Source organism: Gardnerella sp. DNF01141 (genome assembly GCF_049244255.1).
Lineage (GTDB): Bacteria > Actinomycetota > Actinomycetes > Actinomycetales > Bifidobacteriaceae > Bifidobacterium > Bifidobacterium vaginale_E.
The window spans coordinates 692,056-749,726 of record NZ_CP058391.1; the positions used below are offsets into that span (position 1 = coordinate 692,056).

A 57,671-nucleotide genomic window follows, 5' to 3' on the forward strand; every position below is an offset into this window, starting at 1 on the left:
ATGCTCCCACTTTTTAGAACGCAAAGCAGACACAATCCACACAACAATCATGCCAAGTAAGCAATAAACCATAGTAGACTTAAGTAATATTGCAAAGAATATGCAGATCAACGATTGCATTGCATCACGCCAACTGCCGCCACGAATATTTTTTGCGTGAAAAATAAGCGCTCCAAACACAAAAGGCAAGCAAAGTGTATTGCCGTAAGCAAAAGTCGCGTAAAAAATCATAGGCAAAAATGCTGCGTAAAAAAGCAAAGAAAGAATCGTCACATTTTTATTGCGGAATAATAAATTCACGTAGTACGCAATAAGAACGCCAGTAATAGCCGCACATAATACGTTCAAAACTTCAAACGCCGTGTATGCGTTAGGACCAAAAACGATTACCAAAAATCGCATAAGGCAAAGAAGTGGGAATTGGAATGGGAAGCGCGTCAAGTAGCCGCCCGGGCACACAATCCAAGATAATTCCGAAGTGTCAACTCCACAAACCACAGGAGTTCTATTAGGATCTGCATAATATTGCGCTGCACTAAACAGGTATGCTGGATCCCACTCCGGCCACGCGTGAGTAACATGTACCCAAATTAAACCTGCCACAAAAACATAAGCAAAAACAGCGACCGCAACGTAGCGTATACGCAACTTATTAATAAGCTCACGTTTTCGTAAAAACGCAATAATAAAGAATATTGCTGCGCTTATAGCAATTACGAATGGAGCCTGGAACCATAAAAATTCAAGAGTGTAGTCACCTGGTAAAAGATGAGCTGAAATAACTAGATTAAGCAAGGATAATGCGCTGAAAAATACTGCAGCGCACCAAAGTGCGGCAGTACTAAAAAAGCGCCCAAGCATTACGCTTATATTCTGCAAACACTTAACCATACTTTCAAACCCCTTTAAAAGATTACTTTTACAAAGTGCCTTTACAAAGATTATTTATAAAAATCGTATTTACAAAAATCGTATTTACAAAATTATATTTATATTATATTTACAAAGATTGCTCAATATAGTAGCGCGGACGATGCTTCGATTCCAAATAAATCTTGCCAATATAACTTCCAAGAATACCCATAGAAATCATAAGGAATCCGCCAATAAACCATATTGAGCACATAAGCGAAGACCAACCAACAGCAGTGTGATTAGTAAACAGCGACGCAATTACGTAAATAAACATTGCAAAACCAATAACAATAGAAAGCAAGCCCATATACGTAACTAATTTCAGCGGCTTAACAGAAAACGATGTAATTCCCTCTAAAGCAAAGGAAATCATCTTTTTCAAAGGATATTTAGAAACGCCAGCCGTTCTTACTCCACGCTCGTAATAAACTTTTCCGGTTTTAAAACCGAGCATTGGCACAATTCCGCGCAAGAATAAGTTGACTTCGCTGTACTCAGAAAGAGCTTCCAACGCAATCGAACTCATTAAACGGTAATCCGCATGGTTTGGCACAACTTCTGCACCCATTGAGGCGAAAATCTTATAAAAAGCCAAGGCCGTATTGCGCTTAAACCAAGTGTCTTTTTTGCGCGAAGAGCGAACGCCGTAAACAATTTCGCAACCATCTTGCGCAAACTTTTTAAGCATTTCATCAACAGCGTTTACATCATCTTGCAAATCGGAATCCATAGAAATTGCTGCATCACAACCTTGCTCGCGTGCATACATAAGACCCGCATACAGCGCATTTTGGTGGCCGCGATTATGCGCAAGCTTTACACCGCCAAAAAGTGAAGGATTTTTGCGATTAAATGAGGCGATTAAATTCCAAGTAGAATCTTTTGAACCATCGTCAACAAAAATTACGCGACTGTACGAATGAATAAGTTTCTGATCCATAAGATTAGTCATCTTATTTTGAAGAACCGTCGCCGTTTTAGAAAGACCTTCTTCCTCGTTAAAGCAAGGTACAACAATGTACAAAATTGGCACACTTTCACGCGCGCTGTTTAACGAAGTATTCATAATCTAACAATCTCCAGAAACTGTATTTACAAGTAGACAGTATAGTCTAGTACAAGAATCTAAAGTCACGTAGAGAAATTAAAAACGACATTTCTGTTGATTTTGCGCCAATTTTATGGTGCTGTTGCTATGGTAGTAGCAGATAAACACGTAAAAAACATGTCTGGAGGACTCGTGGGACAGATTATCGTGCGTGTATTAGCTGGATTAGCTTCAATTGCTACCGCATTTACTATGAACGTTGTAGCACCTAAACAGACCTCATTGCCTACTGGCTCTTTGAAAAATAATGTTGCAAATCCTATAGTGCAACCTCATGCTTCTGGCGTTGTGCGTCAAACATCTCATTCTGAAAATGAATATGGCGCTCATTGGGAAGATTCCGATGGCTCACCTACTTTTATTGACGGAAACGGCGACGCATTCGTTAAAAACGCCAAAGGTGTTATTGACGTTTCTGAGCATCAAAAAGAAATTGATTGGGATGCTGTAAAAGCTTCTGGCATAGACGGCGCGATTATTCGCATTAGCTACGGTTGGGATAATGGCTACGATAAGCAGGCTTTGCGCAATATTAGCGAGTGCAAGCGTCTTGGTATTCCATTTGGCATTTACATGTATTCTTACGCAGAAAAGCCGGAAGATGGTGCAGCTGAAGGTGCGGATGTTGTCAATCTTTTGAAGGGCGCTGGAGTAGATCCTGAAGATTTGACTTACCCTGTTTACTACGACTTGGAAAGGTGGAGCTGGAGCGGTCATAGACCACCAACATCCCCATACGTTTACCAGGATATTGTTGCTTCCTGGTGGAATCAGTTAGTTTCTGCAGGCTACCATAAGCTCGGCGTTTACTCTTATACGAATTATTTGAGAGGACCATTAAATTCTCAGTATATTCACGAGCGCACAAGCTGGGTTGCTAGCTACGGTTCTCGCGTAGGTTTCCCTATTTCTACAGCTTTGCGCGGATGGCAGTATACGTCAAGCGGCAGTGTGAACGGCATTGATGGTCGCGTTGATTTGAACGCATTTGGAATGGCTGATGGCGGCGAAATCAATGGCGTTTCTGAGTTTGGTAACACGATTACAAACACCAGCGCAAATTCTTCGCAAGATGTTGGAGACGGCTGGAAAGTAAGCAAGAAAGCAAATCGCCGCGATCTTTGGACCAACGGAGATAAAAGCTTTATTCTGCAGTATGAATTGCGCGACTCCTACTACGGTCACGGCGGATACGCTCGCCTTGGCGCCCCTGTTGCAGACGAAGAAAACTTGGGCGGCGGCTGGTGGCGTCAACGCTGCAAGAATGGCGACGTTATTACGCAGGGCCGAGATAAGAAATACGTAATTCAGTACGAATTGCGCGACTCCTACTACAAGCACGGAGGATTCACTCGTCTTGGCGCTCCTATTGCAGACGAAGAAAACTTGGGCGGCGGCTGGTGGCGTCAGCACTGCAAGAATGGCGACGTGTTTACGCAAGGCCGAGATAAGAAATACGTAATCCAGTACGAATTGCGCGACTCCTACTACAAGCACGGAAGCTATTCGCGACTTGGATCGCCTATTTCCGACGAGGAGAACATGGGCGGCGGCTGGTGGCGTCAACGCTGCAAGAACGGTGACGTTTGGACGCAAGGCAAAGACATTAAGTACGTGATTCAGTTTGAGTTACGCGACTCTTATAACGGACATCGCGGTGCTGCTTGGCTTGGCTCTCCTGTTGCTGAAGAGGAAAATATGGGCGGCGGCTGGTGGCGTCAACGCTGCAAGAACGGCGACGTTTGGACGCAAGGTAAATATAAGAAGTTTGTTCTTATGTTCAATCTTCGTAAAGATTACTACGCTCGCGGCGGCTTTGAAAAGCTCGGTGCTCCTGTTGAAGACGAGCATTACGACGGCAATGGTATTTGGCGTCAGACTTGCCAAAAGGCTATATTGCAAGCTAAGTAATTAAGTCTACTAAATCTAATAAAGTGGCCGGTGTGCTAAACAGCATGCCGGCCATTTTTATATGCAAAATTAGTGATACGTAATCAATGCAGCAAATCAATACGCAACACGTAAATAAATACGTATTAGTCAACGCGTATCAGTCAATACGCAAATCAGCGACCAATCGTAAATAAATCACTCCACTTAAGGAATAAATCAGGGTTTACATTTTGTATATCAGCAGACGGCTCAGTATGATTACTGAATACCAATAAACCAACTATTACAATAGTTGCCGCTGCACAAAGCACAGCTGGAATATACAAACGCAAAGACGATTGCTCAGCAATTGCGCAATCTTCTTCACAAGTAACATCAAGATCTTTGCTATAAGGCTTAACTCTGTGAAGCATACTCATTATTGCAATCAAAATAAATATAATAATCGAATCGCAATAGTAGCGGTACAAATTGCCACCTAAGCAGTAGTTAAGATACAGCAACAAGAAGGATGCTACTAATCCAACAACAGTCATAATATACTCAATTTTTTGCATAAACCTACGTCTTAATGTAAACAGCCACCAGAAAAGCGGAATCATCATAAGACCGAAAATCATATGCGTGTAGAAAGAATTTCCGTAGCCTTGACTATTTGCCCAAGGTATAGAAATATACGGGAAATTCTCCGAAATATTAAAAGGTTTTAAGAAATAATTAAGGAAAATATCGCGAATCTTAGTAGGGTCAAAAGATTTACTATTAAATCGCAAATCGAAATTAGTAAGTTGCTCTTCATTTCCAAAATTAAAGAAAGACTTAAAACGCAAGTAATTATAAGTTAATATTCCAGCTACGCCTACAATCGCAGGCACAAGGAAGCTTGAAGCTGCAGCAACGCGATTTAAAATACTTCGCTTTGAATCAAATAGTAGCGCAATAAACAACGGCGCTATAAAAGCAACAACCGGAATACACGCGTTTGGCCTAGATCCGCATTGCAAAGCAAGACTTATTCCAGCGAGAGCAAAAAGCGCGTACCCCACGCGCGGACGAGTTGCGTAAAGTCGCACAGCTTTAAGAGAAGCGTATACAAATAAGATTCCAAACAGTATTGCACTAAGAAGAGGCATATAGTAAAGGGATGCTGAAGATTGCAAGTAGAAGATTAAGCATCCGAATGGGAAGGCTGCTGCAGCAAGCAAAAACAGGCAGTAATTGGCGCGTATTGCAAAGAATTCAACAACTTCTTTAAGAAGAGCGAACATAGACGGAATAATAGCAACCGCAAATACTGTAACAACTAATATTGCTGAAGGAACTGCATGCGGGAAAAGCAGATTAAAAGGCAAGTAAGTGAGAAGGAACGGCACTATGCCAAAGTAGCAGTAGTAATGATTGTTGTGGAACACAACATCCCAAGGTATGGATACCCCTTTAGAGCCCAAGTCCATGCGCTCGCCCCAGCTAAACGGATTTGCAGATTCTACTAATTCTTTAGGCGGCTGCTGCAACAAAGCCAAAGAGTTTGATTTCCAAGCTTTAAGCTGTTCGGTGTACGGATTTCCGTTGACGCGATCATATAAGTCAGATGGGAACGGCACTCGTATGCCGTGACCGCGGTACACAATAAAGCACAGATAGAGCGAGAATCCCATAAGAATTGCGCATACTGTCCAAAAAACTATATTTTGCGCAAGACTGTGGCGGTCGTAGTTAAGCAAGTACCACTTTTTCTTATACACCAAGAATATAAGCGAGCTTACAACGAAAAGTATTGCCCACATTCCAAAGTTTACATGCAGCACAAAAGGCGGATTTACTGTTACAGCTTTGAGAGTAAAAGGAGCTCCGGCTTGATTAAAATGCAGCTTAGCTTTGTACGCAGTTCCGTGACTTTCAAAACGAAGAACTCTAGTATTGTGCTTTCCGGTAGACATTTGGAAAGAATCCGCTAAAGTGTAGGCGTTTGGCGCAATGCCAAAGTCTTCAATTTCCAACGTGCCGGTGACGAAAGTTGAAGGCTTTTCTTGCTGCAACTCGATTTTCAAAGCTTTAGTATTTTCGTTAATTCCGCTTAATATTACGTCTGCTCCCGAATTTGGGATAGAAATGGAATTGCCGATAATTTGCGCTTGTTCTCTGTTATTTTTTTCACCGGTTTGCTCGTTGTAACTGCTGGAATCCGGTATGATTGCTTTGCTTAAAACAAGAGGTTTTTGCGCGTAATTACGTGAGTTGTACGCAAGATAAAGGTTACTGAAGAATGCGATTGCAATAAGACCAGTTATTACAAATATTGTTACGAAAGGTAATATTTTTCGTATTGCGTCATTTTTTTCTAAAAATTTTTCTAAAAATTTTTGCAATTCCGTATTCCTAATCAACTATAAATTCTTTATGCCCTTTGATATGCAAGTATATTGCAAACTCATGATGGATGAAGGGAAATATTAGAAACGCAATAAAAGATATAGAGCAAAACAATATATAGGAAAAGATATAGAGCAAAAACGAATTTCAAAAAGTGGAGCGGACGACGGGAATCGAACCCGCGTAATCAGTTTGGAAGACTGAGACTCTACCATTGAGCTACGTCCGCAAAATAGCAACTTGTTTAAGTATACAGAAGCTTACGACATAGAGCAAGTTTGCTCGCGCGACGACCTACCTTCGCGCTTAGAGCGTAGCGCGCGAAGGTAACTCGGAGCGGAAACTCGCTTAAGTTGGAAGTCCAGTGGACTTCCAACGCGAGTTTCGTAAGCGAGCGCGTAATCCGCGCGAGCGCCAACTGCACCAGTGTTCCAAAACAAGCAAAATGAGACACCCACGCAGAAACAGCGACAAAAGCCGGAGAAATTTCCGGAAAATGTTCCACAACAGCGATTGTTACTTTACAGCGTTGTAAAGAAAGTAACAGCTGCGGACTAATGCGATAGTATTCCCAGTAGTATAGCCTAAGTTGTGAACGCAGATTAATAAGGAGAGCGCATGATCGCAGGATTAGGTCACGATGTGGTGAATGTTGCGCAATTTGCTGAACAGATGCGCGAAAGCGACGGATGGCGCGCGTTGTTTTCCGTGCGCGAACTTCGGCAGTGCAGTTTGCGTTCCGATACGAAGCACGACGACGAAGCTTTGCATATTGCGGCGCGTTGGGCTGGAAAGGAAGCCGTTATTAAAGCGTGGTGCGAGGCGCTGGCGAGCTGCAATACCAACTACCCCACCGACTACCCCTATACTCTCGATAACATGCCGTGGCCTGAAATTGAGATTCTTGACGATTCACATGGCTGCCCACGCGTGGAACTTGCGCAAGAAGTGCAGAATAAGCTTTACGAATCAGTTTCGCAAAAACTTTCTACAGAACTTTCTACAGAACTTTCTACAGAACTTTCTCCAGAACTTTCTACAGAACTTTCTCCAGAACTTTCTACAGAACTTTCGGATTCGACTAATCTTACGAATCTTATAAAAACGTCGAAGATCACGGAAAAGCCGCAGCTTACGAATCTTCCAAATTCACATAGAGATATTCACAACACAATTCGTTGGCATATCTCGCTAACTCATGACGGATCAGCACAGAACAATACAGCAGTCGCATCCGCTGTTGCCATACTAGAAATCCTGTAAACACAAACGCCGGAGAAATTACATGACGTTTTTTGCGGTTTTGTGGGACACTCGTGCAGTTGGCGCTCGCGCGGATTACGCTCGTGCGCGAAAATTGCGTAAGTAGTTGTAGTATAGAAAGCAGATTTTTCTGTAAATGAGATTGCTGCGCGTATGAGAGAAGGTTGCGATGTTTTGCATAAATTGCGGAAATAAGATTGACGCTGGCGATAAGTTCTGCAGTTTTTGTGGAGCACCTGTTGAAAATGTAGAGCAGGAGCAGCAACCTCAAGCAAACCAGCAACTCCAATATAACCAGCAGCAACAGCAACCACAACCACAAACACAACCTCAACCACAACCGCAAGTCCAGCCAACTCAACCAACTCAACCAACTCAGACAACTCAGACAACTCAATCGAAACAACCAAGCCCAAATAAAGCGAATCTTCTTAACAATCGCAAACGTCTTGCAATTATGATTACTAGCATCGTGCTAACCATAGCGCTTGCGATTACTGGAACAGTTTGGTATTTCACAAGAAATACTCCTGCAGCTTTTACAGTCTTTAACTCAAAATCGGAAGTAATTCCTAAAGCAAAAGCTGGAGACGATACGGATGGAGTCGTAAAATCCTTGGAAAATAAGGGTTTCCGCACGAAAGTTATCGACGAGTTTGGCGGCGAAAAGAAGGGCAACTTCCTTCGATACGAAAACGTTAAGCCGGGCTCTAAAGTGTCAACTAAAATAGTTGTGAAAATTCTAAGATCTAAAGGCCCGGGTGTTCCTGCGAAAGGCGTTGTTGGCGCAAGTTTAGACAATGCCAAGAAAATTGTGAAGTCGATGGGCGTTCCAGTAAAACTGCATCACGTTCCTTCTACCGATGCTGCAGACGGTAAGATTGTTGCTTCCAGCCCAATGCCTGGAAACGCTGTTGGCAAAGACGGTGTAATAAATATTGCTGTTGGCGAAAAGTGCGATGGCGTGCCGGTTGACGTGTTTGGCTTAGATAAAGACAAAGCCAAGGACATGCTATCTTCTAAGCCTTTCAGCGTGGATCTTCGCCCGAAGTTCTCGTCTGCAAAGTATTTCGGCAAAATCGTTGGCGCCTACCCAGCTTTGGGCACTAAAGGCAGTCCTAAAGCCGTAACGCTTTACTATGGTGTTGACGCATCCAAAGCTAAGGATGTGGTGACTGAGCCGATGAATTTAGGAGACGAAACGGCTTATCTTGTAACTCGAGCAGGCTCTTTCGTTGGCAAATGGTGCACGAAGAGTGGCGATTGCATCAATCTTATTCCGTGTCTTTATGAGAGTGAGAAAAAGTGGGAAAAAGACGAAAAAAGTATTACAGAACTTATACCGGCAGATATTGCAGATAAAAACGGCAAAATACCTGATAAAAATAGCGAAGGCTATATGAATTATAATGGCGTTCTCTATTTGAGTTCATTAGGCCAAGATCCTACGGATTACGCTGTATTTGATAAGAATCTTCCAAATAGTTCAATGATGAGAAATCATCTTATTTCTGGTGATACTGGTGCTGTTGAACTGTATGCTGGAGGTTTTATTGCGCAATGCGGCAATCAAGATGCTCCTATTTATGGCGGTGGATTTACATGTCTGAATGGAAAATACGTCCAATTTCCAGATAATGATCCAGAAGAATATGAAAGAATTCATGACGATCCAGGCTACGGCATTGGTTACTACTACACAATGCAGGATTTTATGGTTGTTGTACCTGTTGGTGCGAAGTTCGATAAGCTTGTAAATAGTGGATATTTCGTTGGAAAAGTTGAAAATAAGCCGGATTTGACACGACCATTTATTTTGCGCAGGAATCCTAAGCTTTACAAAGAAACACGCAAGGATTTGCCTGCCGGCGGAGGCGATTGGATTAATCCCTTTGTACCTACAGAGCGTAGCCGCGAAGTTCCGTTCGCACCCGCCCCGGATGATTCGAACGCGTACTATCTTGTGGAAGAACCTTTCGACTGGTCTTCGATTCCTGGCGAATCGCTGTAAAACGCGCTAAATACGTAGCGCGACGACCTGCCTGAGCGCTGCTATTTAGCGCGCGAAGGCAACCCTGAGCAAGCGAGGTCTGTCTTCGTCTCGATTGACGAAGGCAGGGCAGATTAGTGTGGCTGTGCTTTAGAAACTAGGTTGTAGTTGGTGTGCGCTGACGACCTGCTTAAGCATGTGCACAAGAAACGCTACAAGTGTGATTAATTCATATGCGAATAAATTACTATAAAATGATAAAATTTTAGATAATTTTAAATAATCTGTCGTTATGACAATATTTTATACATAGAACACCCCCCCCCCCGACAGAAAATTTTAAAGTTGTTAGATATTTAACAATAAAAAATTTATATAAACTTTAATAAAATACTGTATAATATTATGAATTGTGTGTATGCGCATAAATATTTATGCCACTATTCGTTATGAAAAAATAACGAATAAGCATAGAAAAATGGACATAAGTTTAAAATAAAACGCACTCATAAACGTGAAATTAAAACCAAAACGGGGGAACACTATGGCAGATACCACTCACAAAAAGCTCTCTAGCAAAAAAGCTACGAGCGCATTTGAAAACACATGCGCATCTTACGCAGCAAAAATGAATGCAACTTCCGTGTCTGCTACTATGCGCAAGGTGTCATTGAGCACACTTGCCACAGTTCTTACTGCAGCCACGTGCTTGGGAGGCCAGCCAATACTCGCATCCTCTAATATTCTTCTTCCTCCAACTACAGCGGCTTTTGCATCTCAAGTGAGTAGCGCAAGCGATGATCCTAATCCTTGGCTGCATAAGCCGAATATTCTTGAGTTTCAGCGCTGGCGTTATCAAAACAGCAACGGCGACGCAGGATACGTAGACACTAAAGACAATCTTGGCGATTATCACAGCTTAAAGAACAAGACGGATATGTATGCGTATCTCGAAAAGATCGGGAACGACCAATACCTAGTATTCGACGTGTTCTTTAACAATGACGGCAAGTCCATGCTTACATCGTCTAAAAAACAGCAATATGTGTGGCTAGTGCCTTATGCTGTTGCAGACCTAGACAATGGCAGATATAAAGGCGATACCGTAACTGATTTACGATTTGACTTCTACAAGCGCAATGACAGATCACCTCAAACGTATGCAAATCTTTCGCACGATATTACCTTGTTTAATCATGAGGCAAGCAAATCGTTCGATCAGAATTTATTTAACAACGACCGTGATTATAATGGCTCTACTTATAAGTATTCATTGAATGTTCGTAACGGAGGAAGTAGAGGACGAGATATATCCGATAACTTCCACGTTAACGAAAGAGATTTAGATGACGCTATTAAGAAGGCTATAGCTCCTGGACCAAGCCCTTATAGCGGATACAATTACGGCATTGGTATAACAACTGTTAATGTTGATTACGCTGTACGCATGCATTGCAAGGTAAAGCTGCGCCAAGGCGTAACAACAGACGACATTCAAAACGCTTTTACTTACGCAAACACAAGCTCTTACGGAAGAAATACACATTCTGCTTACACCTTCATTTCCGGACGAACTCACGACGAAAACTTCCCTCGCACAAAAAGCGATAATTTGCCTCCAAAGCTGTATTTTAATGGCAAGGAGCTTACAGACGACTCCAGTAGCATTACCGTATATCAAGGTGATAAGCAAAAGATTACTTTCGGCACGTCCGATAATAGCGAAAAAGTAACTAATTTCTCTGTAAAAGGATTCCCGGATAGCATAAAGAATGCAAACTTTGATGAGAATAATAAGGACGGTTATGACGCAACTGAAAAGAATCCTTACAAACACGAAATTAATGGCGTTAAGTTTGAGCACAAGGATGAAAAAAATAATCCAGTAAACTCCGACTACACGATTACAGTTTCTGCAACCGACGCTTCCGGCAACAAAGCAGAAAAGAATATTACAGTACATCTTAAGAACCTGAACGAGAAGTACAAGACTCCAACCGCTACCCCACTTACTGTTGGTTGGGGGCATACGCTTACTAAAGAAGAACTAGAGAAGCAGATTCAGGACAATGATGGAAAAGGCAAGATAACTTTCGAAAAGAAGCTACCAAGTACAAAACTATCCGAAAGCCGTTTCAAACATTCTAAAAATGAACTAAAAGTCAAAGCAAAGATTACATATGCAGATGGATCCAGCCATACAGTAGACATTCCTGTAATAGTTAAAAAACCACTCGCTTTTGATCACTTACCAAAAGGTAGCGAGAACACTGTAACCGTTGGAGATAAACTTAAACAACCAAGCGATTACATAACACTCGAAAATAATTCTGGCAATAAAGTCAAGCCGAAAAAAGTAGAATGGTACGGTGGAAAACCTAATTCCAGCACAATTGGCAACTTTAATAACACTGTCAGAGTGCATTACACAGACGGTAGCCACAAAGATACTACTGTAACATTTAACATTAAGCCGAAAACACCTGTTATTGAAACAGATTTAACCGGTCGCGCAAAAATTAAAAACCAGAAAGTAGTAGTAAACGTCGGCACTGGGTTTATACCAGGTGCCACAAACAAAGTTACATTATACGATGCCAACAATAACGCAATTGGCTCTACTACCGAAATCAAAGACGGTAAGGCAACTATTACTGTAGCTAATGGCATACCTGCAGGAAATGTGTATGCGATTACAAGCAGTTCATACAACAATCATCAGGATAAACATACAAATACCTTCAATTTATCTTCCGATAAAAGTGAAAATCATCAAGCTACAGAAGATAAACAAAATCCAACACTTACAGCAAACGACGCAACTGCAAAAGTTGGAGAAAACTTAATCTTTAATCTTGAAGCAAAAGATGATATTAAAATTGACGACTTCAATATTGCAACTCCATTATTACAACTTGTAAATAATGATTTTTCACGTTTGCAGATTGATTACCAAGGAACACAAGATAATCCAAAAGATCGCAAAGTAAAAATTACGATACTCGGCATGAAGGCAAGCGAAGTTGGCGAACACAAACTCAAGTTCTCAGTTACTGATGCAGCTGGAAACAAAACTGAGAAGGAAGTTAAGCTAACAGTTAAGCAACCTTACGAGCTAAAAGCAAATCCTATTACCGTTGACTTAGGTCATAATCTTACTGAGGATGATGCTAAGAAAATATTTGAAAACAGCAAGAATGTTCCTTCTGGAACAACATACACTTGGGTTAATAAACCTGAAACCAACTCAACCGGACAAGAAAAGCAAGGCACAGTAAAAGTCAGCATTCCTGGAGGAGAAACTAAGGATATTGCTGTAGCTGTAACAGTTCAAGATAAAGTAAAACCAGTAATAAAGGTGTACAAGAAAGGCCCTGGTAACACTTGGACTGAAGTAACTGAAAAGATTACTGAAGGCAAAGTAAGCTACACAAAGATTGACACATACCACGGTGACAAGTGCGAACTGAAAATAACAGCAACCGACAACAGTGGCAAAGTTACAGATTTGAAGATTAATAATTTAGTAGCAGGCATGTCTTCATCTGATTTTGCAACAAAGAAAGGTGTTGGTTCTGAACAAGATCCTCGAGCAATAAAGATTGCAGGAACTGTGCCGAATGGCGCGGCTGCCGTATCATACTCTAGTAATCTTATAGCAGTTGATAATTCTGGAAATCAAACAAACCTTCCAATTCGCTTTATTGTGCACACTCAAGCAGATAAATTTAACAAGATTACTCCAAAGGATATAACTCACAACATTCCTGCTGATGGAAACAATAATAATCATCCAAAGGCTGAGGATGGTATATCGGAAACCAGCAAGAAAGACTTCCCAACCGGCACTACTTATTCTTGGGTTAAGGAACCAGATTGGAATAAACCTGGCGAACAGAGCGAAGTTAAGATTCGCATAACATTCCCAGATGGTTCAACTCAGGAAATCAAATCAAAGCTTACTGTTACGGATACTATTAAGCCTGTTATTGAAAAGCCTGCTTTAGGAACAGCGAAGCACGGCAATATTGATCATTACTTGCTGAAAGTTCATCGTGGACAGAAGTTTGATCTTACACTGAAAGTTCATGACAACACTGGCAAAATAGTCGGCGCAAACTTGAATGGCAAAGTAACTGAATGTGGAATTACTAGTACTGCCCTAACAGTTGACAATGCAAACAACCACAGTGTTAAAAACCCTGCTATTGTACATATAACTGGCACAGCACCAGCCGACGAAGCAACAGACCAATATTGGAGCCGTACTGTTACTGTAACAGACGAGGCTGGTAATAAATCTGAACTCCCTATTCAGATTGCTGTGTATACAAGCGCAGAGGAACACACTGCAACTGCTACCCGTATTACGAAACAAAACGGTAAAAGAGTAACAGAAGATGATATAAAGAAAGCAGTAACAACTAACTATAAGGTTAAAGACCCAAATAAGAAACCAGTAGTTTCTGTAAAAACTGGTCAGACTTTACCAGATGGCAACACTCCTGGAAACTCCACAATAACAGCTATTGTGACTTATCCAGATGGTTCTACAACAGAAGTCGAAGTACCTATTACCATTAAAGAGCCAATGAGCAAGACTAATAAGCCTAATACAAAAGAGGTTGAAAAGCCTTATGGCTCTAAGAAAGACGATATAGAAAAATCTATAACAAGTACTTCTAATGGCGGCGGAATATCTTGGCCTAATGGCAAAGTCCCTGCAGGAAATACAACAATTGAGATTTCCGACAGAACCAAGATTCCTAGCGGGACTGAACCTGGCACATACGAAGTTCCAGTAAAGATAACATATAGCGATAACTCTGTTGGATACGCAACAGTAAAAGTTAAAATTGGCGAACCACAGAGCAAGAGCTATAACCCACAAGGCAATACGATTACATTTGATTACAACTCGAAGCCAAATACAGACATATCCGGCAAAATTATTGGCGTTGGAAATGATCAAGGCATTAGCTTTGGTAAAGATATAGCCCGTCCAAAAGGCGCGAAAATTGCTATTGACAACCAGAATAATATTCCAAACGGAACTAAAGCTGGCGATTTTACTGTTCCTGTAACAATTACATACGAGGACGGTTCAGAAGATCATACAGTTGTTAAGGTAAAAATTAACAAGCCACAAAGCGAAACAAATAAGCCAACTGTTACTAATATAACGAAGGAATATGGTAAAACAACTAACGAAGCTGAAGTAAAGAAGCACGTTACTTTTGACGGTAGTAAACCTAATCCAACTTCAGTAACTGTTGAAAACGCTAGCGATATTCCAAATGGTAAGACTCCTGGCGACGTAAATATTAACGTTAGTATCGAGTATTCTGATGGTTCTAAGTCTCACGTTACAGTAAAGGTTACTACTGGAGATCCTGATACTAAGACTTACGCACCAAGCGCAAGCGAAGTTAAGAAGAACCGTGGTGATAAAATCACCGCTGAGGACATTCAGAAAGCTGTAAAGACTTCTACAGTTAATGGCAAGACCGCTCCAAAGGGAACAAAGGTAAAGCTTGTAAATGAAAACAACTTGCCTGATATGACTAAGACTGGTACAACTAACGTACCTGTTAAGGTCACATACCCAGATGGGTCAGAAGTTGTTCTTGAAGTTCCAGTGGTAGTTAGGGATACTGACAAGGATATTTACACACCAACGTCTTCTACACTAGAAAAGTCTTACGGCTCAACTATTAGCGAGAAAGAAATTACTGATAAAGTAACGGTTCCACACTTTGTTGGAGATACAACTAAAATCTCTTACAAAGTCAAGGATAAAAAGAAGATTCCAGGGATAAACTCGGAACCTGGAGCTTACAACGTACCTGTAACAGTAACTTATCCAGACGGCACAAGCGAAGATGTGGACGTAAACGTTACAATCTTGAATAAGGATTCCGACTCTTACGAACCAACCGCTACAACTCTTACGAAGAAGCACGGCGAAACGATTAGCGATGACGATATTACTAATCAAGTACGTGTGCCTAACTATCCAAGTGGTGCAGGAAAACGGCAGCCAACCAAAACCATTAAAGCTGGAACAAAGCTTCCAAATACGAATACTCCAAGTGAAAGCTATGTGCCGGTTACTGTTACATACCCAGATGGAACTACTGACACTGTAAAAGTTCATGTGGTTGTTAAGGATACGGATGCTAATACGCATACTCCACAAGCTGCACCACTTGAAAAGAATATCGACAACGGAAAGCCTACTGAAGACGAAATTACAAGTAAGGTTACGATTCCTACCTGGCCAAAGGACGAAACACGTAATCCAACTTACTCTATTGCTAATGGCGATAAGTCTAAGATTCCTGCTGGAGATAAGGCTGGCAAGTTTGAGGTGCCTGTAACAGTTACGTATCCGGATGGATCGTCAACCGTGATCAACGTGCCTGTAACTATTAAGGCTCCAACTGCTACAACTAAAGTTGTGACTGTGCCAAAGGGCGTGGAACCTAAGCCAGAAGACATGATTTCCAATAAGGATAAGTTCCCTGATGGCACGCAATTCGAGTGGGATAACAACGAAAAACCAGACACAAACACTGAAGGTAACGGCAAGCCAGGCAAAGTTGTTGTAACAGTTCCAGGTCAATCCCCTGTGAAAGTGTCAGTTACTGTAAACGTTGTTAACCCAAGTGCATCTGAAGTAAACGTGCCACAGGGCAAGCAATTGCCAGAAGCCAAGGATGTTATTAAGGATTCTGATAAAACGGATAAGTATCCTAGCGAAACTACCTTCACATGGAAGCCTGAAGATAAACCGGACACAAATAATCCTGGCTCAAAGAACGGCGTTATTATTGTCACCCTCCCAGGCCAATCCCCTGTGGAAGTGCCTGTAAAAGTGAACGTTTTACCAAAGCCAGAAGCGAAAGTTGTGAACGTCCCACAAGATGGCACACTGCCAAACGCTAAGGATGTTATTAAGGATTCTGACGATACGAGTAAATTCCCTAATGGCACTAAGTTCGATTGGGAAGATAGTGACAAACCAACTACAGATACCGTTGGAAAAAAGACAGGCGGTAAAGTAAAAGTCACTATTCCAGGCGTAAATGGCAAGTCTGGTTATACGATTGATGTTCCTGTAACTGTGAACGTAACTCCTAAGCCTACAGCGAAGGTAACCACTGTTGCTCAGAACAGCGATCCTGATCCTAAGAACAGCATTGAAAATAAGGACAAACTCCCTAAGGGAACCACCTTCGAGTGGAAGAAAGATGCTGCTCCAAAGACCGACAAGCCAGGCACTGTTAACGGCACTGTTGTTGTAAAGATTCCAGGACAAGAACCTCAAGATGTGCCAGTAACAATTACTGTGACACCAACACCTGTTGCAAACGACGTAACCGTGTTGCAAAAGAAGGATGGCAGCACAACTGATACCACTCCTAAGCCAGATGACTTAATCTCCAATAAAGATAAATTAACTGGAGCAACTTTCGAGTGGAAGAAGAAGCCTGATACGTCACACGTTGGCAACCAGCCAGGCGTTGTGACTGTTAAAGTTCAAGGCGAGCCAAATGTTGACATTCCAGTCAACGTGCTCGTTGTGCCAAATCCAGAAGGCAAGACTGTGAACGTGCATGTTGGTGATTCTCCAAGCGCAGAAAACAGCATCTCCAACCAAGGTGATTTACCTCAGGGAACCACCTTCGAGTGGAAGAAAGATGCTGCTCCAAAGACCGACAAACCAGACACCACTAACGGCACCGTGCTTGTCAAGATTCCAGGCGTAAAGGATCCAGTAGAAGTCAAAGTAACAGTAAACGTTGTGGCACAGAACAAGCCATTTATCAACGATGGCAAAGCCGAAAATACGCCAGATAAGTCTGGTAAGACAATTATTACTGGTAAAACTCAGCCAGGAAACACAGTAACTGTCAAAGAAGGCGAAAGCACTGTTGGTACTCCAGTAACAGCAGATGACAAAGGCAACTTCACTATCGAAATCGATAAGAAGAATCCTGATACAGCTCTCAAGCTTGTTCCAAGCAAGGGTGGGGTTGATGGTGACGCAACTACTGTAACCGTCACTGCCAAGCCGCAAAAGCCAACGATTACGGTACCAACCGACGGCAACACGAGCAGCGGAAGCGTAACTGTAACTCCGCCAACTGGCGACACGACGGTTGTGAAGATTGAAATCAACGCTAAGCCAAATCATATTAACGGTCCAGAGCAGCCAGTTCGCACAATTGTTGTTAAGAAAGGTGATACCGACGGCAAGTGGAAGATTGACGGAGACGCTCCAGAACGCGTAAGTGTTGATCCGCAAACTGGTGTTGTTACTATTCCAGCAAAGGATTTGGAGGATGGCAGCACTATCACCGCAGTAGCGAAGAATGATAAGGACAAACCGTCTGATCCTGCTACTGCTGTAACTGGCTTTAAGACTCCGCAGATTAGCGGGCAAACACTAAAAGATAATCCAGATGATTCTACTAAACAAATCATCACTGGAAAGACTCTTCCAGGCGCAACTGTAACTGCTACCGACAAAGATAATAAGCAAATCGGAACCGGTAAAGCAGATAACGATGGCAACTTCACTATTACTATCAACAAGCAAAATCCTGGATCCATCATCATCCTCACGCCAACCAAAGGCACGGGTGACGGCGCAAAAACAGGCGATAGCGTAAATATTACTGTCGGCGGAAATATTACTAAGCCAAAGATTGACACTCCAACCGAGGGTGGCACTAGCGTAACACCTGACGAGTCTGATACTCGCGTGAACAAGGTTGTGATTACTTACACCCCAGAAGGTAGTGAAACAACCACAACGATTACTGTTGTTGCTGAAGGCGATAATCATGAGTGGAAGATTGACGGCTCTGCACCTAACGGCGTAACTGTTGATCCGCAAACCGGAAAAGTTACGATTCCAGCAGACAAGATTAAGCGCGGTAGCACTATTACTGCGCAATCAGAAGACAGTAGCGATACGACCGGCAATAGCAAGTCAGAAGTGGTAACTGCTAAAGTTAGCGAAAAGGAGAAGCCAACTCCGGAACCAGAACCAACGCCAGAGCCAGAACCAACTCCGACACCATCAGATAGGCCAGTTGTAATAACACCACAAAATGGTGATGAGCAAGGTTCTGCAATTGTTACCCCACCAGCAGACGCTGATACTCTAGAAATCACGTATATTCCAGAAGTCGATACAACGACTCCTGCAACAATTACCGTGGAGAAAGATAATAATGGTAACTGGACTATTAACGGTAACACTCCAACCGGCGTGACTGTTGATCCAACTACTGGTAAAGTAACGATTCCAGCAAATAAGATAAAAGACAATACTGAAGTTACTGCGAAATCGACGAAGGGTACGTCTACTTCTCCGACTGTAACAGGCACAGCTGGAGCGAACCCAACAGTAGCTCCATCGCCTTTGCCAGCTCCAGTGCCTGAGCCAACTCCTTCACCGCTTCCTGATGTTCTTCCTGAGCAACTCCCAGAAGAACCTATTGAGCAAGATTCTAATGACAATAAGCAGCAAACCCAAACTGCTAAAACTCAAGAATCTAATGAGAACAAGTCTGGTTCAGACTCTGTAAAGCAAAATGCAAGCAACGCGAAGAACGTAGCAAATAATGCTCCGGCACGACACTCATCCGGTAAGGTTACTACTTCAAATCTGAGTAACACTGGAGCTGCTGTTGCTGCAGCAGGCGCTGTTGCTGCACTCGCAGCTGCAATAGGTACTGCACTCGCAGTCATTATTCGCAAGAAGAAGCACGAGTAAACGTTGGCGTTGCAACAAATATTAAAATTGAATAAATAATATATATGCTCCGTGATGAAAGAGTTCGCAAAATTTACGACAATTCTTCAGCCACGGAGCATTGTTATATCTGTAGTAAATCTGTAGAGCTGTAGGCTATAGAGGCATAAACTACAGAGGTATAGGTGCGATACATAGATGCCATTAAATGATCTGTGTACTGGTAGCGAGATAGCACACCACTGCGATAATGACAGCATACTTGACATTAGGTAATATCAGGCGACATACGCAATGTTACACGTACTAAATATGGCATACTGAACTACAGAACTACTTACGTGATTGTTAACGCAACTCCAATCGCCTTACATTTTTCCTGCAAATGTGGTCAAATAAAGCCAGAGCGAAAACAAATGCCGTGGAATAACACAGCAAATGTTTCCACATAACACCAAAACGACTACAAACGCCGGAGAAAATTCTACGACGTTTGTTGTCAAAACAATCTAAAGCAGCAACTCAGCAGTAGTAGCCGTCTGCGTTAAGGCGCGCATCAGGATTAAGCAGCATCGCCTTTTCTGCCTCGTGACCGTCGTAGCGAGTGCCGTCCGGAAGGCGCGTGCCATCCTTAAGCAAGTGGCGATTTTCCACTGGCTCAAATAGCGGAGCGTGACCCATCATGCCTTCCTCAAGCCTTCTCTGACCGGCCGCCAAGCGCGCATTCGCACGCTTGCGCCACTCCTCCAGCGTCTCAGTGCCATCGGCAGCAGCCACAGCAGCTTCGAAAGCACCAGGGTGAACCAACGCCACAAATCCGCTAACATGACCGAAGCCGAGCGAAGTTGCGAGCGCTGCCTTCACTGCACAAGAACCGGCACAAGAACCGGCACAAGAACCAGCACCGTCACCAATGCGCATCGGCTCGCGCAACCAAACCATGTGGTCGTCGCGCGCCAACTTAGGATCCACGCAATCAAGCGACGCATTTGCCGGAATTACGCCAGTTCTAAACAGTTGCGTCAAACCGTTAATTTGGAAGATGCACGCACCGCCCTTTGCGTGGCCGGTAAGTGTCTTTTGGCTGATTACGAACAGTGGATTTCCGTCCGTGCGTCCGATTGCGTGCGCAAGAGTATTGTGCAGCTCGGATTCGTTCGGATCGTTTGCATTCGTAGACGTATCGTGCTTAGAAACAACAGCAATATCGTCCGGAGTCACGCCAAGAGCCGCCAAATCGCGCACGAGCTTAGACTTAGCACCGCCCATGCCTGCAGCCAAAGCACCCAAGCCCGGAGCAGGAATAGAAGTGTGAATGCCGTCAGCGTAGGAGTGAATGAAACCAACCACACCAGCAACAGGCAAACCAAGCTTCAAAGCAATATCGCCGCGCGTAACCAAAATCGTACCGCCGCCTTGAGCTTCGAGGAAGCCGCCGCGTCTGCGATCGTTCGCACGAGAGAAGAATCGTGGGCTTATGCCCTTCGCGTACATTTCTTCACTATTGGCAGTTGCGTTCATATTGCCGAAGCCAACTACGGATTCCACACCAATATCGTCAATTGCGCCAGTTACTACGAAGTCCGCTTTGCCGAGCGCAATCTTATCGACGCCTTCTTCGAGCGAAACCGCTGCAGTTGCGCAAGCAGACACCGGCTGAACCATGTTTCCGTATCCGCCGATATATGTTTGCATTACGTGCGCTGCCACAACGTTTGGTAGCGCTTCTTGCAGCACGTCGGTTGGAATTTCGTGGTTAAGGAAGCGATCCAAGTACAATTTTCGCATTGAGCTCATGCCGCCAAAACCGGTGCCTTGCGTAGAAGCAACCAGCGACGGATGCACAGATTGCAGGATCTCCGAAGGCGTGAAACCGGCGGAAATGTAAGCATCCACGGTTGTGACGATATTCCACAACGCAATCGTGTCAACGCTTCCAACCATTGAAGCTGGAATACCCCACTTCAGCGGGTCGAAGCCCTTAGGGAATTGTCCACCAACGGTTCTGGTCATCGCAGCCCTGCGTGGCACGCGAATCATAGAACCTGCCTTGCGCGTAACTGTCCATTCGCCAGATTCTGCATCGCGAGCAATTGCAGTGTGTGCTTCGTCGAGCGCCACGTATTCGCGCGCAATCGTTTCTGTTGGCACGCTGAAAGTTACGTCGTGATCGAGGAAGATTTCTGCTTCTTCTTCGTTCGCGCCTTCCTTGTAGTCGCCGCCCATTCCGGTTTCGAATGGTCGAATACCAGAACGTGCTACTACTTCATCGCGATATTTCTCTGCAATATCTTCTTCTGGAACAAGCGTGCCTTCCGCATCATACCAGCCTGGCTTTGGCGAGTCTTGCCAAGTGAGCAAGCCCATATTCCAAGCCAATTCCAGTACTGCCCCTGCAGAAAGTTTTACGGAACCGTCTTCCTTAATTCCAAGCTCTGCTTCGAAACGAGTACGTCCAGAACCCCATGGTCCAAGCTCTCCGACTGATACGATTACGATTTCGTCTTCTGGACGAGCTGTTACGTTCTTCCAATCAGACAAGTTGACTTGCGGCTGAGTTGGCACGTAAGGAGTTGGAAGCGCTTTGTTGGTTGATTTAGCAGTTGATTTTGCAGAAGATTTAGCAGAAGATTCTGCAGCTTCCGCCGCATTTTCAACAGCTTCTTCAGCAGCTTCAGCACGCTTTTGATCTTCCAACGCTTCTGCTCGAAGCGCGTTCAAATCAAGAGGCTCCTTGCCTAATCCGCCCGTAAAGTCTACGTCCAAAGGCGCAATTGCAGCCTTTTCGCGCGCCTCGCGAGTGCACAAATCAAGCAAACGATCTGCCATTTCTTGCGTTGAGTAGGTAGTTAAGCCATGACGCTCAACTACAGCAACAAGCGGATCATTACCGCCCATTAAGCCAGTTCCACGCACCCATCCAATCTTTGGATGAGCGAAAGTCACGCGATCCGACCACACGCTTTCCGCATGAGCACGATTCACAATCGCATCAAACGCACTCTTGACTTCGCCGTAAGCGCCGTCGCCGCCAAACATGCCGCGGTTTGGAGAGCCAGGTAACACAACGTGCATACGATGTTGCACATCAGTATCTGCTCCAATTTGCGCAAATCCGGCGATTGCACGCTCCACGCCCCAAAGCATTAAGCGCGATTGCGATTCAAAAAGCGAACCGGAATCAGCCAAAGTGCCGTGAACTGGAGGCGCTGCGAACGGGAAGAACATGCTCGGCTCATAAGCAGGCTTCAAAATTGTGGTAGTTGCGCCGCTTACTTTCTTTGAAACCGTGCCAACCCACTTTACAAGCGCATCAACATCGCGGTAGCTAGACAAGTTTGCTGGAACAAGCCACAACTTTGCGCCCATCGAAGCATTTTCGCGATAGGCTTTCTTTGCCCAAGATTTAACTCTCGGCTTGAAGCTGTGCGAAGTTGCAATAACAGTGGCACCGCCCTTCAGCAAGCCTGTTACTACGCGAGCAGCGATTGAGTTTGGTGCAACTCCAGTAACAACCGCAACTTCTCCCGCGAAACGAGTTGCTTGAGCAGTATCAGCGTTGTTTTGCGCAAGTTTAGTGCGAGAATCGCGAGCAATACAGCTAAATATTGTTGCAAGATTGTTGAGTTCGCGCGATTTTGCGAGACCAGCGAACCATTCAGCTTCCGAAGCTACAGCCTCCCCTGCACCAAGGAAACTACCAAAATCATTTAAGATTTCGGAAACTTCATTTACCTGAATATCAACATTCTTTACAGCATGCTCGTAGTACAAGCGAGCAACGTCCTCGCGAGCCGAAGCCCAACGATCGTCGAAAAGAATCGCCTTTCGCTCATCGAATCGAGGCTCCACTTGCTTTGGCCAATCAGCACCTAATTCTGCTTCAACAGCAGCAACAACAGCCGCGTTTTCGTCAGCTTCACTTTCTGCTTGAGGCGCTTCAATTCCAAGCTTTGAAAGCACAAACTTAGCTGTTGCAGCAAGCACGCCATCAGCGCCAACAACTTGCTGAGCGAAAGCGTCAAGAGCTGCAAAATCAACAACAGCACCGCCTGCACCACCAGCAGCACCAGGCTGAGAAACGCTAACGCCGTGAGCTTGTGCAACCTGCTGAATTGCTGCGTCGATTAAAGCGTCAGCTGCAGCAGTATTCTTTGCAGGATCCGTAGAAAGTTGCGCAAGATTTTCGCCGCGCACGCTTGCACCTTCGCGAGTTTGCAAAACCAAAGCTGCAAGCACGTGCGCACGCCAGCCTTCACCAAGCTGCCAGACTTCCGAAATACGCTTGTCGATTTGAGCTGGCTTCACGCCTGCAGCACCGAAAAGCGCACGCAAACGTTCTCGCACAATATCGGAAAGCACGGCACCAAAAGCCTTATAGCGTGGAGCAACCGAGTCTACAAGCTTTCGCAATGCACTCATTGGAGCCTCTGCAGCACCATCCACGCTTGCCACGCCAAGCTCGGAACTAATATCCATAAGAAGCTGGTTTCTGCGTGAAGATACGCCGTTTGTTAGCGTGTCGGTTGTGTCTGCATCGCCAATTTGGTCGAGGCGAATTTTTGCACTATACGCAATAAGCATTGAGATTGCGTCGGATGCTTTGAACGGCAAGTCTGCTACAGGTCCGCTTGCTGCTGCAGGAGCTGCAGGAGCAGAAGCCGCAGGAGCAGGAGCAGAAGGTGCAGAAGTTGCAGCGGAAGTTGCAGCAGGTGCAGCTTCAGTCGCGCTATCCTCCTCATCAAACACTTCCGGCACAAGCGAATCCGTATCCGTCATATAAACGCGACCTTCATCTCGACCAACGTTATAAACAGTTACCTTTTCGCCACTAAATTCCGGCAAAGCAAGAGTTTTAGCACCAAGATTTGCCAAAGTTGGCGCGTTTCCTAAACCAACTTCCACGTACTCTTCAACGCCAAGACCTCCGCGAGCGCAATCGGCAAACATAAGAGCCTGCGTTTCAATCCAGCGAACTGGAGATGCGAACTGCCACGAAAGCAGCTCCGTAAGAAGCAATCTACCAAGCTTCTGCTCGTCGTCAGCATAAGACTTCCAGGTTGCTTCATCTTCCAAAGCTGCTTCAATACGCTCGGATGGCACAACGTCCAAAATCTTTTGCGTAAATTCTCGCGTAAGCTCAAACGGGCACGCCACAAGGTTTGGAATGTAGCGATCCACAAGCACAGAGTAGTCAATATACTTTGGCAGAAGCGAATCGAGCTTATCGCGGAATTCTGGCACGCCTTTACGAAGAATGCGAGAGTGGAACGGCACGTCAATTCCTGGAACGAGCATGAACGGCGGCTTTCCACCGTACTCTTTCGCACGCTTAGAAGCGTCTGCTTGCAAAGCTTTCAAGCCTTTAATAGTTCCAGCAATTGCGTACTGCTGGCCGGCCAAATTGTAGTTTACAATCTGCAAGAATTCGCCTGTAGCTTTAGAAATTCCTTCAACGTAAGCGTTTACGCCTTCGTCACCAACTCCAAACTGGTTTGGTCGAAGCGCACCCATGCGATAGTTCGAGCGGCCTTTTTCGTCGCGCTCAATCAAATGGTGCATAGTAGACCCGCGGTGGAACACCAATTCCAGCACAGTTTCGAGAGGAATAATTTGCGCAAAAGAGCTTAAAGCGTTGTATTCGCCAAGCGAGTGGCCGGCAAAGTAGGCTGGCCAAATATCGCATCCTGCTTCACGCAAACGCGCCGTTTGCGCAAAAGCGACTGTTGCGAGTGCAACTTGCGTAAATTGCGTCAAATTAAGCAGTCCTTCAGGGTGACGATATGTTACTCCGTGAGCTGTAAGTTCCTTTGGATTATCGCGCACGACGGCAAGAATTGAGAATCCAAGCTTTTCGCGAGTAAGCTTGTCTGCTCGCTCCCAAGTATCGCGTACTGCAGGCGACTTTGCACGCTCATCCAGCGACATTCCTTGCTTTTGGATACCCTGACCTGGGTATACGAATGCTGCGCGTGGAGCGCGAGTAAGTGCGCTTGCTTTAGACACGATTTGCCCGTCAACTCTGCACGTAACTTCCAAAGCGAGTCCGCCGCGACGAACTTTTCCAACGCGTTCAACTGTGATTTCTACTTCGTCGTCCAGCTGAACCATGCCGTACATGTTGTAAGACCAGCCGATTAACTCGTAGCGAGCGCCCTTTTCGTCCAAAGCTTGAGCCACGTGCTGAGCTGTTGCAGAAAGCCACATTCCGTGCACGAGTGGTGCGGAAAGTCCGGAAATTGCAGCACCTCGCTTAGAAGTGTGAATTGGGTTGAAATCTCCAGAAGTGCGCGCGAAAGCGGTCATATCGTGAGGCGCGCGAACTACTACTCTGCGCAAAGCTCTGCGAGGAGTGTCTTCAATTTCGTAACCGTGCAAGCCTTCTGCGTCGCCATATTCAGCAGCAGGCTCCGGAAGAGCGTTGCTAAAGCTGCGTCCGCGAATAGCGAAACGCTCGGTTTCGTGCGCAAGTCGAGTTCCGTCAGCTGCAGTGTGCACAACGTGAATTGTTACAACGCGTCCGGAAGCAGATTCTGCGTAAGGTTCTGCCCAGCCGAGCAAATTAATTCGCTTATCAACATACTTGCGGAAATCTTCAGCATCAACATCAAGCTCAACTAAGTGATCCAAGTGAACCGCATTAAGCAAGCCTTCAATAATCGGGTATCCGTCAACCATCACAGAGCCTAAAGCCGAGTAAATTGTTGGCCAAGCAGGACCGACTAACGCGTCTGGCACAATGCGAGAAGCGAGAAGTCCGTCTGGCAATCGGCCAGCAGTAGCCGACTCGTGATCAATTCCAAGATTACGAGAGAAAGTATAAGAAGAATGAACCAAGCCGAATGGGAAATCTCTATACCCTTCTTCCAGCAAATCTTCCGGCAATTTCGCTTGAGCACCACTTTGATCAACCTTTGGCATAGCGTCGAGCACATCGCCTGTAATCGCAGTATTTCCAATGCCTGCGGTTGCTGCAAGCATTTCGTACACGTGCTTTGGCAGGCGCTCGCGGTCAACTACTGGAATACTTCCAGCGCGACTTGCATCAACAGTAAGCGGGATTACAATATCTCGAACCGCATGCTTGCGTTTTGCTGAATTTGCAGCATTTTTAGCAACATTCTGCGCTTCTTGATTTTCTTGATTATCCCAGAAAGTATCTAGCTTAATATCTAAATCGAGAGAAATTACGTCGTTATTTGTAGAAGTTACAGTAATTACGTAATTTTCGTCACCCATAGCGCTTGCATAAGCAGGATTTGCAGTTACGTGACCAACCCAAGAAATATTCGGGCATGCGCGCACGTAAGCTTCCACGTTTGCAGCTGCTGCAATTTGGCTGAATGCAGTCTGATTTGCGCTATTTTCCGCGCGATTATTAGCACGATTATTAGCACCTTCTGCACGATTAAGCATTGCTGCTTCAAATCGACCAAGAATATCCGCAATCGGCTCATCCATAGTCGTAATTCCAGCCACAGAAATAGGACCTGGAATTACGCGCACAGCATCTGCTGAGTAGCGCGAATCTTCCGACTGCCAAAGCTGATCTTGACCCCACCAGCGAAGCAAATCGTTGTCAATAACCGGCACGAAAGGCATTGGCTTCGGGTATTCTCGCACCAAAGTTGGGAACCATGCGGCATCCATTGGCACGACGTTCATCTCGAGAGCTTGAGGTAACGCTTGCAAAAGTGCGTCTAAAGCAGCTTGCGGCTTTTCGCTAACTTGTGCACGAGAAGGCAAAATCGACGTAAACTCGCCGGAATCTTGGCTTACTAATCGCGCTTCAATTCGCTGCAACAAGTGCAGATAGCGGTCTGCGTAAGTAGGATCCACCCACGGGTATGCCAAATCAAGGAAACGCTGAGCAAACTGAGCGTAAGTCATGCTTTCAACGTCACCAAAATATGGTTTTGCAGTTGAGTTAAGAGCCGCAATTACTTCGTCACGGCGAGTTTCAAGCTCTTCCGGATGCTTCATCATGTGAACAAGCAAGCGTCCGCAGCGTGCAGAAGCGTTTTCAAGCTCGTAAATATCCGCGTGCAAATGGCTTAAGCCACTCGTAACGCCGCCAACAACTTTTCCAGAAGGAACCCAACGCTCGCCCATTGGTGCGAACGGATCCTCGTCAAAACCTTCAACGCTTGAAGCTTTTGGCATTACAATTCCAGGCGTTTCAACAAGCATGCGCTTTACTTCAGGACTTGTATGCGCCTCTTTTGCTGTCATTGCAGCTGTGCCAATCATTACGGCATCAACTGGCATATTTGGCAAACCGTATTCATTTGCCCACTCGCCAGAAATGTAGTCTGCAGCACGCTCAGGAGTGCCAATACCGCCGCCTGCAACAAGCACCAAATTCTCACACTCGCGCACTTGTGCGTAAGTTGTCATAAGCAAATCGTCCAAAGACTCCCACGAATGGTGGCCGCCTGCAGCACCGCCTTCAACCTGCACAATAATCGTGGCTGGAGCAACAGCTTTAGCAATTCGCACAACTTGACGAATTTGGTCAACTGTTCCAGGCTTAAACGTTACGTAAGGGAATCCGTCTTTTTGCAAAGACGCTACTAATTCCTTAGCTTCGTCAAGTTCTGGAATGCCAGCAGAAATAACTACACCGTCAATTGGAGCACCAGATTGCCTCTTTTTTGCTACGATTCGTTTCGAACCAAACTGCAAATTCCACAGGTAGCGATCCATAAACATGGCGTTAAATTCAACAGTTGCGCCTTCACGAAGCTGATTTTCAAGCGACTTCATATGGCGATCGAAAACTTCCGCAGTTACCTGACCGCCGCCAGCAAGCTCAGCCCAATAGCCTGCATTTGCTGCAGCCGCAACGATTTCCGGCTCTACTGTCGTTGGTGTCATTCCTGCAAGAAGCACAGGAGCTTTGCCGGTAAGCTTGCTAAATTTAGTAAGAACTTTGCGTCCGGAAGGAGTGTTGATTACTCGAGGCGCAAAATCAGCCCAGCAGCCGGTGCGTTGAAGCTCAGAAGCAGAGTCAGCAGTTGAAAGCTCGGCGCGAGAACGCATTGTAGCAGCTTCCACAACTCCAGCGCCAGTTCCTTGCACAAGCACTCCCGTAAGCTTTCCAAGCACTTCGCTAGGGCCCATATCTAAAATCCAAAGCGAACGCGCATCGTTCTGCTCCAAAACTTCGCCAATTTGCGCAGCCCAATCAACAGGAGTTACAAGCACAGCATCAGCCAATTCGCGCGCAACTGTAGTGTTCAAACCAGCCTCACTAGCCCACTCTACTACCTGCTCAACAGCGGATTGAAGCATTGGCGAATGGAATGGCACAGTAACATCCAAATATTCGGCAACCGGCGCAAACACGGCTCCGCCGCGAACTTTCATTTCGCGCAATTTTTGCGAACGCTTTGTTTCTTTTTGCGCTTCGTTTGCCACAGCTTCCATATCTTCCGGATATCCTGCAATAACCACGTGATTGTAAGCATTTTTAACAGCAATTGACACTTCTCCGCACGTGCGCTCTACGCGGGAAATCAAGGCTTCTGCCTGCTTTTTGGTAACTCCTTTAAGAGACAGCATTGGAGTGCGCTCACCATCTCCAGTAATTTCAAGCATGCGCGATTCGCGATCCCCGGCTGCGCCAATTAAGTATGCGATTGCAAGAAGTTCTTCGATTTGAGCGCGAGCCTTCTGCCAAGATTTTGCTTTCAGTCGCGCTTTTACAATTTCTGCTGCGATTACGCCTTGAGAATGACCCAAAACTGCGCACGGCTTGTTTACTTCAAAGTTGTATCCAAGATTTGTTAAGTCGCGCACTGCACCGAACTGTGCAAGCGTAATTCCAGGCACACTAAGAAGCGCGTTTGCAGCGTTAATATGCTTATTTTCAAGAGCATCGAAAACATTTATGTCTCCGCCGGCGTTTGCCAAAAGCTCGGCGTAAATTGGTGCGAGCAAAGCTTTTGCCCCAGCCTCATACTCGTGAAGCTCAGCGTTCAACTCCTCGTCTTTGCCGAGTTCTTTAAGGGAATCAACCCACGGAGTTGATTGGCCCGCAAAAGTTAAAGCGTGTGGATTATTAGCGAGTTGGTCGAAAAAGTAGGTTGTCATAGTGTTTCCTTCTCGTCGATTTGAATAAATTTTATAAGTTTTGTAAGTTCTATAGTTTTTTAGTTATAAGTTTGATAATTTCTATAGTTTTATAAATCTGCTTACATCGGCTGATTTCCGTGATGCTTTCCAGTTCTAGAAACGCGCTTTTTACTGCGCAAAAGTTTCAACGAGCCGGCAATCATATCGCGAGTCTGCTCCGGGTCAATCATCGCATCAATCTGACCAGTTTCCAGCGAAAGATTTGCGTTCACAGTAGTCGCTTCATATTCGTCAACCAGCTGTTTTCGAAGAGCCGAAACATCTTGCCCACGCTCTTTAGCTTTCTGCAAATCTTTACGATGAATAATATTCACAGCTCCTTGAGCACCCAAAACTGCAATCTGGCTGGTTGGCCACGCGTAATTTACGTCCGCACCCATCGACTTCGAGCCCATCACAATGTAAGCTCCGCCGAAAGCTTTGCGCAAAATCACCGTAACCAGCGGAACTTGCGCATTTGCGTACGCATAAATCACCTTCGCTCCCCTTCGAATAATTCCAGCATGCTCCTGATCAGAACCAGGTTTGTAACCTGGAGTATCAACCAAAGTCACAACAGGCAAGTTAAATGCGTCGCACAAACGCACGAATCGCGCAACTTTTTCGGAAGAATTTACGTCCAAAATACCAGCGTTCACCTTAGGCTGATTTGCCACGATTCCAACAGGATGCCCCTCAATGCAAGCAAAACCAACCACTGCAGACGCAGCGTATAATTCCTGCACTTGCACAAACTCACCGTAGTCAACTATTCTGCGAATCACGTCGAGCACGTCGTAAGGCTGACGGTCGTTATCCGGAACAATACTTGCCAACTCTCGCGCAGTTTCACGATCCGCGCGCGTTGCAGCATAAGCAAAAGTAGGAGGCTCTACTTCGCAACTAGATGGCAAATAAGCCAAAACTGTGCGCGCGTAGTCAATTGCGTCCGCTTCATCTTCACCCAAATAGTGAGCAACGCCGGAAGTTGCGTTATGCACAAGGCCGCCGCCCAAATCGTCCATACTAATAGCCTCACCGGTTGCAGCTTTAACAACATCCGGGCCAGTTACGAACATGTTTGAGTGCTCGCGAGTCATAATAATCAAATCTGTCAACGCAGGGCAATACACGGCTCCGCCAGCACAAGGTCCAAGAATAATGGAGATTTGCGGAATTAAGCCGCTCGCTTCGCAAGTTTTTTTGAAGATGCGACCGTATTGCATAAGCGCGCTAACACCTTCCTGAATGCGAGCGCCACCGGAATCAATTACGGCAACAACTGGCACGCGAAGCTCAACAGCCATGTCTAAAAGATGGCAGATTTTCTCGCCTTCCGCTTTGCCAAGAGTTCCACCGCGAACAGAAAAGTCTTGTGCGTAAACTGCAACTTTTCTGCCATAAACTTCGCCAAAACCGGTGATTACAGCGCATCCGGCAACATCGTTATTAATATCACCGCCGTTAAAGCGGCCGATTTCCACGAATGAGCCTGTGTCAAAAAGCAGGTCAAGACGCTCGCGAGCAGTGCTTTTGCCTTTTGCGTGCTGACGCTCTAAAGCTTTTTGTTCTGCGTCACGCGCAAGTTGCGCTGCGTGCTGAACAGCAGCCTTGCCGCGACGAGGCTGCAAGTTTGCTGCGTCAGAATTATTCACACTTTTCTCCGAAATTTCAGAAGTTTCAGCAGTTTTATAAGTTTCAGACTTTTCTTTTGCTAAAGTGCTCATTTCTGCTCTCCTTCCGGCTTTTCAGCGCTTTTTTCGGAAGATTTTTCGGAAGATTTATCTGCGCTTTTATCTGCGCTTTTTTCTGCACTTTTATCTCCAGCAAGATCAATCGTCACAAGTTTTGCGCCAGATTCAACGCCGTCACCAGGCCCCACAAAAATGCCAGTAACAGTGCCTGCAGCCGGCGCGTAAACGTAATTTTCCATCTTCATAGACTCAAGCACCACAAGCAAATCACCCTTAGCAACCTGCTGGCCTTCAGCAACATTCACGCGCGTAATAACAGCTTGCATAGGCGCTGCAATTACGCCAGGAATCTGCTTTTGTTCTTCAGATTTGTGAGTACTTCCGCGAAGCGAACGTCCGCGAAGAGGCTGCGAAGCTCTAGAAACGCTACGAACTCTAGCCGAACCGGTCAAATTATCAACAATATCTTGCGGAATTGTAAGCTTTACGCGCTTATTGTCAACCTCAATAATGAAGGATTCCATTGCGGGCTGCTTGTTTTCGGAATCATCCGCAGACTTTCCAGAAACAAGCGAAGCCGGCTGACCGCCCAAGGATGCTGCAGGAACGCGGTTCAAATACTTTCGTTCCATCCACTTAGTAGACACATCAAAACTGTGATTTTCAGCCGTAAACTCAGGGTCGTTAAAAATCTGCTCAAAAAGTTTCGCAGGAGTTGGCACGCCCTCAATGCAAAGTTCCTTCAAAGCGCGACGCACGCGAGCAACAGCAGTTTCGCGACTTTGCGCAGTAATAATAAGCTTGCCCATCATGGAATCGAATTTTGGCGAAATATTGTCGCCAACTTCAACACCAAAATCGACGCGAATACCAGGGCCGGAAGGCCACTTAATCTTCGTCAAAGTGCCGGAACTTGGAGTCAAATTCGTAGCAGGATCTTCCGAAGTAATGCGAAGCTCGAAGCTGTGCCCGCGAGGCTCTGGATCCTTAATCAACTCGCCGCCGTCAGCAATATTGAGCTGTTCTCGCACTAAATCAAGTCCACTAACTTCCTCACTAACCGTATGCTCAACTTGCAATCGCGGATTAACTTCCAAGAAGTAGACTTTATGCTGAGAAGTCACCATATATTCGCACGTGCCAAGACCAACGTAATCAACAGCTTCAAATAGGTTACGAGAATATCTGTAAAGCTGATCTTTTTCATCGTCAGTCAAGAACGGTGCAGGAGCTTCCTCAACCAGCTTTTGGTTTCGGCGCTGCACCGAGCAATCGCGCGTGGAATATACGGTGAAATTTCCGTGAGCGTCGCGGCCGCACTGCGTTTCAACGTGGCGAGCTTTGTCAATAAAACGCTCAATAAAATATTCGTCTAAGTCGCCGCCCTGCAAAGCGTCGTGATTCATGTAAAAACCGCGCAACTCGTCGTCGTTACGAACGACTGTAATTCCGCGTCCGCCGCCGCCATCCGTGCGCTTCATCATCACCGGATAGCCGTGCGTTTGCGCAAAAGTTAAAAGTTCTCGAATATCTTTTACCGGCTCCGAAATGCCTGGAACTGGCGGCACTTTCGCGCGAACTGCCACGCGACGAGCCGTAATCTTATCTCCCAAATCAATAAGCGCTTCCGGGCGCGGGCCAATCCAAATAACTCCAGCATCGTTGACTTTCTTCGCAAAAGACGCAACTTCCGAAAGGAAACCATACCCCGGGTGCACAGCATCCGTGCCACTTCTTTTAATAATGTCAAGAATTGCGTCCTCGTTTAAATAAGTGTCGCGATACGTGTCTCCAGAAAGTGCGTACGCTTCGTCTGCCATTTCTACAAACTGCGCGTTACGATCAGTCGGCGCATAAATTGCAACAGTAGAAATGCCCATTTCGTGAGCCGTGCGAATAACTCGCAAAGCGATTTCACCGCGGTTTGCGATGAGAATTTTTTTGATATTCGTAACCATACGTTACAAGATATTAGAAAAGTTGCGTTTACGTATGAGCCGACATACACAAAAGCTAGAGCAAAATTTTGTACACTTCTCCAATGCACATGATTTTTGTGGCACGTATTGTGATTAGCGAAACGGAAAACAGCCGGCAAAAACTTAAGTTAGCACAACTTTAAGTTACGGATAATCTATCAGCAAGCCGGCAATAACCAAAAGAAGGTTTTCATGACTAGCATGAATCAGAATAATGCAACTACAGCAACCGCAACATCTAACACAACCGTTAGTAATGTAAAGGCAGCCGCAACTTGGCTCGCTAAGCCGGTTCTTCTAACCGCGCTTTTAGCTCTTTCTACTATGGCTGGAGCTATTTATCTGCCTATTACTCCTGTGCCAATTACGTTGCAGACTCTTGTTTTGTGCATTATTGGTTTGACTTTGAGCTGGCAAAAGGGCGTTGCTTCCGTTGTAATGTATTTGGCTTTGGGCGCTGCAGGTTTGCCTGTGTTCGCTGGATTTAAGGGCGGCTGGACCGTATTCGTAGGTCCTACTGCTGGCTTCCTCGTTGGTTTTATTTTTGGCGTGGCTGCAACTGCCGCTTTGAAGCGCGTATTCGACGTTGCTCTTGACGCAATGATGCCGGAACGCTCGTTTAAGAAGACTTTCGCACGCTTCTGCACTTACTCAGTTGCTTCCATAATCGGCACGATTGTGATTTACGCATTCGGCATTTTTGGTCAGAGCTTACTTACCGGCATGCCGCTTTCTACTGCTGCAGCAACCTTGATTATCTTCATGATTGGCGATTTAATTAAGGCTTTTGTTGCGAGCGCGGCTTGCTCCGGCTTGTACAACGCACTTAACAAAAAGCGCGCGTAGCGGAAACGTTATATTGCAGAAAAACGGCATTTCCTTTACACGACTGTAAAGGGAATGCCGTTTTGTATAAGATTGCCACGCACTTGCTCTTTGACTGAGATAACTAGCAAACAGCTGACGCTTGCGCTTTAAGCGCTCGCTGTTGAGCTTGCACGGAAAGTCCACTGGACTTTCCGTCTGAGCAAGCTCACGCTCCGAATTGCTTTCGCGCGCGCAATGCTGCGCTCAAGCAGGTCGTCAGCGCACGCCAATCACAGCCGAATTCCTAATGAACTACCACGCGAATCTGCCCTGCCTTCGTCTTTATTGACGAAGGCAGACCTCGCTTGCGTTGAAAGCACACCGTGCTTTCAACTCTGAGCAAGCTCGGCGCTCCGAGTTGCCTTCGCGCACGCTGTGCTGCGCTCAAGCATGTCTTCGCGCTTCATACGCAACTGCGTGCACATCGCCGCTTTTTACCACAATCTCCTCGCCAGATGCCTCACGAATCGTAAGCGACGCATCTTCTCCAAGCCGCACAGCAGTTCCTGTCACCACGCTTCCGTCAACTGGATGCACGTTCACTTTGCGACCAAGCGTCCAGCACACATCGCTTAATCCTTTAAGCAAACCGGCGCAATTACTTGGATAATCACGAATAAAATCGCATAATCTCACTCGCAATCCAGTAACGATTTTTGCAGCAATCGCATCGCGCAATTCCGTAGCTTCCGGCAGCCCGCTCATGTGCATTTGCAACGAAGTTGCCATCTTAATCGGCAATACTTCTTGCGGCACGTGCAAATTCAATCCGATTCCAAAAACTACTCCAACAACATCATCCTTGCTTGGATCAGCCACAATTTCTGTTAAGATTCCGCCTTCTTTGCAGTCGTGCAAAAATACGTCGTTTGGCCATTTAAGTTTAAGCGCACATGCATCCGCATGAATCGGTGAACTCTTATATTCTCGGAACGTTTCCAGCAGAGCATCTCGTGCCGAAAGCCCTGCAATTATTGGCAACCAGCCGTTTCTACTTTCGTCCATAACTATAGTTTTTGGCAGCAAAGTTACGAAAGATACCAAAAAACTTTCCCCAGGTCTACTCACCCACGCGCGTCCAAGCCTGCCGCGACCAGCTGTTTGCTCGTCTGCAACAATCGCAAATATTGTTGGTTTTCCGTCATCTCGCGAAATTATTTCGCCTTTTTGTATGATTTCGCGCGCAATATTTTGCGTAGAATCCGTAATTGCGAAATATTTTACTAAATCTGCTACATTTGACGTGCGCGGCATCAATGCCACACTTTGCGAAGAAAAAGTAGTCATAGGTATAATTTACATCAGATTACGTGCTTTAGCGTGTTTATTTTCACGAATTTAAGCAGAATAAGTAGCAGCAGTTAGTATGCGTAAAAATTAGCAGGTGTAACAGATGAAGCAAATACGTTGCAAAATGCAATCTGAGCAGATGCGCGCAAGAATAGAGCTCGCATCTCGCATATTTTGTTACGTACTTTCCACAATACTTTGCTTTATTCTTGCACTTTGCACAAGCCTCGGCCCAATCTTTCGCGACCAAGACATTAAGGTTCATTTAGGTTCGATTACTGATTTTTCTTGGATTAATGCGCTGATTTTTATTGCCGCTTTCGCAGTATACGCGACTATTTTGTGGACGATTATTTATTACGGCAAACATGCGTCTTTCCCTAAGCAATATAGCCGTTTTGGGGCGTGGATTAAGTCGATTTTTAGAAAAAAGCACAAGACTAACACGGAGAAAACAGATAAAACTGTCGAAAAAGCTGACAAGAAAACAAACGAAATCAAAAGCGAAAACACAGCTACTCGCAAAATCAAAAAGCACCACACATCCGCAATCTGCCGCTTAATTCGCAACATTTCGAAGCGTTTTTATAACGCCGCGCTCTGGTTTATTAAGCATTCCACACGAAACCGCCGCAATCTTTTCCTCACTTTCTTCCTAGGCTGGATTTGGGCTCCGGTCACTTTGCTTGCTGCGTACGGCGCCGATATCTGCTCGCAAATTCGCGAGTACAGTTGGGCTTGGAATCAGGTTACAGGCTTAAAGCAGCCCTATATTGGCTTCTTTAGCTTCGTCCCAATGGACATTTACCCCACAGCTCACTACCTTTGGCCTTCGAAGCCAACCTATTTAACCGATCAGCACAACATTGTGCTAACCGTTATTTACGGTGCTACAACCGCAGTTTCTCGATATTTCACCGATTCTAACGATGCTGGAATTATACTTTTAGCTTTTATACAGTTTGTATTTGCCGCTTGGTGCGTTGCCGCGAGCGCAAATCGCTTCTTAAATAGACCTTGGTTAAAAATTGCGCAATCGCCGCAAACGCAACAATTCCAGCGAACCCAGCAAACGCAGCAAACCCCAATGTTCGCAAGATTTGCCGTCTTGCTAATGTTCTTGCTAAGCCCGCTTGTTGTGTGCTCCACAATTGCGCTCACAAAATCGCCACTTTTCGCCTTCGCGTTCCTGTGGTGGTTCGGCATAAATTATGAACTCAGCAACGCATATTCAAACACAAGCAACACATATTCAACCTCCAGCAAAACTAAGCAAAACTGCACAAAAACCAACTGGCACACCGTTTTAGAGCTTCTTATTTCTGTATGCGTTATGCTTATTGCCGCAAAATATGCATGGTATATTCTACTTATACAATGCGTGCTTCTGTTTATATTCATGCGCAAACGCTGGCGTCTGTGGCTCTGCACTATTCTGCTTCCAACGATTATTATTCACGGCGCTCTGCTGCTTCTTATTTCTAGTGGCGCAATTATTAATGGCGACCCTATTGAAAGCCGCGGCGTGCAATTGCAGCAAATCGCGCGCATTGCAAAACTCGACCCACACAGCATTCCTAAAAGCGCAAAACGTATTATTGCACCTATTTTTAATCTCGATCAAACCGCCGAAGCATACAAGCCTTACGATGCCGATCCTGTGAAATCTTCCGGATTGCAGTCAAAGAAAGTAAGTTACCGCTGGCGCTACGTTAGTCGCGAAAATATTAGCAAATTAAATATTGCATGGTGGCAAATGGTAACGCATAGTCCGCTTGTTGCAACGGATGCTTTTCTTGCGAAATCTTACGGCTATTTCGATATTTTTGACCGCCCATACGTTGGTCCAGAATACTATATTGACACGGATAATATTCGCAATTCCGATTGGATTCGCTACTGGAATCCTCAGTTCCGCACAGACTTTGCAGATTCCATAAGCACTTGGAGCGATATTCCAGTTATCGGCTGGCCTATTCACGGAAATACTTTTGTTATTGCAACGCTGCTGATTGGGGTTGCGGAAATTATTCTTCGCCGCTGGCGCACGGTTTTGTGGCATATGCCTTTGGCTTTGCTTATTGGAGTAATGATTTTGGCACCTGCGAATAATTTTGAGCGTCACATGCTGCCTATTGCTTTTGCTTTCTGCTTTGTTGCTCTTACTTTTTGGAGAGATACTTCTACTCGCACGCGCTATAATGGTAAAGAATGTTTAGAGTTAAAGGCACAAGATGGAAGAGAAGCATACACAGCAGTTTGCGCAAAATAGCAGCGAGCGCGCTTCACTCGTACCTTCTGAAGATCTTGATTTTCTCTCGCTTCTAGCCAGCGTGCAATCTTACGAAACTAATCAACCTAAAACTAGCCAGCCTGAAACAAATAACCCTGAAACAAATCAGACTGAAAATGCTATTGCAGAAACCAAATCTAATGAAGAAAAGCATCGTCACCACTTGTGGCATAGGCTTTCTGCAAATCAGAACAAAGATAATAAAAGCAAAGACGCTAAAGTCAAAGATACTCAATCTTCCGCAAACTCCGCCCCGCATTTTACTCCCCTACCTAGCGCTCCTAAATCCACCGACTTTGGCATTTTTGACACTCGCGACGGCCAAATTTTCGACTCAGCTATGCGCCTTCGTCTGCACACTTTAATTGCAACTTGCTTAATGAACGGCATTTGCGATTCTAGAATTAACGCTTTTATGCATTTGCTTCAGTGGCCCGACTCTCCAAAAATAGTTATTATTGCAGGAACTTTTGGCAAGGAAATCACTCCGGATGACGGCCCAAATCGAAAACCAGCTCCTGTAGCTCCTGCCGACAATACGGATGCTTTACGTCGCAATATTTGGCCGCAACTCGGAAGCTGCAACGCCTACGACGCTATTGTTGAGCGCGTGCAAAGTAGCGCATTGCAACGCATTTCTAAAGCATGGCAGGCAACTAAGTCTTTTGCTAAAAATATTAACGATTCCGCTGCCTTTGCTACGCCTTCGCATATTATTCTGCTTGCCGTTCGTGAAGAACCTAGCGAACAAGCTTTAGAGAAGATTTGCAGCGTGTTTGTTCCTTCTAAAAAGCCTATTTGCGTAAGTAGTTTAGTTGAAGGAGTTAGTGAGATTTCTTCCGAACTTACCGCAATACTTGCGTCGATTGCTGTTGCACCGGCGATTAAACATTTGCCACAGGTTATTCATACTGATGACGTGCTTCCAGAACGCGCGCTTATTGGCGATTCCACTGCTTTTAATACTTTGTATAACAAGGTGTATCAAAGTTTAGCACCATACAGTAGTGATGATCCAACTCTTGAAACGATTGATATGTTCTTGCGTTTTGGCGGCGCGTTAGATCAGACTGCGCACGAGCTGAATGTGCATCCAAATACCGTGAGATATCGTTTGCGTAAGGTTGCGCAAACTACAGGTTGGGATGCTACGGATCCGCGCGCAGCTTACGTTCTGCAAACGGCAATAACAATTGGTCGTATTCGCGATTCGCACTAAAACGAAGTGCACGACAATAAAAGCGCGCAAAAACAAAGGCGCGCAGAAACAAAGCATGCAAAAAATAAAGTCGCGCGAAAATAAAACATAAAGAAAGGGCTTGGAGCCTGATGCCCCTAGTAGCACCAAACCCAAGCCCTTTAACAAAACCGACTCGTTTCCCTAACAAACAAGCCAGCCAAACACTCAACAGTCACGCCCCCGAAAACCAGCGCACAACACTACCGTGAAGAAAGAGATTTGGCAAAACAGTAGAATCATGCAAAAGCCCGAAAGCAAACCCGCCGCAAAAACATAAAGCCCTTGCAGCACGTTGAGTGAAAGATTTAACAAGTGAGCGCACCATACTCACATACAGTGCGCTCACAAACAAATCATTAAACAATCAACACACTTAATGTGCTAACAGCTTAGTGACGGATCTTGCGAAGAGCAGCACCCATGCCAGCAAGCACGGAAGCAGCAACAGCAGCCAAAGCTACAGCAGCACCGGTCTTAGCCAATGGAGCAGACTTCTTATCGGCCTTCTTATCAGACTTCTTATCAGCCTTGTCGCCCTTAAGAGCCTTCAAGATATCCTTAGCGCCAGTATCGCAGCTCAAATCACGAGCGTGATCATTAGCGGAATCCAAGATAGCTTCAGCGCGAGTACGGTTGTGATGAGCAACCTCAAGCAAGCCCTTAGCCTGAGCAAGCTTGCCCTTGATTACCTTAGCTGCATCCCAATCCTCGTTAGCCTTAGCATCCTTGTAATCCTCGTTAAGCTCTGCAATAATATCCTTCACAGCAGCCTCAACGTGGCCGTAGTGCTTTACAGCCTTCTGGAGCTGACGACGAAGCTTACCCAAGTAAGCGCAGTTGTCGCCACCGAAGTTCTTAATGATGTTAGCCCAACCTGACTGCTTCAAACCGAACTCGAGCTTGTCGAGAAGAGCATCGTAAGCAGCAACGTTGGTGATACCCTTCTTGATAAGTTCAGCGGTCAAACCCTTGTAGTTGGTGTAAAGAGTGCTGGTACCAAGTGGGGAAACCATGGTAGCGCCAGATGGTTCATCGCCACCATTCAAAAGATTAATAAGATCAATCTTCTTATCATTCTTTGGGGTGGTTGGAGTGGTTGGGGTGGTGCTAGATGGCTTACCAGCATTAATCACTTCATTATCAGAATCAACCTTATTCTGAGCATTGGTGACAGCCTTCTTAGCTTCTTCAACAGCAGTCTGCTTTGTCTTAGTTACACCCTGAGCAGCCTCGTAAGCAGCCTTAGCAGCAGCCTTACCAGCCTCATCAGCGTTATCAAAAGCAACCTTCTTAGCCTGCTCATCAGCCTGAGCAGTCTTTAATTCCTTCTCAGCCTTCTCGAGAGCTTCCTTCTTCTCAGTCAGAGTCTTCTGATCAGCCTTGAGAGCTTCCTTAGCCTGCTCAACCTTAGCAGCATTAGCATTAGGAGTGAGCATATCATCCAAATTGTCAGCCATTGCTGGGGCGGCGAATGCCAAGCCGGAAACGAGGGTGGCGCCAGCAGCGAGTGCGGCGATAGCCTTCTTGTTAAACATAATATTTTCCTTTCTTCTTCTCCACCACGCTTGAAACACATGGTGAAAAAACATAAACCCACAAAATCAATCTCTTGTGGATAACTTTCAGATAGAGCATCTAGCTGAAAGCTGTTATTAACATACCCCCCCCCGTTCGAAAAAGTCAAGAGCAAAAATACGCATCCAACACAGAAAACATCAACAAAACTACGAAAATATTCCAGTAAAAGCTCGTAAAACCACAAAAAATACGCTAAACAGCACTGTTTAATCGTAAAAAATACTATTTCACGATTTTCAAAGATTTTTCTCAGAAAACTCTCAGGAAACTCGCGGCCGCCACCCAACGCCACCCGCAAACCCTTGAAAAACCGCCATTTCTAAACGACACGCCGTGCGCTACACGCGGAGACCCGCCTTCACTCACGACCAAAACTACTCAAGCCTGCGCTGTTTAGGTCGGAATCTTCCGCAAAAGCGACCTAAACTACTCACCACTGAGTCGTTTTGGTCGAAATCTTACAAAAAAGCAACCTAAACTACTCACAGCTGAGCAGTTTAGGTTGATTAGATACAGCATAAGTAGAAGCGTGTTACATATAGAAAATGCAGCGCTTACTACACAGCTCTTACTGCACATCTCCTAATACACAGCGCTTACCGCAAAAAATTATGAGTTGAATAGTAATCTTTCAAAGAATCTTTAGTAATTTTTTGAACGCATATTGCCGAACCATTAGCACCATCATAAGCATTCTTCCATGGATCTTCACTATGCGTCATAGCGCTCAAATCACTACCAGAATATCCAGCAAACTTTTCGCATACCTTTTCCACAAGAATCTTTTGGTCATCCGTTAAAGAATTATCCTGAAGTTTCTCAGTATTTGGAAGTACAAGCTCACCTTTACGAATCAAAAACTTACCACGATGCAATGCAAATAATTCCGGGCAAACAGGACCATTCCTCCATGCCTGAAAATCCTCGTTAAATAACGGACATCCTTTAATCGCCAAAGAATACGCTTGCGAATAGTAAGCTAGCTTCTGCAGCTTCATAGTGGTAATAGTTCCAGTAATATCAAGGATGTACGATGCCACATTAAAGATTGTTGTCATACGCACCTCCCTTTTATAAAACATACAAGTTATATATTATATTCGTATGACGATAATTAGCCGAAAGCAAGCTAATGCAGCTGGCGAAATACTTAAGGAATTGAGAGATCAGCAAAACTCAGAAGAGTATGGCAAACAGATATCCATCCTCAACGCATGGCGCCATCAGCATGAAGAACCAGCACAAATCTTTTTCAAAAAACTTGTTGGAATCATAAATAAGTATCCAGACGCAATGGCTACGTATCGTCTTAAACGCAAAGAATCAATACTTAAAAAGTTATACCGCAGCAATGGAAATTTTGAGCTTGGTGCAATAGATGACATTGCAGGGTGTAGGGCGATTGTAAATTCTGTGAGTGAAGTTTACGAAGTTTATGATGAAATTCTTAATCTTAAAGAAGCTGGGGGAATCGATATTAAGAAAACGAAAGACTATATAAAAAATCCAGAAGAGTCCGGATACAGGTCACTGCACGTAATCGTAAAACAAACATTAAACCAAGAAAAAATAGATAGACAATATAGGATTGAACTACAAATACGAACCAAGCTTCAACACTATTGGTCAACAGCAGTAGAAGCTATGAGTGAGATAGATAACGTAGAATACAAAGATCCTACTTTGGTAAGTAAAGGTAATACTCGAATACAATCTTGCGTACAATTCTTCAAAGTAATCTCTAAGTTATTTGCTTACAACGAAAGCAACGATGACACTTGCAGTGAGTATAAGAAAAAACTCGCAAATTCAATGCGAACAAACAATGATTTTAAAGGAATTATTGAAGATCTTGAAGCTGCACGAAACAGCGTAACTATTAACATGCAAAAAAATAGTACACAAGGCGGCGAAGGGCTTTACCTACTGGAGTTATCGCGAGAAACGCAAGAATTAACCATACATTCATACACTATGGATTGCGTAGAAAAAGCTATAACAAACTATAACAGCAAAGAAAATAGCATCATAAACGGTGAAGATAACAAAATTCAGCATGCAGAAATCGACAACAGTAGCGTAAATAAAAACTTAACAGTTAATAAGTCAGGTGCTCAAACATCAGATATAACTGACTTTAACAGCGTACTTATTTATGCACAAAACGAAAAACAGCTAAACGATACTTACCCTAATTACTTATATAACATAGAAAAATTCATTGAAAAAGTAGAAGAAGTAATTAATTAATAAGCCTTAGAGCAATAATCATGAATTCTTCTTAATCTGTGCGTTATCTTCGCAGTCGAATATATTTTTTATGCATGTTGAGATGGCATTCTGCTTACTTTCAAAAAGATTACATACAATAATGAAAATAATAGCTAAAATAATAAACCTGTAAAATCCTAACCACATATGTTCTGTAATAATTTCATTATTTAACAATCTCGTACCACCACTAACACTAACGCAATCGTAAAGCCAATTTAATAATTCTGATAAATACTCAGAAAGTTTCAGAGATAAATACAACATTGCTTCAAAAACTACTGTCATAATATTGATAATAATTAATTTATATTTATTACTATCTGAATCTTCTATTTTTATATCAAATATCCCTTTACATAGAATCTGTAAATTTTCCAATTTAAGCAAAAATACAATGCACGTTATTATCAAAGCAACTATTGTCCAATTAGACTCATTTAAAAACCCTAAAAGTGTAAACAATACTGACGAAACAGAAATCAAGAACTTTGAACTTTTCAAGAAAGCTTTAACGCTTCTGCGCACTAAAAAGCAGAACGGTATAAACCATAGAATGAACATTGCTAGCGATTTATAACATTCTGGCAAACCTTTAGTTGTATCATAATAAATATATGCCGAAATGCAAAAGGATAAATACAACTGAATAAAAGGTATTAAAAATAGAATTTCATTGTTCTTAAACTTTAAATAAATAAGGAACAATAAAAATAGTATTAAGTACACTACACAAGCATTAACAATAGAATATATTCGCTTTGAGTATTCAATATTACCGTAAAAAATTATGGCTATGGTAAAATACAGTAAAAGCACAGATAATACTATTAAAAGCATGCGTGCCACTAGTATACAATTCCTACGACTGTTAAAAAAGGAATATAATTTATCTTTTAAATTAAGCATTTCAAACCCGCTTTTAGTAAGTGCAATATCTGCGTACTACAATGACAACGCAATTAACTTTGTCATAATTGATTTATTCATTAATGGAAACTTTGTTATTAATTCTCACAAATTGTATATCTTCTATTTCAAAATAATATTTAACCTTTTTCTTCATTTGACTTATAAGACACAAAATTTTTTCTTTATCAATCGACTCCGACTTGTAGTCCAGCAAATATTAACGCACCCCCTGCAAAAATACCACTAACCAATTCAGGAGTAATCAAAAAAATCGGGCGACGCATAAATGCATCGCCCGCAAAACTTTCGTTTTCAAATCGTATTTAAAAAATTACTATGCTTACTGTACATTCTGTACAATCTCTTTACGCATAAAAAGAAAGGGCCTGGAGTCTGATGCCCCTAGTAGCACCAAACCCAAGCCCTTTAACAAAACCGACTCGTTTCCCTAACAAACAAGCCAGCCAAACACTCAACAGTCACGCCCCCGAAAACCAGCGCACAACACTACCGTGAAGAAAGAGATTTGGCAAAACAGTAGAATCATGCAAAAGCCCGAAAGCAAACCCGCCGCAAAAACATAAAGCCCTTGCAGCACGTTGAGTGAAAGATTTAACAAGTGAGCGCACCATACTCACATACAGTGCGCTCACAAACAAATCATTAAACAATCAACACACTTAATGTGCTAACAGCTTAGTGACGGATCTTGCGAAGAGCAGCACCCATGCCAGCAAGCACGGAAGCAGCAACAGCAGCCAAAGCTACAGCAGCACCGGTCTTAGCCAATGGAGCAGCAGCCTTCTTACCAGCAGCCTTAGCTGGAGCAACCTTCTTATCTTCAGCCTTCTTAGCTTCTGGCTTATCTCCATCGATTGGACGATGAGACTTCATTACGGTGCGGTTCTTGGAATCGCGTGGGCCGTAAACATCCTCAGTAGAAAGGCTTGGGAGACGGTTGTTAACGAAGTTCTCCTTCTCCTTCTCCATCTCAGCAACGCACTTAACCTTATCTGCAATAAGCGCATCTGCAGTGCCGCATGCGTAAATCTTTTCAATCTTCTTGTTGTACAAGCGAACAAGCTCATTGTTCTTAGCTTCTACAGCACCAGCATGCTTGGAATACTCAGGATTGTAACCCTCGTTGTAAACTGGGTTCTCATATGCTGGATAATCTGTAGCCTTAATGCCCTTTTCATCGAACTTGGAAGCTTCACCAAAACGCATGTCGCTAGCCTTCTTAGGAACGGCTGGGGAATCAGTCTGAGTAGTATCACCGAGCTGTTCAGTAGTGCCGTGCTTAGTAACGTCACCATTAGTGCCGGAACCATAGCCAGAAAAACCTGCAGCGAAAGCTGGGGCGGCGAAAGCCAAGCCAGAAACGAGGGTGGCGCCAGCAGCAAGTGCAGCGATAGCCTTCTTGTTAAACATAATATTTTCCTTTCTTCTTCTCCACCACGCTTAAAACGCAGTGAAAAACATAAACCCACAAAATCAATCTCTTGTGGATAACTTTCAGATAGAGTATCTAGCTGAAAGCTGTTATTAACATACCCCCCCCCCGTTCGAAAAAGTCAAGAGCAAAAACAAGCATTCAACACAGAAAATATCATCAAAATTACAAAAATATTCCAGTAAAAGCACGTAAAACCATAAAAAATACGCTAAACAACACTGTTTAATCGTAAAAAATACTATTTCACGATTTTCAAAGATTTTTCTCAGAAAACTCTCAGGAAACTCGCCGCCGCTCCCCCGAGTCGCCCTCAAACCCTTGAAAAACCGCCACTCACAGCGCGACACGCCGTGCGCTACACGCGGAGACCACACGCGCCGCGAACCACATCGTCACCTATTCGTTACTAATGCAGTCTTCGTACTGCGCCAGTAACGATAAATCGCATTTATTCGTTATTAACGCAGTCTGCGTACTGCACTATCAACACTAAATCGCAATTATTCGTTACTAACGCAGAAACGCAGCGACGCAAGTAACAAAAAACGCTGAAAACGTAACTCAAAAAGAGCACATTCTCAGCGTTTAAGCCTTAGCGCTTAATTATATTGCGCGCAAAATTACGCAGGCAATAACTTAAGCAATAAAATCAGGCAGCGATGCTTGCAATATCCACTGGAACACCAGGAGCCATTGTGGAAGTCACAGTTACCTTAGTAATGTAACGACCCTTAATGGTGGTTGGCTTCAAACGGCGGACTTCGTCTGCAACAGCCTTGAAGTTTTCTTCAAGAGCCTTGGCATCGAAGGAGAGCTTGCCGAAGAGGAAGGACAGGTTGCCCTGGCGATCCACGCGGAACTCAATCTTACCGCCCTTAATGTCTGCAACAGCCTTGGCAACATCCATGGTCACGGTGCCAGTCTTTGGATTTGGCATCAAGCTACGAGGACCGAGAACACGACCCAAGCGGCCAACCTTACCCATCATGTCTGGGGTTGCAACGACTGCATCGAAGTCAAGGAAGCCGCCGGCAACCTTTTCGATCAATTCGTCATCACCAACGATGTCGGCGCCAGCTTCCTGAGCCTCAGTAGCCTTTGGGCCACGAGCAAACACCAAAACCTTAGCGGTTTTACCGGTGCCGTTTGGCAAGTTCACAACGCCACGAACCAACTGATCAGCCTTGCGAGGATCTACATTAAGGCGCATAACAGCCTCAACGGACTCGTCGAAAGCGTGCTTTGGCATGCTCTGCAACAAAGCAATAGCTTCAGCTGGGGTGTACAGGTTATTGCGGTCGATCTTCTCAGCCGCTTCACGATACTTCTTAGAACGCTTAGCCATTTCTACACTCCCTTTCAGTCGGTAACGGTAATACCCATCGAGCGAGCGGTGCCCGCGATGATCTTCATACCGGCCTCGACGTCACGTGCGGAGAGGTCAGGCATCTTAATTTCGGCGATTTCGCGCACCTGAGCCTTGGTCACAGAACCAACCTTGTGAGTCAATGGATTCTCGGTGCCCTTCTGAATGCCAGCAGCCTTAAGCAACAAAGCAGCGGCTGGTGGGGTCTTCAAAATGAAGGTGAAGGAACGATCTTCGTAAACGGTGATCTCTACTGGGACGATCTGACCCATCTTGTCCTTCGTCTGGTCGTTATAGGCCTTGCAGAAGTCCATGATGTTCACGCCGTGGGAGCCTAATGCTGGACCCAGTGGTGGGGCTGGATTTGCTTTACCAGCCTGAATCTCGAGCTTAATAAGCGCGGAGACTTTCTTTTTCGGAGCCATAATATGGTTCTTCTTTCTTGTACAAGCGGTTCAAACGGTTGCTACAAACGCTGATATAAAGCCGTTTTGCAGCTTCCTCCCGCATCTTGTATTGCTGTGCTGTGCTAGCGGATTACTCCTCCAGTCACAAGCCTTCCTATTATGCCACATCTTCGCGACACGCTGCATTACGACAGCTGCAATTCTTAACATTTAGCAGCAACATATTTTCACATACATGCTTAATATGAGGCTACCTATAAATATTCACAAAATATGCCATGGCTCGGTAAATAAACAAAACCGGAGCGCAAATTAACGCGCCCCGGTTTGTAAAAGTTATAAAAACTTAAGATTTCTGCTTAAGATTTCGGCTCAGGATTTCAGCTCAAACAATCGGCTCAACCTGGTTGAAACCAAGCTCCACAGGAGTTTCACGACCAAAGATGGAAACCAACACTGTAAGCTTCTGAGTTGTAGGCTCCACGTCCGAAACCACAGCAGCCATAGTAGAGAATGGACCGTCTGTAACAGTAACCTGATCGCCAACCTTGTAAGCAACTTCAACCTTGCGCTTACGTGCAGCTGCAGGCTTATCTCCAGCGTTCTTCAAAGCTTCGGAAGCAATCATAGGAGCCATCATTGCCACAACTTCCTTGCGGCTCAATGGAGCTGGCTCTCTAGAAGGTCCAACGAAACCAGTCACGCCCTCAGTTTCGCGCACAATGCGACGAGCGTTTTCATCCGGCCACATGCGAATGAGCACATAACCTGGCACACGCACGCGGGTAATAACTTTCTTACCCTTTTCCGTATGCTTCTCAACTTCTTCCATTGGAACTTCAATCTGGAAAATCTTATCTTCCAAACCAAAGTTCTGCACACGAGATTCAACGTTAGTCTTTACACGCTTCTCATAGCCAGAGTAGGTGTGAAGCACATACCACTTGCCTTCCAAAGTGCGCAGCTTCTTAGAAAACTCAGCTACAGCAATTGCGCCGGCATCAGTTGGGTCGTCTTCAGTAGATTCAGAATCAGTTGATTCGGCATCAGTTGCGCCAGTTTCAGCTTCCGCGTTATCTGCGTCAAGAGACGCAACAGCAGCTTCAGCGGCGGCATCGTCAGAAGAATCAGCAGCAGCATCAGAAGCATCGTTAACTGGAGCTGCATCTACGGCTTCAACATCTTCTACAGCATCTGCAACTTCTACAGCTTCTGCTTCTTCGGGATTGAACTCATCAGTCATATTTTATACACCTTCAAAATTTCAACTCAGCCGAACAACCACATTACGAACTTGCCTAAGCCAAGATCCATGCAGGTTACGAAAGCCATTAAGAACACAACGAATATGAACACAGCTATAGACCAAGCGAACAACTCTTTGCCGTGAGGAGCAACAACCTTGCGCGTTTCGTCGATAGTTTGCTTGACGAACATGCCAATACGCATGAACAAGTTCGGCTTTACTGCTTTCTTAGTGCTGCGTGCCTGTGCCATGCCTTATTCCTTCGTGTAGAATTTGTGAACTAAAAACTGGCAGGGACGGCGGGACTCGAACCCACAACCTACGGTTTTGGAGACCGTTGCGCTACCAATTGCGCCACATCCCTATGGTGAACTTGCTTATCATACCCCAAAAGGTGCGACATAGCAAAACCGCCAGATAGCTATGTTATCTCATGGGCATGATTTCGCGATTAATAGCATTTAGCGAGTGTCGTATAAAGCTAAGCCTCAACCCACTAAAGTTGAGATTCAACCAACTAAAAACTAAGCCTCAACCCACTTTTTCATGCGACGCATACCTTCTGCAAGCTGATCGTCCGCGAGCGCGCAAGAAAATCGCAAATAACCTGGAGCGCCAAAAGCCTCGCCAGGAACGGCAGCTACATGCGCTTCATCAAGCAACATTTCCGCGAATCGCGAAGAAGTATGCGGAACTTCACTTTTTTCTCCAAGAGGACGCTCAAGAAGCGCCTCAACGTTAGCAAAAGCGTAAAAAGCGCCGTGAGGAAGCGGGCAGGTAACGCCGTCAATATTATTCAGCGCTTCCACAATTGCCTTGCGACGAGCGTCAAAAGACTCTCGCATTGTGGAAACCACGTCTAAAGATCCGCCAACTGCAGCAATTGCAGCTCGTTGCGAAATATTAGAAACGTTAGAAGTCATGTGACTTTGCAGCTTTACAGCAGCTTTTGCAACATCCTCAGGCGCAACCATCCAACCAACTCGCCATCCTGGCATTGCGTAAGTCTTTGCAACACCGTTTAAAATCAACAGCTGATTTCTAACTTCCGGAACCTCAACGCCAATGTAAGAAGTTGAAATTCCGTCGTAATGAAGATGCTCGTAGATTTCGTCGGAAAGAACCCAAATATGGTGTTTTACGGCCCACTGGCCGATTGCGCGAATAGTTTGCGCGCTCCAAATAGCGCCCGTAGGATTTGACGGCGAAGTTACAATAATTGCGCAAGTGCGTGGAGTGCGTGCTGCTTCAAGCGCATCAATATCTGGCTCAAAACCGCGTTCTGCACCTGCCAAAACCGGCACAGGCACGCCGCCTGCAAGCTTTACGGCCTCCGGGTAGCTAGTCCAATATGGGGCTGGAATAATAACTTCATCGCCATCATTTAAAAGGATTTGGCATGCTTCGTAAACGGCTTGCTTTCCGCCGTTTGTTACTACGACTTGATTTGGGGAGACTTCGTAGCCAGAATCGCGCTTAACTTTGCGGGCGATCGCCTCTCTAAGCTCCGGCAGACCAGCAGTAGCGGTGTATCGGTAGTTGCGAGGGTCTTTGCAGGCAGCAGCTGCGGCTTCAACAATGTAGGAAGGAGTAGGGAAATCTGGCTCGCCTGCGCCGAAACTTACTACGTCAACGCCGGAAGCTTTCATAGCTTTTGCTTTGCCGTCGACTGCAAGCGTTGCGCTTGGGGCGACTTTGTTAATGCGATTGCTTAATACGCGCCAATCTTCTTGTGCGGAAGTATCTACCATATTCTCTGCCATGGTTTCTAGTGTAACCGCAAGCCGCGAAACGGTAAATTTGCCGCAAATCTCCGGAGTTTGTTGCCGTTTCGGAAGCATTTGACCACATTTGCCGGAAAATTCCCGGCAAATGTAGCTGCAGCTAATTACACAAGCACAAGATTGTCGCGATGCACCACCGGATGCGCATACTGCCTGCCAAGCGACTCCTCAAGCTCGTCGCTTGTGCGCCCCATAATCTCCGGAATCTCCTCAGCATCAAAAGCCACTAAACCTTTTGCCAAGTGATTTCCCTGCTCGTCGTCAATCCACACCGGATCCGTTGCCGAAAACTCTCCGCAAACACGCACAATACCAGCCGCAAGAAGGCTCGCACGTCCGCCGCGCACAGCCTTAGCAGCACCCTCATCAACCACCAGCGTTCCGTGAGGATGTGACGCAAACCCAATCCAAAGTCGCCTAGCAGAATCGCGCGTATGAACCGGAGCAAACGCAGTTCCAACAACATCTCCAGCAAGAGCCGGCCCTGCGTTTCCAGCACAAGTAAGCACGGTTGGAATACCTGAAACTGCCGCCACATGCGCGGCTTCCAGCTTCGTCACCATACCCCCAGTGCCTACTCCCGAAACACTTGCACCAACCTTCACTTCTTCTAAAGCGCGCGTCACATCCGGCACAAAGCTCACTCGTTTTGCACCAGGCTCGCTAGGCGGCGCAGTATAAAGCGAATCCACATCTGTAAGCAGCACAAGCGCTTCTGCACGCACAATATTTGCCACAATAGCTGCAAGTCTATCGTTGTCACCGAAGCGAATTTCGTTGCTAGAAAGCGCATCGTTTTCGTTTACGATTGGGATTACGCCAAGTTCCAGCAAACGCGTCATTGTGCGCTGCGCGTTACGGTAGCGAGATGGCGAAATAGTAACGTCTGCCGTCAGTAACATCTGCCCTACTCTGAAACCAAATTGCGAAAATGCTGCTTCATATTGTGCCATAAGCAAGCCTTGACCAACCGAAGCCGTGGCCTGCTGAGTTGGCACATCTTTTGGACGCTCCGCAAAACCAAGTAGTCCAAAGCCCGCGGCAATTGCGCCAGAAGACACAAGAACAATTCGAGCACCTTGCATTTGCGCGTGACTAATTGCAGAAACAAGAGCACGCAACTTTTGCACATCCAGCCACCCAGATGCGTCTGTAAGAGAGCTTGAGCCTACTTTCACAACAATTGTGCGCGCCTCGCGGATTGAACACCGAACCCCGTCTTCGGTAAGTTCAATTTCCGGATTACTCATAAAATTCCCCCTTGATTCCGCTAGTTTTCCTGCTCTTCGCCGCGCCCAAATAAGCTATTTTCGTCATGACGATCGTCGTCCACAGAAGGATCCGCCCAATGTCCCGACTTTCGCTCAGCCATCATCGCTTCTCGAACCGCAGATTTAGCGTCCATCATGCTGTGATAATCGCGTCGACGCTCTGCATTCGTGCGTCTTGCGCCGCGAGGATCGTTCGCTTCAAGTCGCAAATCTTTACCGCGCGCACCCAAGTTAGCGCCGTCCAATCCTTCCGCACCGGCTGCAATGCTTGGATCCCAGTCGAAGCAAACCATGTGATTGCCAGTGCCAATGCGAATTTCATCTCCCGGACGCGCGCCCTTTTTACGAAGCTCATCCTCAACACCAAGCTTTGCCAAACGATCCGCCAAGTAGCCTACGGCTTCGTCGTTGTCAAAATTCGTTTGCACAACCCAGCGCTCCGGCTTGGTACCGGTTACAGTGAACCAAAAATCACCATTTCTGTCTTCTTCGCGCTTAATTTCAAAGTCCGAACTGTTTCCGCGACCATCATCGCGACGTCTGCGCAAAGTCGAAGCCGGCTGCTCAAGAGGCTGAATAACAACGCGCTCTTCTTCGCGAGCCGCTTCCTCGGCAGCGAGCTTCTCACGCATCTTTTCAACAAGTCGACCAAGCGCAAAACCAAGCTCTTTCAAGCCTTCGTGAGATGCTGTAGAAATCTCAAATACAGTCAATCCCATTTTCTCAAACTCGCCGCGCACAAAATCAGCCAATTCTTTAGCTTCAGGAACATCGACTTTGTTAAGAATAATAATGCGCGGACGCTCCGGAATTGGGATTGCGCCCAACGGAAGTTCAAGTTTGTTAGCGTATTGCGCAAGCTCATGTTCAAGAGCGTTATAGTCGCTAATTGGATCGCGATTTGGCTCAAGAGTTGCGCAATCAATTACGTGCGCAATAATTTCCGTACGCTCAATATGACGCAAAAACTCAAGACCTAAGCCTTTGCCTTCAGAAGCTCCCGGAATTAAACCTGGAACGTCCGCAATTGTGTAACGATAGTTTCCGAAACTTACTACGCCAAGATTTGGCACCAAAGTAGTAAACGGATAGTCTGCAATTTTTGGTTTGGCTGCACTAATTGATGCGACTAAGCTTGATTTTCCTGCAGATGGGAAGCCGACTAAAGCTACGTCTGCAATAGATTTGAGTTCCAAAATTACGTCGCGCTCTTCGCCAGGCTCGCCCAAAAGAGCAAAACCTGGAGCACGTCGTACTTTATTTGCCAAAGCTGCGTTACCAAGACCGCCGGCACCGCCTTGAGCTACAACGAATTTATCCCCAACATGACGCAAATCCGCCAAAACTTCGCCCGGACGCTTTTGAGAGCCTGCAGCACCGCGCGCTGTAAAAACAACAGTTCCAACAGGCACAGGAAGCACCAAATCCGCGCCTTTTGAACCGTCTTTAGTATCACCCAAGCCCATCGTGCCATTCTCTGCTGTGCGATGAGGCATAAAACGATAGTCGAGTAAGCTGTTTGCATTGCGGTCTGCTACAAAAATAACTGAACCGCCGTCACCACCATTGCCGCCATTAGGTCCAGCCAATGGCTTGTACTTTTCGCGACGGACTCCAGCGGAACCATTGCCGCCGTCGCCACCCTTCACGTGCACTGTTACGCGATCTACAAAATCACTCATACTGCTACCTTACTCGAAGCTAAACACTTAATTTCGAAGCTACGAAAACATTTGACGGAAATTTATACGGCGTTTGGAGTGCCAGACACGCCTCAACACTCCAAACGCGAGATGGATTCCCCACGTTTGGAGCGCCACACCAACCAAAACCCTCCAAACGCGAGACAACTTCCCCACGTTTGGAGCACAAACGCTAGTAAATATGCGAGAACAAAAAAGCCGCACCGAATTGGGTGCGGCTAGAAGACTAATCTGTCACTCAGGCGGTAACAACGTCAACAACCTTGCGGTCGCGACGAATGCCGAACTTCACATTGCCGTCCGTCAAAGCGTACAGCGTGTGATCCTTGCCCAAAGCAACATTCTGACCGGCGTGGAACTTAGTGCCGCGCTGACGAACGATAATGTTGCCAGCCACAACAGCTTCACCGCCGAACTTCTTCACACCAAGATATTGCGCTTGCGAGTCGCGACCGTTGCGCGAGCTAGACGCACCCTTCTTATGTGCCATCTCACTGTCCTTTCAGGTTTATAACACCGTCAATCAGGCGATGGCCGTGATCTTGACGAGAGTCAACTTCTGGCGATGACCCTTGCGACGAGCCACACCAGTCTTGTTCTTAAACTTCATAATGCTAATCTTTGGGCCCTTGGCTTCGTCGTTCAAGACTTCTGCCTTCACCGTGATCTTAGCAAGATCCTTGGCGCTTAAGGTCACCTTAGCACCGTCAACAACGAGCGCGACCGGGAATTCCACGGTATCGCCCTTCTTCGCATCGAGACGGTTCACGAGAATGGCGTCGCCAACCTCGACCTTCTCTTGATGGCCACCGGCCTTCACAATCGCGTACATAATTCGTTCCTTAGCTCAATTGAAAGCTTACTTCTGTCTTGCGCACAGCAAAATGCGCGCGGCAAGACACCGACTATCAAAAATACACCCACCCATGTACTAACGTCAAGTGGTTAGTTTCATTGGGCAATGCAGACAATATTCAATATTGTACTCAAGGCATATACTTAATAGATTATCCTTAAGATTATTAATACTCCGTAGGCTCTCTATATTCTGTATATTCCGTATATTCTTCAGTTTTTGCAGGTTCAGTAGATTCGGTAGATTCTACAGATTCGGTAGATTCCGCATTTTCTGCGAAATTAGCAGTTTCTTTAGTTTCAATTACTTCCGCATTTTCCACACTTTCCGCAGATTCTACATTTCCAGCATTTTCAGCATTTTCAGCATTTTCAGCGGATTCTATAGATTCACTAATTGCGGACGCTGCAGCAATACGCGCAAGCTTAGCACGCACTTCAGCACTAGAACCCTGCTGCTTTTGAGGCTCTGGAGCAACAGTAGAAGTTCCATGACCATACTTGTTCGTTTTCACAAACGGATCGCCACCCTTAAGCGCATAAGGGTCGGCATATTCTGAAGAAACCGTCGGTTCGTCGTGCAGAATAAATCCACGACCCTTGCACGTTGGGCATTCCTCCGAGAAGGCTTCAACTAAGCCCTGTCCAACACGCTTACGCGTCATTTGCACAAGACCAAGCGAAGTAACTTCAGCAACCTGATGCTTAGTTCTATCGCGCGCCAAGCACTCAAGCAGTCTTCGCAACACCAAATCACGGTTGGCTGGCATAACCATGTCAACGTAATCAATCATTACCATGCCGCCAATATCGCGCAAACGCAACTGTCGCGCAATTTCTTCGGAAGCTTCCAAATTACAGCGAGTAACCGTTTCTTCCAAAGACTTACCGCGTCCAATAAAACGACCAGTATTAACGTCAATCGTAGTCATAGCTTCAGTTCGATCAATAACAATCGATCCGCCCGACTGCAAGTAAACTTGACGCTCCATACCCTTGCGCAGCTGGCTATCAATCTGCCACTTGTCGAAAATATCTTTCCCTTCATGCTCAGCAGGATCCCAATACTCAACCTTGCTCAACAAATCAGGTGCCATCATTTCAAGATATTCGTTAATACGCTGGTGTACGCCATCGCCTTCAACAATAAGCTTCTGGAAGTCATCGTTAAAAATATCTCGAACAACACGAATAGCCACATCCGGCTCGCCTTGAAGCAGCTTAGGACGCTTGCCGTGCAAATACTCCTCGCGCTTTGCCTCAATGCGATCCCACTGCTTAACAAGCGATTCAAGATCCTTTTGAATTGCCTCTTCGCTTGCACCCTCAGCAGCAGTACGGATAATAATGCCCATATCTTTTGGAGCAATCTTAGAAACAATAGCGCGCAAACGCGAGCGCTCACGATCTGAAAGCTTGCGACTTACGCCCGTCATTCCGCCAGAAGGAACAAGCACAAGGAAACGACCAGCAAGAGTTACTTGCGAAGTTAGTCGAGCACCCTTGTGGCCAATCGGATCCTTAGTAACCTGAACAAGCACAGGATCTCCGGACTTAAAAGCAAGCTCAATTCTGCGAGGCTGGCCTTCCAAACGCGTCATATCCCAGTTGACTTCGCCAGCATAAAGCACGCCATTTCGAGCCTGACCAATATCCACAAACGCAGCTTCCATGCTTGGAAGCACGTTTTGAATACGACCAAGATAAATATTGCCAACGGTTGCAACTTCTTGAATATCGGAAACGTAGTGTTCAACAAGAATATTGTCTTCAATAACGGAAATTTGCGTGTGACGATCGCGCTCGCGAACCACCATCAAACGATCAACATTTTCGCGACGAGCAAGGAAATCCTGCTCCATAATTAAGTTTTGACGGCTGCGCTCGCGGCGATTGTCTCGACGACGCTGGCGCTTTGCTTCAAGCCTAGTAGAGCCCTCAATATCCGTAATTTCGTCAATATACTGCTGCTTGCGAGAGCGCCTAGAAGATAAATCGTCGCTACTTAAGCGGGAAGAAGCAAATGAATCATCCGAGGAAGACAACGACGACTGCGAAGACTGCGATTGCGACGAAGCTGCGGAATCATCCGAAGACTTAGAGCGGCGACGACGGCGACGACGCGTGTACAGCGTTTCTTCTTCGTCTTGAGCGCGAAGTTCTTCTGGATCTGGGATTAAATCGCGATCTTCCTGAGGTACTTCGTCAAGATTTTCGCGCGAAGAACGACGACGGCGACGACGACGCGTTATCATTCCCTCATCGTCATCTTCATCAAAAATGCTGCTTGACGAGTCGCGAATACGACGGCGACGACGCAAGCCAACATCCTGATCATCATCTTGACCATCATCATTACTGTCTTGATTATCATCTCGAATGTCGCCGCGGTCGCTGCGATTGTCACTGCTGTCGCTGCGGTCATCGCTATTGCCGCGATTCCTTCGATTGCGAAGATTTCCTCTGTTTCTGCGGTCGTTGCGATCACTGCGATCACTGCTGTCGCTACCATCGTTGCGATCGTCGCTATCTAAAATATCGCTAACATCAAGAGTTTCATCGATTTGAGTATCAATAGGCGCATAAACAATATCGTCGTACGCAAGATCCTCTTCAATTTGCTCGACTTCGGCAGCAGCTCGACGCTCAACCGCATTCAGACGACGCGAGCGGCGAGAACGTTGGCTTTTTTGAGAAGATTCATTGCGATTACGATTATTGCGACGGCTTTGACGCTCATTCGCACTGTTTTCAGATTCGTCTTCAAAATCCGATTGAGAATCAGAACGTGCATCCTCACGAGAATTTGCGCGCGAATCATGACGCAAATCCGCGCGAGAAGACGAACGAGAAGACGAACGAGAAGACGAACGCGAATCTGCACGGGAATCATCGCTGGAATCTGCGCGCAAACGTTCGCTTTCATTCCCACTATTAACATGAGCAGGCAAAACAGGCTCTTGGAACAGCAAAGAAGTAATAGGGCGAGATGACGTGTGGCTGTCAGCATGACTGTCGACGTTGCTGTCAACCTTGCTGTCAACATGGCTTTCTGCACGACTTTTAACGTTATTAGTGCGACTATTAGCGCTGGCACTAGTGCTGGCATTAGTGCTGGCATTGTTGCGATTATTATCGCCGCTATCAACGCCGCTATTAAAAATCTTCGCGCTCGACTCTTCTACCTTCAATTCCATTGCTTCGCCGGCGGCACCAGCACCACGCGTCACACGACGACCGCGGCGACGACGCACAACTCCAGCAGAACCAGCAGAACCAGCAGAACCAGCAGAACCAGCAGTTATACCTGTAGTAGACGCGCCAACAAACGACACATCTTTAGCATCTTTAACATTTTTAGCGTCTTTAGCCGCAACCGGATTTTTAGACACAGTTATACTATTTTCAGCTTCAGATTCATTGAAGCGTTCTCTCATTATTCTGGGCACTATGCTCCTCACGAAACGCTGCAATCGCCTCGCATCCCTGGCTTTAAGATGAACACGCACGCACACGAGCCACCCCAAAGCTCTCTACAAAGTCTAATTGCGCGACGGCGGACGCCAGCCTCGGAAAACACTCACGAGGGGATCGACGCCATCAATCGCCTGGCGGCTTGCAGTGCCACCGCTCTCTAGTATGCCATATTGCCGAGTCAAATATCCAATTTACTGAATATTAAAATTTACAACGTTACTTTTAAGCCAAAAGCAGCAAAACCACGCGCGCGCTACTATCTGCACTAATACAAATCGTTGCGCACGCACAAAAGTTGCGTATCGCTCCTATAGTTGCAGCAGAGGTTTGTGCGAATATATTTGCGCACTACTTACTATTTGGAAATACTATTTGGGATACTATTTTGGATACCCTTTGGAGGCAGGAAATGGGCTTAATCAGCGCTATGCAAGGCTTTTGCGTAATTGGCATTGTGATTCTTGCCGGCTATATTACCGCTCGCCTTCACATTGGCGGCTCTCAAGCTCAAATGGTGCTAAATCGAGTAAGTTTCTTCGTTTCCAGCCCTTGCTT

The 57,671-nt window shown here is 45.5% G+C and carries 31 protein-coding genes and 2 tRNA genes (2 of these 33 only partly in view); 9 read left to right on the top strand and 24 right to left on the bottom strand.

The features are described 5' to 3' along the window. A protein-coding gene (locus tag HXT35_RS02565) for a glycosyltransferase family 39 protein (RefSeq protein WP_421777522.1) crosses the window boundary here: on the bottom strand, positions 1 to 891 show its 5' portion. The gene continues 786 nt to the left of window position 1, outside the view; the window shows 891 of its 1,677 coding nt (coding positions 1-891); the start codon lies at positions 889 to 891; its stop codon lies beyond the left edge, outside the window. 109 nt (positions 892 to 1,000) lie between these two features. Beyond that, positions 1,001 to 1,981 carry a glycosyltransferase family 2 protein gene (locus HXT35_RS02570; RefSeq protein WP_004129098.1) on the bottom strand — a complete coding sequence of 327 codons (981 nt, stop codon included), beginning with the start codon at positions 1,979 to 1,981 and terminating at the stop codon, positions 1,001 to 1,003. 129 nt (positions 1,982 to 2,110) lie between these two features. Between HXT35_RS02570 and HXT35_RS02575 the strand changes: the two genes are divergently transcribed. Next, positions 2,111 to 3,934 carry a GH25 family lysozyme gene (locus tag HXT35_RS02575; RefSeq protein ID WP_421777523.1) on the top strand — a complete coding sequence of 608 codons (1,824 nt, stop codon included), beginning with the start codon at positions 2,111 to 2,113 and terminating at the stop codon, positions 3,932 to 3,934. Between the two features lie 155 nt (positions 3,935 to 4,089). Here HXT35_RS02575 and HXT35_RS02580 read toward each other — a convergent pair whose 3' ends face one another. The 3 genes from HXT35_RS02580 to HXT35_RS02590 all read right to left on the bottom strand — a co-directional run bounded on the left by HXT35_RS02580 (position 4,090) and on the right by HXT35_RS02590 (position 6,729). Next, a complete protein-coding gene (locus tag HXT35_RS02580; protein WP_004129533.1) occupies positions 4,090 to 6,285 on the bottom strand; it encodes a hypothetical protein in 2,196 nt (731 codons plus the stop codon). A gap of 159 nt (positions 6,286 to 6,444) precedes the next feature. Further along, positions 6,445 to 6,518 (bottom strand) — tRNA-Gly (locus tag HXT35_RS02585). A gap of 31 nt (positions 6,519 to 6,549) precedes the next feature. Continuing rightward, positions 6,550 to 6,729, bottom strand: a complete 180-nt coding sequence (locus HXT35_RS02590) for a hypothetical protein (protein WP_004129530.1) — start codon at positions 6,727 to 6,729, stop codon at positions 6,550 to 6,552. A gap of 178 nt (positions 6,730 to 6,907) precedes the next feature. Here HXT35_RS02590 and HXT35_RS02595 point away from each other — a divergent pair, with 178 nt between their 5' ends. The 3 genes from HXT35_RS02595 to HXT35_RS02605 all read left to right on the top strand — a co-directional run bounded on the left by HXT35_RS02595 (position 6,908) and on the right by HXT35_RS02605 (position 19,332). Beyond that, a complete protein-coding gene (locus HXT35_RS02595) occupies positions 6,908 to 7,552 on the top strand; it encodes a holo-ACP synthase (RefSeq protein WP_004129528.1) in 645 nt (214 codons plus the stop codon). Between the two features lie 169 nt (positions 7,553 to 7,721). Then, entirely contained in the window at positions 7,722 to 9,563 is a 1,842-nt protein-coding gene (locus HXT35_RS02600; RefSeq protein WP_421788345.1) for a PASTA domain-containing protein, read from the top strand. 523 nt (positions 9,564 to 10,086) lie between these two features. Beyond that, positions 10,087 to 19,332, top strand: a complete 9,246-nt coding sequence (locus HXT35_RS02605; RefSeq protein ID WP_004128576.1) for a Rib/alpha-like domain-containing protein — start codon at positions 10,087 to 10,089, stop codon at positions 19,330 to 19,332. 501 nt (positions 19,333 to 19,833) lie between these two features. Here HXT35_RS02605 and HXT35_RS02610 read toward each other — a convergent pair. From HXT35_RS02610 to HXT35_RS02620, 3 genes are all read right to left on the bottom strand, one after another. Next, positions 19,834 to 29,406, bottom strand: coding sequence for a fatty acid synthase subunit beta domain-containing protein (locus HXT35_RS02610; protein ID WP_421788348.1), 9,573 nt, complete (start codon positions 29,404 to 29,406; stop codon positions 19,834 to 19,836). 101 nt (positions 29,407 to 29,507) lie between these two features. Further along, entirely contained in the window at positions 29,508 to 31,154 is a 1,647-nt protein-coding gene (locus HXT35_RS02615) for an acyl-CoA carboxylase subunit beta (RefSeq protein ID WP_004128583.1), read from the bottom strand. Next, positions 31,151 to 33,079, bottom strand: a complete 1,929-nt coding sequence (locus HXT35_RS02620; RefSeq protein ID WP_004128586.1) for a biotin carboxylase N-terminal domain-containing protein — start codon at positions 33,077 to 33,079, stop codon at positions 31,151 to 31,153. Before HXT35_RS02620 ends, HXT35_RS02615 begins: the two co-directional genes overlap by 4 nt. 213 nt (positions 33,080 to 33,292) lie before the next feature. On the opposite strand from HXT35_RS02620, the gene HXT35_RS02625 reads away from it, so the two are divergent. After that, on the top strand, positions 33,293 to 33,946 hold the full coding sequence (locus HXT35_RS02625; RefSeq protein WP_004128588.1) for a biotin transporter BioY: 654 nt from the start codon (positions 33,293 to 33,295) through the stop codon (positions 33,944 to 33,946). A 405-nt stretch (positions 33,947 to 34,351) separates the two neighbouring features. Here the strand turns inward: HXT35_RS02625 and HXT35_RS02630 are convergent, their stop codons facing one another. Continuing rightward, positions 34,352 to 35,254: a biotin--[acetyl-CoA-carboxylase] ligase gene (locus HXT35_RS02630; protein WP_004128590.1), complete on the bottom strand. Its 903-nt coding sequence runs from the start codon at positions 35,252 to 35,254 to the stop codon at positions 34,352 to 34,354. Positions 35,255 to 35,360: 106 nt separating this feature from the next. On the opposite strand from HXT35_RS02630, the gene HXT35_RS02635 reads away from it, so the two are divergent. Beyond that, positions 35,361 to 37,529, top strand: coding sequence for a DUF6020 family protein (locus tag HXT35_RS02635; RefSeq protein WP_004128592.1), 2,169 nt, complete (start codon positions 35,361 to 35,363; stop codon positions 37,527 to 37,529). Next, positions 37,492 to 38,769, top strand: a complete 1,278-nt coding sequence (locus HXT35_RS02640; RefSeq protein WP_004128594.1) for a PucR family transcriptional regulator — start codon at positions 37,492 to 37,494, stop codon at positions 38,767 to 38,769. The genes HXT35_RS02635 and HXT35_RS02640 overlap by 38 nt, the downstream gene beginning before the upstream one ends. Positions 38,770 to 39,179: 410 nt before the next feature. On the opposite strand, the gene HXT35_RS02645 is transcribed toward HXT35_RS02640, so the two are convergent. Beyond that, the gene (locus tag HXT35_RS02645; protein ID WP_004128597.1) at positions 39,180 to 40,325 is read right to left on the bottom strand and encodes a hypothetical protein; all 1,146 of its coding nucleotides are present in this window, start codon (positions 40,323 to 40,325) and stop codon (positions 39,180 to 39,182) included. A 639-nt stretch (positions 40,326 to 40,964) separates the two neighbouring features. Further along, positions 40,965 to 41,426, bottom strand: coding sequence for a Panacea domain-containing protein (locus HXT35_RS02650; RefSeq protein WP_004128600.1), 462 nt, complete (start codon positions 41,424 to 41,426; stop codon positions 40,965 to 40,967). Between the two features lie 46 nt (positions 41,427 to 41,472). Between HXT35_RS02650 and HXT35_RS02655 the strand changes: the two genes are divergently transcribed. Beyond that, on the top strand, positions 41,473 to 42,618 hold the full coding sequence (locus HXT35_RS02655; protein ID WP_004128604.1) for a RelA/SpoT domain-containing protein: 1,146 nt from the start codon (positions 41,473 to 41,475) through the stop codon (positions 42,616 to 42,618). A gap of 18 nt (positions 42,619 to 42,636) precedes the next feature. On the opposite strand, the gene HXT35_RS02660 is transcribed toward HXT35_RS02655, so the two are convergent. The 13 genes from HXT35_RS02660 to HXT35_RS02720 all read right to left on the bottom strand — a co-directional run bounded on the left by HXT35_RS02660 (position 42,637) and on the right by HXT35_RS02720 (position 57,076). Further along, a complete protein-coding gene (locus tag HXT35_RS02660; RefSeq protein ID WP_230455193.1) occupies positions 42,637 to 43,029 on the bottom strand; it encodes a hypothetical protein in 393 nt (130 codons plus the stop codon). A gap of 1,218 nt (positions 43,030 to 44,247) precedes the next feature. Continuing rightward, positions 44,248 to 44,982 carry a hypothetical protein gene (locus tag HXT35_RS02665; RefSeq protein WP_421777625.1) on the bottom strand — a complete coding sequence of 245 codons (735 nt, stop codon included), beginning with the start codon at positions 44,980 to 44,982 and terminating at the stop codon, positions 44,248 to 44,250. Between the two features lie 674 nt (positions 44,983 to 45,656). Continuing rightward, positions 45,657 to 46,352: a 50S ribosomal protein L1 gene (gene rplA / locus HXT35_RS02670; RefSeq protein WP_004128613.1), complete on the bottom strand. Its 696-nt coding sequence runs from the start codon at positions 46,350 to 46,352 to the stop codon at positions 45,657 to 45,659. A 14-nt stretch (positions 46,353 to 46,366) separates the two neighbouring features. Further along, positions 46,367 to 46,798 (bottom strand): 50S ribosomal protein L11, encoded by a 432-nt coding sequence (gene rplK, locus HXT35_RS02675; protein ID WP_004118588.1) that lies wholly within the window; start codon positions 46,796 to 46,798, stop codon positions 46,367 to 46,369. Between the two features lie 367 nt (positions 46,799 to 47,165). Further along, the gene (gene nusG / locus HXT35_RS02680) at positions 47,166 to 48,023 is read right to left on the bottom strand and encodes a transcription termination/antitermination protein NusG (protein ID WP_004128614.1); all 858 of its coding nucleotides are present in this window, start codon (positions 48,021 to 48,023) and stop codon (positions 47,166 to 47,168) included. A gap of 26 nt (positions 48,024 to 48,049) precedes the next feature. After that, positions 48,050 to 48,277 (bottom strand): preprotein translocase subunit SecE, encoded by a 228-nt coding sequence (secE, locus tag HXT35_RS02685; protein WP_004128616.1) that lies wholly within the window; start codon positions 48,275 to 48,277, stop codon positions 48,050 to 48,052. A gap of 37 nt (positions 48,278 to 48,314) precedes the next feature. Continuing rightward, positions 48,315 to 48,390 (bottom strand) — tRNA-Trp (locus tag HXT35_RS02690). A 160-nt stretch (positions 48,391 to 48,550) separates the two neighbouring features. Next, on the bottom strand, positions 48,551 to 49,789 hold the full coding sequence (locus HXT35_RS02695; protein ID WP_155114874.1) for a pyridoxal phosphate-dependent aminotransferase: 1,239 nt from the start codon (positions 49,787 to 49,789) through the stop codon (positions 48,551 to 48,553). A 125-nt stretch (positions 49,790 to 49,914) separates the two neighbouring features. Further along, positions 49,915 to 51,060: a glutamate 5-kinase gene (gene proB / locus HXT35_RS02700; RefSeq protein WP_004128620.1), complete on the bottom strand. Its 1,146-nt coding sequence runs from the start codon at positions 51,058 to 51,060 to the stop codon at positions 49,915 to 49,917. 20 nt (positions 51,061 to 51,080) lie between these two features. Beyond that, positions 51,081 to 52,763 carry a GTPase ObgE gene (obgE, locus tag HXT35_RS02705; RefSeq protein ID WP_004128622.1) on the bottom strand — a complete coding sequence of 561 codons (1,683 nt, stop codon included), beginning with the start codon at positions 52,761 to 52,763 and terminating at the stop codon, positions 51,081 to 51,083. Positions 52,764 to 53,022: 259 nt separating this feature from the next. Then, positions 53,023 to 53,274 carry a 50S ribosomal protein L27 gene (gene rpmA / locus HXT35_RS02710; RefSeq protein WP_004133764.1) on the bottom strand — a complete coding sequence of 84 codons (252 nt, stop codon included), beginning with the start codon at positions 53,272 to 53,274 and terminating at the stop codon, positions 53,023 to 53,025. A gap of 33 nt (positions 53,275 to 53,307) precedes the next feature. Continuing rightward, positions 53,308 to 53,616, bottom strand: coding sequence for a 50S ribosomal protein L21 (gene rplU / locus HXT35_RS02715; protein WP_004129104.1), 309 nt, complete (start codon positions 53,614 to 53,616; stop codon positions 53,308 to 53,310). A 190-nt stretch (positions 53,617 to 53,806) separates the two neighbouring features. Continuing rightward, on the bottom strand, positions 53,807 to 57,076 hold the full coding sequence (locus HXT35_RS02720) for an Rne/Rng family ribonuclease (RefSeq protein ID WP_421788351.1): 3,270 nt from the start codon (positions 57,074 to 57,076) through the stop codon (positions 53,807 to 53,809). Positions 57,077 to 57,525: 449 nt separating this feature from the next. On the opposite strand from HXT35_RS02720, the gene HXT35_RS02725 reads away from it, so the two are divergent. Further along, positions 57,526 to 57,671 carry the beginning of an AEC family transporter gene (locus HXT35_RS02725; RefSeq protein WP_004129111.1) on the top strand. The gene runs 796 nt beyond the window's last position, so only the first 146 of its 942 coding nucleotides appear in the window; the start codon lies at positions 57,526 to 57,528; its stop codon lies beyond the right edge, outside the window.

Excerpts from the sequence above, each read along its gene's own strand:
- HXT35_RS02695 (WP_155114874.1), bottom strand. The coding sequence starts at position 49,789 with ATGGCAGAGAATATGGTAGATACTTCCGCACAAGAAGATTGGCGCGTA.
- HXT35_RS02655 (WP_004128604.1), top strand. The coding sequence starts at position 41,473 with ATGACGATAATTAGCCGAAAGCAAGCTAATGCAGCTGGCGAAATACTT.
- nusG (WP_004128614.1), bottom strand. The coding sequence starts at position 48,023 with ATGACTGATGAGTTCAATCCCGAAGAAGCAGAAGCTGTAGAAGTTGCA.
- proB (WP_004128620.1), bottom strand. The coding sequence starts at position 51,060 with ATGAGTAATCCGGAAATTGAACTTACCGAAGACGGGGTTCGGTGTTCA.
- HXT35_RS02615 (WP_004128583.1), bottom strand. The coding sequence starts at position 31,154 with ATGAGCACTTTAGCAAAAGAAAAGTCTGAAACTTATAAAACTGCTGAA.
- HXT35_RS02600 (WP_421788345.1), top strand. The coding sequence starts at position 7,722 with ATGTTTTGCATAAATTGCGGAAATAAGATTGACGCTGGCGATAAGTTC.
- HXT35_RS02635 (WP_004128592.1), top strand. The coding sequence starts at position 35,361 with ATGAAGCAAATACGTTGCAAAATGCAATCTGAGCAGATGCGCGCAAGA.
- HXT35_RS02640 (WP_004128594.1), top strand. The coding sequence starts at position 37,492 with ATGGAAGAGAAGCATACACAGCAGTTTGCGCAAAATAGCAGCGAGCGC.
- rplA (WP_004128613.1), bottom strand. The coding sequence starts at position 46,352 with ATGGCTAAGCGTTCTAAGAAGTATCGTGAAGCGGCTGAGAAGATCGAC.
- rplU (WP_004129104.1), bottom strand. The coding sequence starts at position 53,616 with ATGTACGCGATTGTGAAGGCCGGTGGCCATCAAGAGAAGGTCGAGGTT.
- HXT35_RS02570 (WP_004129098.1), bottom strand. The coding sequence starts at position 1,981 with ATGAATACTTCGTTAAACAGCGCGCGTGAAAGTGTGCCAATTTTGTAC.
- HXT35_RS02720 (WP_421788351.1), bottom strand. The coding sequence starts at position 57,076 with ATGAGAGAACGCTTCAATGAATCTGAAGCTGAAAATAGTATAACTGTG.
- HXT35_RS02610 (WP_421788348.1), bottom strand. The coding sequence starts at position 29,406 with ATGACAACCTACTTTTTCGACCAACTCGCTAATAATCCACACGCTTTA.
- HXT35_RS02650 (WP_004128600.1), bottom strand. The coding sequence starts at position 41,426 with ATGACAACAATCTTTAATGTGGCATCGTACATCCTTGATATTACTGGA.
- rpmA (WP_004133764.1), bottom strand. The coding sequence starts at position 53,274 with ATGGCACATAAGAAGGGTGCGTCTAGCTCGCGCAACGGTCGCGACTCG.
- HXT35_RS02620 (WP_004128586.1), bottom strand. The coding sequence starts at position 33,079 with ATGGTTACGAATATCAAAAAAATTCTCATCGCAAACCGCGGTGAAATC.
- HXT35_RS02595 (WP_004129528.1), top strand. The coding sequence starts at position 6,908 with ATGATCGCAGGATTAGGTCACGATGTGGTGAATGTTGCGCAATTTGCT.
- HXT35_RS02630 (WP_004128590.1), bottom strand. The coding sequence starts at position 35,254 with ATGACTACTTTTTCTTCGCAAAGTGTGGCATTGATGCCGCGCACGTCA.
- HXT35_RS02665 (WP_421777625.1), bottom strand. The coding sequence starts at position 44,982 with ATGTTTAACAAGAAGGCTATCGCTGCACTTGCTGCTGGCGCCACCCTC.
- HXT35_RS02605 (WP_004128576.1), top strand. The coding sequence starts at position 10,087 with ATGGCAGATACCACTCACAAAAAGCTCTCTAGCAAAAAAGCTACGAGC.
- obgE (WP_004128622.1), bottom strand. The coding sequence starts at position 52,763 with ATGAGTGATTTTGTAGATCGCGTAACAGTGCACGTGAAGGGTGGCGAC.
- secE (WP_004128616.1), bottom strand. The coding sequence starts at position 48,277 with ATGGCACAGGCACGCAGCACTAAGAAAGCAGTAAAGCCGAACTTGTTC.
- rplK (WP_004118588.1), bottom strand. The coding sequence starts at position 46,798 with ATGGCTCCGAAAAAGAAAGTCTCCGCGCTTATTAAGCTCGAGATTCAG.
- HXT35_RS02575 (WP_421777523.1), top strand. The coding sequence starts at position 2,111 with ATGGTAGTAGCAGATAAACACGTAAAAAACATGTCTGGAGGACTCGTG.
- HXT35_RS02645 (WP_004128597.1), bottom strand. The coding sequence starts at position 40,325 with ATGTTTAACAAGAAGGCTATCGCCGCACTCGCTGCTGGCGCCACCCTC.
- HXT35_RS02625 (WP_004128588.1), top strand. The coding sequence starts at position 33,293 with ATGACTAGCATGAATCAGAATAATGCAACTACAGCAACCGCAACATCT.